This window comes from Barnesiella sp. An55, from assembly GCF_002161555.1.
In the GTDB taxonomy this organism is placed as follows: domain Bacteria; phylum Bacteroidota; class Bacteroidia; order Bacteroidales; family Barnesiellaceae; genus Barnesiella; species Barnesiella merdipullorum.
The window spans coordinates 1-57671 of sequence record NZ_NFHZ01000015.1 but is presented as its reverse complement, the minus strand read 5'-3'; the positions used below and the strand labels follow the sequence as shown (position 1 = coordinate 57671).

General features: G+C 52.3%; 49 protein-coding genes and 7 tRNA genes (1 of these 56 running past the window's edge). 22 read left to right on the top strand and 34 right to left on the bottom strand.

The genetic code is table 11. The features are described from left to right. The 3 genes from B5G10_RS09940 to asnA all read right to left on the bottom strand — a co-directional run. Window positions 1–1861, bottom strand: the 5' end (the start) of a protein-coding gene (locus B5G10_RS09940) for a CusA/CzcA family heavy metal efflux RND transporter (RefSeq protein WP_087424574.1). 2465 nt of this gene lie to the left of the window's left edge; the window shows 1861 of its 4326 coding nt (coding positions 1–1861); it begins with the start codon at window positions 1859–1861; its stop codon lies off the left edge, out of view. A gap of 231 nt (window positions 1862–2092) precedes the next feature. Beyond that, window positions 2093–2166: transfer RNA gene (locus tag B5G10_RS09930), tRNA-Asp, on the bottom strand. Window positions 2167–2316: 150 nt separating this feature from the next. After that, on the bottom strand, window positions 2317–3351 hold the full coding sequence (gene asnA, locus B5G10_RS09925) for an aspartate--ammonia ligase (RefSeq protein WP_087424572.1): 1035 nt from the start codon (window positions 3349–3351) through the stop codon (window positions 2317–2319). Between the two features lie 327 nt (window positions 3352–3678). Between asnA and B5G10_RS09920 the strand changes: the two genes are divergently transcribed. From B5G10_RS09920 to B5G10_RS09905, 4 genes are all read left to right on the top strand, one after another. Further along, window positions 3679–4647, top strand: a complete 969-nt coding sequence (locus B5G10_RS09920; protein WP_087424571.1) for a phosphatidylglycerol lysyltransferase domain-containing protein — start codon at window positions 3679–3681, stop codon at window positions 4645–4647. A 163-nt stretch (window positions 4648–4810) separates the two neighbouring features. Further along, on the top strand, window positions 4811–7351 hold the full coding sequence (locus tag B5G10_RS09915; RefSeq protein WP_087424570.1) for a zinc-dependent metalloprotease: 2541 nt from the start codon (window positions 4811–4813) through the stop codon (window positions 7349–7351). A 54-nt stretch (window positions 7352–7405) separates the two neighbouring features. Then, window positions 7406–8650 carry a GTPase HflX gene (gene hflX / locus B5G10_RS09910; protein ID WP_087424569.1) on the top strand — a complete coding sequence of 415 codons (1245 nt, stop codon included), beginning with the start codon at window positions 7406–7408 and terminating at the stop codon, window positions 8648–8650. Between the two features lie 69 nt (window positions 8651–8719). Continuing rightward, a complete protein-coding gene (locus tag B5G10_RS09905; protein ID WP_087424568.1) occupies window positions 8720–10714 on the top strand; it encodes a DUF4954 family protein in 1995 nt (664 codons plus the stop codon). A 149-nt stretch (window positions 10715–10863) separates the two neighbouring features. Here the strand turns inward: B5G10_RS09905 and B5G10_RS09900 are convergent, their stop codons facing one another. The 3 genes from B5G10_RS09900 to B5G10_RS09885 all read right to left on the bottom strand — a co-directional run bounded on the left by B5G10_RS09900 (window position 10864) and on the right by B5G10_RS09885 (window position 14246). Beyond that, a complete protein-coding gene (locus B5G10_RS09900) occupies window positions 10864–11958 on the bottom strand; it encodes an acyltransferase family protein (RefSeq protein ID WP_143241119.1) in 1095 nt (364 codons plus the stop codon). Window positions 11959–12005: 47 nt separating this feature from the next. Further along, window positions 12006–13211, bottom strand: coding sequence for a carcinine hydrolase/isopenicillin-N N-acyltransferase family protein (locus B5G10_RS09895; RefSeq protein WP_087424566.1), 1206 nt, complete (start codon window positions 13209–13211; stop codon window positions 12006–12008). Window positions 13212–13760: 549 nt separating this feature from the next. Continuing rightward, window positions 13761–14246 carry a CD225/dispanin family protein gene (locus B5G10_RS09885; protein WP_087424564.1) on the bottom strand — a complete coding sequence of 162 codons (486 nt, stop codon included), beginning with the start codon at window positions 14244–14246 and terminating at the stop codon, window positions 13761–13763. 476 nt (window positions 14247–14722) lie between these two features. Between B5G10_RS09885 and B5G10_RS09880 the strand changes: the two genes are divergently transcribed. Beyond that, window positions 14723–15124 (top strand): acyl-CoA thioesterase, encoded by a 402-nt coding sequence (locus B5G10_RS09880; protein WP_087424563.1) that lies wholly within the window; start codon window positions 14723–14725, stop codon window positions 15122–15124. 21 nt (window positions 15125–15145) lie between these two features. Next, entirely contained in the window at window positions 15146–16243 is a 1098-nt protein-coding gene (gene dprA / locus B5G10_RS09875; RefSeq protein WP_087424562.1) for a DNA-processing protein DprA, read from the top strand. Window positions 16244–16343: 100 nt separating this feature from the next. On the opposite strand, the gene B5G10_RS09870 is transcribed toward dprA, so the two are convergent. The 4 genes from B5G10_RS09870 to B5G10_RS09855 form a co-directional block, all read right to left on the bottom strand. After that, a complete protein-coding gene (locus B5G10_RS09870) occupies window positions 16344–17288 on the bottom strand; it encodes a cation diffusion facilitator family transporter (protein ID WP_087424561.1) in 945 nt (314 codons plus the stop codon). A 17-nt stretch (window positions 17289–17305) separates the two neighbouring features. Continuing rightward, window positions 17306–18364: a tryptophan--tRNA ligase gene (trpS, locus tag B5G10_RS09865; RefSeq protein WP_087424560.1), complete on the bottom strand. Its 1059-nt coding sequence runs from the start codon at window positions 18362–18364 to the stop codon at window positions 17306–17308. A 172-nt stretch (window positions 18365–18536) separates the two neighbouring features. Further along, window positions 18537–19337: an inositol monophosphatase family protein gene (locus B5G10_RS09860; protein ID WP_087424559.1), complete on the bottom strand. Its 801-nt coding sequence runs from the start codon at window positions 19335–19337 to the stop codon at window positions 18537–18539. A 99-nt stretch (window positions 19338–19436) separates the two neighbouring features. Further along, window positions 19437–19913 carry an Lrp/AsnC ligand binding domain-containing protein gene (locus tag B5G10_RS09855; RefSeq protein ID WP_087424558.1) on the bottom strand — a complete coding sequence of 159 codons (477 nt, stop codon included), beginning with the start codon at window positions 19911–19913 and terminating at the stop codon, window positions 19437–19439. A 364-nt stretch (window positions 19914–20277) separates the two neighbouring features. On the opposite strand from B5G10_RS09855, the gene B5G10_RS09850 reads away from it, so the two are divergent. From B5G10_RS09850 to B5G10_RS09840, 3 genes are all read left to right on the top strand, one after another. Beyond that, complete coding sequence (locus B5G10_RS09850) at window positions 20278–20811, top strand: GNAT family N-acetyltransferase (protein ID WP_143241118.1); 534 nt, start codon at window positions 20278–20280, stop codon at window positions 20809–20811. Between the two features lie 157 nt (window positions 20812–20968). Next, window positions 20969–21859, top strand: coding sequence for a zinc ABC transporter substrate-binding protein (locus B5G10_RS09845; protein WP_087424556.1), 891 nt, complete (start codon window positions 20969–20971; stop codon window positions 21857–21859). Further along, window positions 21840–22499, top strand: coding sequence for an ABC transporter ATP-binding protein (locus B5G10_RS09840; RefSeq protein ID WP_087424555.1), 660 nt, complete (start codon window positions 21840–21842; stop codon window positions 22497–22499). The genes B5G10_RS09845 and B5G10_RS09840 overlap by 20 nt, the downstream gene beginning before the upstream one ends. Window positions 22500–22720: 221 nt before the next feature. On the opposite strand, the gene rpoC is transcribed toward B5G10_RS09840, so the two are convergent. The 15 genes from rpoC to rpsU form a co-directional block, all read right to left on the bottom strand. After that, on the bottom strand, window positions 22721–26995 hold the full coding sequence (rpoC, locus tag B5G10_RS09835) for a DNA-directed RNA polymerase subunit beta' (RefSeq protein ID WP_087424554.1): 4275 nt from the start codon (window positions 26993–26995) through the stop codon (window positions 22721–22723). Between the two features lie 73 nt (window positions 26996–27068). Next, a complete protein-coding gene (gene rpoB / locus B5G10_RS09830) occupies window positions 27069–30881 on the bottom strand; it encodes a DNA-directed RNA polymerase subunit beta (protein ID WP_087424553.1) in 3813 nt (1270 codons plus the stop codon). A gap of 104 nt (window positions 30882–30985) precedes the next feature. After that, window positions 30986–31360, bottom strand: coding sequence for a 50S ribosomal protein L7/L12 (gene rplL, locus B5G10_RS09825; RefSeq protein WP_025279255.1), 375 nt, complete (start codon window positions 31358–31360; stop codon window positions 30986–30988). 51 nt (window positions 31361–31411) lie between these two features. Further along, window positions 31412–31927: a 50S ribosomal protein L10 gene (gene rplJ / locus B5G10_RS09820; protein ID WP_087424552.1), complete on the bottom strand. Its 516-nt coding sequence runs from the start codon at window positions 31925–31927 to the stop codon at window positions 31412–31414. A gap of 11 nt (window positions 31928–31938) precedes the next feature. Then, window positions 31939–32637, bottom strand: a complete 699-nt coding sequence (gene rplA / locus B5G10_RS09815; protein WP_087424551.1) for a 50S ribosomal protein L1 — start codon at window positions 32635–32637, stop codon at window positions 31939–31941. Window positions 32638–32652: 15 nt separating this feature from the next. Further along, complete coding sequence (gene rplK, locus B5G10_RS09810; RefSeq protein WP_087408318.1) at window positions 32653–33096, bottom strand: 50S ribosomal protein L11; 444 nt, start codon at window positions 33094–33096, stop codon at window positions 32653–32655. A gap of 61 nt (window positions 33097–33157) precedes the next feature. Then, window positions 33158–33703 (bottom strand): transcription termination/antitermination protein NusG, encoded by a 546-nt coding sequence (gene nusG, locus B5G10_RS09805; RefSeq protein WP_087424550.1) that lies wholly within the window; start codon window positions 33701–33703, stop codon window positions 33158–33160. Window positions 33704–33934: 231 nt separating this feature from the next. Beyond that, window positions 33935–34007 (bottom strand) — tRNA-Trp (locus tag B5G10_RS09795). Between the two features lie 62 nt (window positions 34008–34069). Beyond that, window positions 34070–35254 (bottom strand): elongation factor Tu, encoded by a 1185-nt coding sequence (gene tuf, locus B5G10_RS09790; protein WP_025279249.1) that lies wholly within the window; start codon window positions 35252–35254, stop codon window positions 34070–34072. A gap of 42 nt (window positions 35255–35296) precedes the next feature. Next, window positions 35297–35371: transfer RNA gene (locus B5G10_RS09785), tRNA-Thr, on the bottom strand. 15 nt (window positions 35372–35386) lie between these two features. Continuing rightward, window positions 35387–35459: transfer RNA gene (locus B5G10_RS09780), tRNA-Gly, on the bottom strand. Window positions 35460–35469: 10 nt separating this feature from the next. Next, window positions 35470–35552: transfer RNA gene (locus B5G10_RS09775), tRNA-Tyr, on the bottom strand. Between the two features lie 165 nt (window positions 35553–35717). Further along, complete coding sequence (raiA, locus tag B5G10_RS09770) at window positions 35718–36020, bottom strand: ribosome-associated translation inhibitor RaiA (protein WP_087424549.1); 303 nt, start codon at window positions 36018–36020, stop codon at window positions 35718–35720. A gap of 14 nt (window positions 36021–36034) precedes the next feature. Next, on the bottom strand, window positions 36035–36916 hold the full coding sequence (locus tag B5G10_RS09765) for a tyrosine-type recombinase/integrase (protein WP_087424548.1): 882 nt from the start codon (window positions 36914–36916) through the stop codon (window positions 36035–36037). A 77-nt stretch (window positions 36917–36993) separates the two neighbouring features. Beyond that, window positions 36994–37185, bottom strand: coding sequence for a 30S ribosomal protein S21 (gene rpsU / locus B5G10_RS09760; RefSeq protein WP_025279246.1), 192 nt, complete (start codon window positions 37183–37185; stop codon window positions 36994–36996). Between the two features lie 338 nt (window positions 37186–37523). Here rpsU and B5G10_RS09755 point away from each other — a divergent pair, with 338 nt between their 5' ends. The 3 genes from B5G10_RS09755 to B5G10_RS09745 all read left to right on the top strand — a co-directional run bounded on the left by B5G10_RS09755 (window position 37524) and on the right by B5G10_RS09745 (window position 41108). Then, window positions 37524–39302, top strand: coding sequence for an aminopeptidase P family protein (locus B5G10_RS09755; RefSeq protein ID WP_087424547.1), 1779 nt, complete (start codon window positions 37524–37526; stop codon window positions 39300–39302). A gap of 29 nt (window positions 39303–39331) precedes the next feature. Further along, entirely contained in the window at window positions 39332–39850 is a 519-nt protein-coding gene (locus tag B5G10_RS09750; RefSeq protein ID WP_087424546.1) for a gamma carbonic anhydrase family protein, read from the top strand. Window positions 39851–40046: 196 nt separating this feature from the next. Further along, entirely contained in the window at window positions 40047–41108 is a 1062-nt protein-coding gene (locus B5G10_RS09745) for a YeiH family protein (RefSeq protein WP_087424545.1), read from the top strand. A 160-nt stretch (window positions 41109–41268) separates the two neighbouring features. Here the strand turns inward: B5G10_RS09745 and B5G10_RS09740 are convergent, their stop codons facing one another. From B5G10_RS09740 to ribD, 9 genes are all read right to left on the bottom strand, one after another. Continuing rightward, window positions 41269–41802, bottom strand: a complete 534-nt coding sequence (locus B5G10_RS09740) for a S4 domain-containing protein (RefSeq protein ID WP_206396567.1) — start codon at window positions 41800–41802, stop codon at window positions 41269–41271. 21 nt (window positions 41803–41823) lie between these two features. Next, window positions 41824–42672: a glutamate racemase gene (gene murI, locus B5G10_RS09735; protein ID WP_206396566.1), complete on the bottom strand. Its 849-nt coding sequence runs from the start codon at window positions 42670–42672 to the stop codon at window positions 41824–41826. 74 nt (window positions 42673–42746) lie between these two features. Further along, a complete protein-coding gene (locus B5G10_RS09730) occupies window positions 42747–43262 on the bottom strand; it encodes an OmpH family outer membrane protein (RefSeq protein WP_087424544.1) in 516 nt (171 codons plus the stop codon). A 53-nt stretch (window positions 43263–43315) separates the two neighbouring features. Then, on the bottom strand, window positions 43316–43831 hold the full coding sequence (locus tag B5G10_RS09725) for an OmpH family outer membrane protein (protein WP_087424543.1): 516 nt from the start codon (window positions 43829–43831) through the stop codon (window positions 43316–43318). 154 nt (window positions 43832–43985) lie between these two features. After that, a complete protein-coding gene (locus tag B5G10_RS09720) occupies window positions 43986–46622 on the bottom strand; it encodes a POTRA domain-containing protein (RefSeq protein ID WP_087424612.1) in 2637 nt (878 codons plus the stop codon). Window positions 46623–46655: 33 nt separating this feature from the next. Next, window positions 46656–47393 carry an isoprenyl transferase gene (locus B5G10_RS09715; RefSeq protein ID WP_087424542.1) on the bottom strand — a complete coding sequence of 246 codons (738 nt, stop codon included), beginning with the start codon at window positions 47391–47393 and terminating at the stop codon, window positions 46656–46658. Window positions 47394–47398: 5 nt separating this feature from the next. Continuing rightward, window positions 47399–48076, bottom strand: coding sequence for a DUF6089 family protein (locus B5G10_RS09710; protein WP_087424541.1), 678 nt, complete (start codon window positions 48074–48076; stop codon window positions 47399–47401). Window positions 48077–48162: 86 nt separating this feature from the next. Further along, on the bottom strand, window positions 48163–49662 hold the full coding sequence (locus B5G10_RS09705) for a DUF6242 domain-containing protein (RefSeq protein ID WP_087424540.1): 1500 nt from the start codon (window positions 49660–49662) through the stop codon (window positions 48163–48165). Window positions 49663–49956: 294 nt separating this feature from the next. Beyond that, window positions 49957–51015 (bottom strand): bifunctional diaminohydroxyphosphoribosylaminopyrimidine deaminase/5-amino-6-(5-phosphoribosylamino)uracil reductase RibD, encoded by a 1059-nt coding sequence (gene ribD, locus B5G10_RS09700; RefSeq protein WP_087424539.1) that lies wholly within the window; start codon window positions 51013–51015, stop codon window positions 49957–49959. Between the two features lie 117 nt (window positions 51016–51132). On the opposite strand from ribD, the gene prmC reads away from it, so the two are divergent. The 10 genes from prmC (at window position 51133) to B5G10_RS09650 (ending at window position 57491) form a co-directional block, all read left to right on the top strand. Continuing rightward, the gene (prmC, locus tag B5G10_RS09695; RefSeq protein ID WP_087424538.1) at window positions 51133–51993 is read left to right on the top strand and encodes a peptide chain release factor N(5)-glutamine methyltransferase; all 861 of its coding nucleotides are present in this window, start codon (window positions 51133–51135) and stop codon (window positions 51991–51993) included. Further along, window positions 51986–52453 (top strand): regulatory protein RecX, encoded by a 468-nt coding sequence (locus tag B5G10_RS09690; protein WP_087424537.1) that lies wholly within the window; start codon window positions 51986–51988, stop codon window positions 52451–52453. Before prmC ends, B5G10_RS09690 begins: the two co-directional genes overlap by 8 nt. Next, a complete protein-coding gene (locus B5G10_RS09685) occupies window positions 52450–53145 on the top strand; it encodes a ComF family protein (RefSeq protein WP_087424536.1) in 696 nt (231 codons plus the stop codon). The genes B5G10_RS09690 and B5G10_RS09685 overlap by 4 nt, the downstream gene beginning before the upstream one ends. 88 nt (window positions 53146–53233) lie before the next feature. After that, window positions 53234–53887, top strand: coding sequence for an orotate phosphoribosyltransferase (gene pyrE / locus B5G10_RS09680; protein ID WP_087424535.1), 654 nt, complete (start codon window positions 53234–53236; stop codon window positions 53885–53887). Next, a complete protein-coding gene (locus B5G10_RS09675) occupies window positions 53884–54315 on the top strand; it encodes an SRPBCC family protein (RefSeq protein WP_087424534.1) in 432 nt (143 codons plus the stop codon). The genes pyrE and B5G10_RS09675 overlap by 4 nt, the downstream gene beginning before the upstream one ends. A gap of 54 nt (window positions 54316–54369) precedes the next feature. Next, a complete protein-coding gene (gene argH / locus B5G10_RS09670) occupies window positions 54370–55719 on the top strand; it encodes an argininosuccinate lyase (RefSeq protein WP_087424533.1) in 1350 nt (449 codons plus the stop codon). Window positions 55720–55723: 4 nt separating this feature from the next. Beyond that, complete coding sequence (locus tag B5G10_RS09665; RefSeq protein WP_087424532.1) at window positions 55724–56719, top strand: aldo/keto reductase; 996 nt, start codon at window positions 55724–55726, stop codon at window positions 56717–56719. Further along, window positions 56716–57201, top strand: a complete 486-nt coding sequence (locus tag B5G10_RS09660; RefSeq protein WP_087424531.1) for a hypothetical protein — start codon at window positions 56716–56718, stop codon at window positions 57199–57201. Before B5G10_RS09665 ends, B5G10_RS09660 begins: the two co-directional genes overlap by 4 nt. 125 nt (window positions 57202–57326) lie before the next feature. Then, window positions 57327–57402 (top strand) — tRNA-Gly (locus B5G10_RS09655). Window positions 57403–57407: 5 nt separating this feature from the next. Further along, a tRNA-Leu gene (locus B5G10_RS09650) sits at window positions 57408–57491 on the top strand. Window positions 57492–57671: the final 180 nt, after the last annotated feature.

Here is a 57671-nt window from a genome sequence, read left to right as displayed (position 1 = left end):
TGGGGTCGGTGGGCACCTCGGCCGTACCGATTTTGGCCACGACATGTTTTATCTCGGGGAAGCGAGCTTTGAGCCGCTTCTCGGCCTCGAGTGAGAGCTCAATACTCCGGCTCAACGAGCTGCCGGCCGGGAGGGTCATCTGCATGGCAAAGTCGCCCTCGTCGAGGGTAGGAATAAATTCGGCACCCAACTTGGTAAAGAGCAGCAGCGAGAGCAACAGGGCGGCAAAAGCCCCTACAATAGTTCCCCACATATGGGCCAGGCTGAAACGAAGTACTCGTTTATACCCCCGGTTCAACCAGGCAAAGAAGCGATCGGCCAGCGTCGTCTTTACCGTCACGTGGCGATTGAGACAGAGCGAAGCCATCATGGGCACATAGGTAACCGAGAGAATGAGAGCCCCTATGATACAGAACACCAACGTCTTGGCCATCGGGGTGAAGTATTTGCCCTCGATACCCGACAAGGTGAGGATGGGGAAGAATACAATCAAGATAATAAGTACGGCAAACGTAGCGCTTCGTACTACCCGACCGGCCCCCTTCTCGACCTCGACATTCATCTCTTCACGGGTGAGGGTGCGCCCCCGCAACTCCCGCCCGTACAGGTGGGCCAGGATGCCCTCCAGGATAACGATGGATCCGTCCACCACAATACCGAAGTCGATGGCCCCAAGGCTCATCAGGTTGGCCGACACATTGAAAATACGCATCAGAATAAAAGCAAAGAGCATCGCCAGCGGAATGACCGACGCCACAATCAGGCCGGCCCGTACATTACCCAGGAAGAGAATCAGCACCAGGAACACGATGATAGCACCCTCTACCAGGTTGCGTATAACGGTAGAGATATTCCTATTCACCAGTTCCGAACGGTTCAGGTAAGGCTCTACCGATACCCCTTCGGGCAGCATCTGCTGCACCTTGGCCACCCGTTTCTCCAGCTCCTTGGTCACCACGTTGGCATTGGCTCCTTTGAGCATCATGGCAATACCGCCCACACACTCGCCTTCGCCATCCTTGGTCATGGCCCCAAACCGCTTAGGCGCGCCAAACTGCACACGACCTATATCGCCGATGTGCACCGGGATACCACCTCGATTGGCCACCACAATCTGCTCGACATCGTGCAGATCGTTAATCATACCCTCGGAGCGGATATAGTAGGCACGGTTCACCTTCTCGATATAGCTACCCCCCGTATTCTGGTTGTTTCGGCTCAGAGCCTCGAACACCTCGCCAATAGTAATATTCAACGAATAGAGGGCATCGGGGTCAACGGCCACCTCATACTGTTTCAGATATCCGCCAAAGCTGTTAATCTCGACAATGCCGGGGATACCCGAAAGTTGACGTTTCACAATCCAATCTTGAATGGTGCGCAGCTCCATGGCATCGTAGCGGTCCTCGTAACCCGGAGCCACCTTGAGCACATACTGGTAAATCTCGCCCAACCCGGTGGTGATAGGCATCAGCTCGGGAGTACCCAACTCGGGCGGAATCTCACCCGAGACCATCTGAATCTGCTCATTGACCAGTTGCCGGGCATCCAGCGTGGGGACATCCTCCTTGAAAACCACCGTCACGAGCGACAACCCGAAACGCGATACCGAACGAATCTCCTCGACATTCATCACGTTGCTCATGGCTATCTCGATAGGGAAGGTGATGAGCTGTTCCACCTCTTGCGGAGCCAGCGTGGGCGACACAGTGACAATCTGCACCTGGTTGTTGGTGATGTCGGGCACGGCATCGATGGGCAGTGTCAGCATGGAGTATATACCGCCCGCCAGAAGCAACAGGGTGGTGAGCCCTACAAACAGCTTCCTCCGGATTGAAAAGTGTACGATCTTTGCAAACATAAGTGATAGAGACTAAATTTATACTGGTTACAAAGTTAGCTTCTTTATACTTTCCCCTACCCTGTTTGCCGGTGAAACGACCAAAATGGAGGTTGAAACAGACAATCGGCCGTGTGACGTTTTTCTTTCAAAAAGGGAAAAGAATCTGTAACGACAAAAATATGGACGAATTCCACGAAAGAGAGTAAACGCAAAAGCGCCGAGACCTTGATTGATCTCGGCGCTTTTGCGCGGTGCGGACGGGACTCGAACCCGCGACCCCATGCGTGACAGGCATGTATTCTAACCAGCTGAACTACCGCACCAGTTTCGTTTTGCGAGTGCAAAGATAGAACGCTTTTTTCAATTCTGCAACTCTTCGTTTCAAAAAATTCAGAATTATTTTCGGGCCGGTTCGTAGAGTCGCCGCACGATTTGTATAGAAGAATCTCATTATCAATCGAGAACGAATCCTATCATAACAGATGGATGTTGTGGCGGGCACACTCGGCTATCTGCTCCTCGGGCCAAATGCTGGCCTGCACCTCGCCGATGTGGGCTTTCTGCAACAGAAACATCGAGAAGCGCGATTGCCCTATACCACCTCCTATCGAGAGGGGTAACTCGTCGTTGAGCAGGGCTCGGTGGAAATTAAGCTGGGCCCGCTCGGGACAGCCACAGATGTCGAGTTGGCGCAGCAAGGCCTCACGATCGACGCGTATGCCCATCGACGAGAGCTCAAAGGGGATATCCAATACGGTGTTCCACAAAATGATATCGCCATTCAGTCCCAAGTATCCGTCGCTGTTGGGGGTAGTCCAGTCGTCGTAGTCGGGGGCCCGACCATCGTGGCGGGTACCGTCGCTGAGCTGCTGCCCGATGCCGATGAGAAACACGGCGCCATAGCGACGGGCCACAGCAGCCTCACGCTCCTTGGGGGTGAGGTGGGGATACTGCTGCAACAGCTCCTCGGTGTGGATAAAGGTTATCTCGTCGGGGAGCGTGGGGGTAATGTGAGGGAACTTGGCATAGACGAGAGCCTCACACTCCTTGATAACCCGGTAGATGGTGCGCACGGTATCCTTGAGATACTCGACGTTGCGGTCGTCGCGGGTGATGGTCTTCTCCCAGTCCCACTGATCGACATAGAGCGAGTGCAGGTTATCGAGCTCCTCGTGGGTGCGGATGGCGTTCATATCGGTATAGAGGCCAAAGCCGGGTGCTATATCATAGGCTCCCAACTTCACTCGCTTCCACTTGGCGAGCGAGTGCACAACCTCGGCTTTGCGACCACCCATGGCCGCAATAGGGAACGACACGGCCTGCTCGTTGCCGTTGAGATCGTCGTTCAACCCGGTTCCCGAAAGTACAAACAGCGGGGCGGTGACCCGTCGCAGGTTGAGTGCCTTGGCCAGACGCTCCTGGAAAGCATCCTTCAGCATCTTTATGGCCATTTCGGTAGTCTCGGGTAAAAGTTTGAGTTTATATCGCTGGGGAATTATTAGTGACATTTGGTTTTTATTAATTAGTAATTACATTCAATTAGTACAAAATATCCGCAAATATATACCATTTTTCCAATAATAAAAATATTTTTGCATCAAATTGAGATATTGAATAAAAATATCATATCTTTTATAAAAAAGATTGTCTAATATTTTTAAATTTTCGGAACCAAAAGACAAAATAGATTGTTTATAAATATGTACTGATAAAAATTATCTATTTTTGCAGTGCAAAAAAGAGAAAAAACCGGCTGCAACACGACGTTGTAACGCAGGTGTACGACATTCGCCTGCCTGCCTTTTTAACCTGGCCATCCAGCAAAACAAAGATTCATGGAGACAACCCGACTGGGCACCACCCCCGAGCCTACACAATCGGCAGCAAACGACTGCTGCCTGGTATTCAAACCCATCACCCTCGATTCGTTATCTGCGATAACTCCCTACTTGACCCGTCAGAATTACCGCACTTGCGACTTCTCGATTGGCGGCATCTACATGTGGGTCGATTATTTCGGCTACGAGTATGCCATTTGTCGCGACACCCTCTTTATCAAAGGCGGGGAGGAGGACCACCTGCAAAACACGGCCTTTGCCGTACCGGTGGGCAGCCTCGAACTGGCCGAGTCGCTGCCGTTGTTAAAGGAGTATTGCCAACGGCACAAGGTCCCGTTCATCCTCTCGGCTGTGCCCGAGCCGGCTGCACAGGCTATCGCTCAACTCTATGGCTGCCCCATCACCGAACTGCCCGACTGGGGCGACTACCTCTACCGGGCTACCGACCTGGCGACTCTTGTGGGGCACCGCTTCAACAAGAAGCGTAACCGGGTGAACAAGTTCAAGAGCACCTACCCCGACTTCCAGTACGAGGCCATCACCCCGCAGAATCTGCCCGAGCTGATTGCCTTCTTCGATCGCTATCGCCAGGAGTACCGCAAGGAGAGCGAGCTGTTTAACTACGAAGAGGGAAAAGTGGCCCAGGTGTTGCGCGAGTATGACCGCCTGGCTTTCGAAGGCGGACTGCTGCGTGTGGGTGGCGAGATTGTCGCCTTCTCGGTGGGCGAAGTCGTAAACGACACCCTCATCGTGCACATCGAGAAGGCCTGCAAGGAGATTGCAGGCGCCTACGAGGCTATCAACTTCTTCTACTCGGAGCATATGACCGAGACCCATCCCCAACTGCAATACATCAACCGTGAGGATGATGCCGGCGACCCGGGGCTGCGCGAGGCCAAACTCTCGTACAATCCCGAAACCATCTTGAAAAAGTACAACATCCCGCTCGACGCCTATCTGCATTGAGCCCCGATGTCACGCTCAGATTGACAAAAGGGCGTGTAAATTACCATAAAAAAGCGAGGTAAATGAGCCATTTGCCTCGCTTTTTATTCCTTGCCCCTTGTTTCTGCAATCGGTTTGCTCTATTTTTGCACTTTGTAAAAACAAGAAACACAAAAAACGAGATATGAAGAAACTGGTATGGGCGATTCTTGCAACGCTCCTCATTGCCGGAGCATCCCCCGCAAACTGCTACGCCAAAAGAAAGAGTAAAAAAGAGGATAAGAAAGAGCAGGTCAAAGACACCACTGCCAAGGAGTCGAAGTATGAGAAGCTCGTCAAAGGAGCCAAGACTCAAAAAGGCATGTTCACCCTGCACATCACAACCGACAACAAACTGCTGGTCGAGATACCCGACTCGCTGATGAGCCGCATCTTCCTGCTGTCGAGCCGCGTGGCTGCCACCACCAATCCCAAGCTGTTCGTGGCCGGCGAGATGACTACCGACCCCTTTATGATACGATTCAGCAAAAACGGGCAATCGGTCTTCATGCACCTGGTACAGCACAGCAACATCATCGACCAGAACGACCCCATCGCTGCCTCGTTCGACAAGAACTTTGGCGACCCCATCGTCAAGGCTTTCAAAATCGAGGTCCAAAACGGGAACAGTGTGGTGGTGGACATGAGCGACTTCTTCAAGACCAACGAGAAGATCATCAGCCCCATGCCCAGCAACCCATCCTCCAAAATCAAGACCGGCACCTACACGGCAGCCAACTCCTACATTCTGGGAGCCAAGAGTTTCCCCAAAAACTGCGAGATACGCTCGGTACTCAGCTTCACCGGCGACAACAACTGCACCGTGACCATGCACCGCTCGCTGGTACTCCTGCCCGAGCAACCCATGCGGCCTCGCATCTACGACCGTCGGGTGGGTTTCTTCTCGAGTACAAAAAACATCTACACGAGCGACAAAGACCGCATAGACCGCACGCAATACATTCACCGCTGGCGACTCGAGCCGAAGGACGAGGATCGCGAGGCCTACTTCAGGGGCGAACTGGTAGAACCCAAGAAGCCTATCGTATTCTATGTGGACAGCGCCTTCCCCGAGAAGTGGCGCGACATCGTGAAACAGGGTGTGGAAGACTGGAACACTGCCTTTGAGGCTGCCGGTTTCAAAAATGCCGTCATTGCCCGCGACTATCCTCAGAACGACCCCGACTTCGACCCCGACGACATGCGGTACAGCTGTGTAAAATATGCCGTCACCGACATTGCCAACGCCATGGGCCCGAGCTACGTCGATCCCCGCAGCGGCGAAATACTCACGGCCGACGTCATCTGGTACCACAACGTCATCTCGCTGGTACACGACTGGCGGTTTGCCCAGACGGGAGCCGTTGACCCTCGGGTTAGAAAAGAGACCTTCGACAACGACGTCATGCGCGAATCGCTGCGCTACGTTGCCTCGCACGAGATAGGACACACACTGGGACTCATGCACAACATGGGAGCCAGCTACGCCTTCACCATCGACTCGCTGCGCAGCCCGTCGTTCACCCAGAAGTATGGCACCACACCCAGCATCATGGACTACGCCCGCAACAACTTCGTGGCACAACCCGGCGACTATGAGCGCGGCGTGCGGCTCACCCCGCCCATCCTGGGAGTCTATGACATCTATGCCATCAACTGGGGCTACCGCCTCATTGCCGATGCACCCACCCCGCAAGACGAGGTAGCTACGCTCGACCGCTGGATAGCCGAGAAGAAAGCGGACCCCATGTACACCTTCGGTGCCCAACAGTACCCCGATACCTACGACCCCACCGACCAGACCGAGGACCTGAGCAACGACCACTTCAAGGCGGGCGAAATGGCCATATCGAACCTCAAGATTATCGTGAAGAATTTCGAGAAATGGCTCTTCGACGAGGGTAAGGACTACCGCACCATACGCGACGAATACACGGCACTCGTGCAACAATACAACCGTCATCTGCGCCACGTGGTTCCCTACATAGGCGGTGTGCTCTACACCGAGGTGCGCCAGGGCGACGACACACTGCCCTATACCTACCTCGACAAGGCAACCCAACGGAAAGCGTTGAAATGGATACTCAACCAGGCACGCACCTATCGCGACTGGCTCACCCCCGCCGATCTGCTGCAACGCATCGGGGCCAACGTCAACTATGCCAGCTCGATACATCGCACGCTCCCGGCCAGCCTCATCAAACCGGCCACCCTCTTCCGCATCCGTGAAGGCGGAGCCATCGACCCGGTGAAAAACTACACCGTCGATAGCTACCTCAACGACGTGATTGCCGAGGTGTTCAAGGCGACTTACCAGGGACGTAAACTGAACGAGGTGGAACGCGACCTGCAGAGTGAAACCATCAACCTGCTGGCCCGCTATTCCAACCTGGAGAACACTCCGGTCAAGAGTGCTTCGACCTCGCGCCTGACCGACGACGTGGACCTCGAGGGGGCCCCCTTCCCTTGCAGCCACGTGTTGTGCCACCAGGCCTGGGAGCAATCGTTCACCCGCTTCACCATAGGGCCTTCGATGTCGGTAGCCGAAATGGCCCCCTACATGAGCGGCGCCCTCAAGAAGATACTCACGCTCTACAAGCAGAAACGGGCCGCTACGACCGACAGCGCTACCCGCGATTTTTACGATTACCAGATTGTCACGATAGAAAAACTGTTTAACAACTAAACAAAGACCCGATAAAAAGCATTATTTTTGAGGTACGTCTTTGGAGTACGACACATGAAAGAATTTATCTTAACCCAAGAAGAAACCGAACGCACCGTCCTGGTGGGATTGATTACCAATACCCAGAACGAGGCAAAAGCCAATGAATATCTCGACGAACTGGCCTTCCTGGCCGAAACCGCCGGGGCTCAGCCCGTGAAGAAATTTCTGCAACGGCTCGATACCCCCAACTCCCGCACATTCGTCGGTGCGGGCAAACTGACCGAAATAAAAAACTACATCGATGAGAATGAGATAGGTATGGTCATCTTCGACGACGACCTCTCGGCCAAGCAGGTACAGAACATCGAGAAGGAACTGCAAGTGAAGATTCTCGACCGCACCAGCCTCATCCTCGACATCTTTGCCAAACGGGCCCAGACGGCCAACGCCAAACGGCAGGTCGAGCTGGCTCAGTACCAATATCTGCTGCCCCGACTCACCCGCCTGTGGACTCACCTCGAGCGGCAACGAGGCGGTATCGGTATGCGTGGTCCCGGTGAGACTCAGATCGAGACCGACCGCCGTATCATCCTCGACAAGATTTCGAACCTGAAGGAGGAGCTGAAAAGCATCGACCGCCAAAAGAGCATCCAGCGCAAGAACCGGGGTAAACTGGTGCGCGTGGCGCTGGTAGGCTATACCAACGTGGGAAAATCGACCCTCATGAACCTGCTGGCCAAGAGCGAGGTCTTTGCCGAGAACAAACTCTTTGCCACCCTCGATACCACCGTGCGCAAGGTAATCGTCGATAACCTGCCCTTCCTCCTCTCCGATACCGTAGGCTTCATCCGCAAGTTGCCCACCCACTTGGTCGATTCGTTCAAATCGACTCTCGACGAGGTGCGCGAAGCCGACCTGCTGCTCCACGTGGTCGATATCTCTCACCCGGCTTTCGAGGAGCAAATCGAGGTGGTGAACAAGACTCTGCAAGAGGTGTGCGACTCGTCCAACAAGCCCATGATTCTGGTCTTCAACAAAATCGACGCCTTCTCCTATGTCGAGAAAGCGGCCGACGACCTCACCCCGCGCACCCGCGAAAACATCTCGCTCGACGAGCTGAAAGAGACCTGGATGGGAAAAATGCACGACAACTGCATCTTCATCTCGGCCCGCAACAAAACCAACATCGACGAGTTGAAGTCGCTGCTCTACCAGCGCGTGAAGGAGATTCACACCACGCGATTCCCCTACAACGATTTCCTCTTCCAGCACTACGACGAAATCGCTACCGACAACGAAGAAGAAGGCGCCTCCTGACCGGGGCGCCCCCTCTCCACATAAATACTCACTGGGCTACCTCCTCCGGCCTTTTTAATCTCTGCCATTATGACGAATTATCGTAAACTCAATGCTACAGAAATCAGCCGGCTCACCGCCCAGGGATGCGAGGCCGACGACTGGAACCAAATGCAAGTAGCCGAAGGCTTTTCGCCCTCGACCATCACCCACACCCGATTCTCGGGAGAAATCGTGTTGGGAGTATTCGACAAGACCATTACCCTGCCGGGAGGACTCACCCGACGTGCCGGACTGCACAACGTCACGCTGCACAACTGCACGGTGGGCAACAACACCCTCATCGATGGCGTCGCCAACTACATAGCCAACTATCACATAGGCGACGACTGCTACATACAAAACGTGAACCTGTTGCTCACCGAGGGAGAAAGCTCCTTCGGCAACGGTACCGAAGTATCGGTACTCAACGAAACAGGGGGCCGCGAGGTACCCATCTACAACCGGCTGTCGGCACAGCTGGCCTACCTCATCGCCATGTATCGCCACCGTCCCGACCTCACCCGTCGGCTCCGGCAGATGGTAACCGATTATGCCGCTACCGTGACAAGCAACCGTGGAACCATAGGCAACGGTGTCCATATAGTCAACACGGGCACGATACGCAACGTGTGCATCGGCGACGCTTGCTGCATCGACGGCGCCTCACGACTTGAAAACGGGAGTATCAACAGTTGCCGGGAGGCACCCGTATCGATCGGGGCCAACGTCACGGCCGAGGATTTCATCATCAGCTCGGGCGCCTGTGTGAGCGACGGTGCGGTATTGTCGCGCTGCTTTGTGGGACAAGCCTGCCACCTCTTCCACCTATTTTCGGCTCACGACTCGCTCTTCTTCAGCAACTGCCAGGGCGAGAACGGCGAGGCCTGCGCCATCTTTGCCGGCCCCTACACGGTGACCATGCACAAATCGAGCCTGCTCATTGCCGGCATGTTCTCGTTCCTCAACGCCGGCAGCGGATCGAACCAAAGCAACCACATGTACAAACTGGGCCCCATCCATCAGGGAGTCGTCGAGCGCGGGTCGAAGACCACCAGCGATTCCTATATGCTGTGGCCCGCCAAGATAGGCGCCTTCTCGCTCATCATGGGTCGTCACGTCAACCACCCCGACACCTCGGGCATGCCTTTCTCATACCTCATCGAGCACGGCAAGCACTCCTACCTCGTGCCGGGGGCCAACCTCAAGAGTGTAGGTACCATACGCGATGCCCAGAAGTGGCCCAAGCGCGACCGACGCACCGACCCCGACAAGCTCGACTGCATCAACTTCAACCTGCTCAGCCCCTATACCATCCAGAAGATGCTGCAAGGTATCGACACCCTGCAAGGGCTCAAACAGACGTCGGGCGAAACCTCCGAAAGCTACTCGTTCCAAAGCACCACCATCAAGCACAGTTCGCTCGAGAAGGGGATACAACTCTACACGATGGCCATCCACAAGTTCATGGGCAACTCCATCATCAAACGGCTCGAAGGGGCCCCCTTCGCCAATATCGACGACCTGCATCGTCGGCTCCAACCCACCGATAGTTTGGGCCAAGGCGAATGGATAGACCTGGCGGGACTCATCCTGCCCAAACAAGCCGTCGAGGAGGAGATCGACCGCATCACCGGCAACAACGGCTACACCCTTGCGCAGGCCGAAGCCGACTTCCACGCCCTGCACCGCCGCTACTACGACATGGAGTGGACTTGGGTATGCTCGCAAATGAAGCGCTGGTACGGGAAAGAGATAGACAGTCTCACCCCGCAGGATATCATTGCCATCGTGCGACAGTGGAACGAGTCGGTAGTAAAGCTCGACCACCTGCTCTACGACGACGCCCGCAAAGAGTTCTCGACCATTTCGCGCATCGGCTTCGGAGTCGATGGTTCGACCAGCCAGCGCGATGGCGACTTCGAGCAGGTGCGGGGCCAGTTCAAGAGCGATCCCTTCGTCCAGATGGTCTGCCGCCACATCGAAGAGAAAACTGCCTTGGGCAACGAACTCATCGACCGGCTGAATCGGTTGGAAGAAATATAATTTGCAACTCGAACTATTCCAACCGAGCGAAAATACCCGGAAATAACCGCACGGGATTTCTATTGGCCCCCGCATCACCATACGGAGTGACGGTCTGTGTCGTTCTACATTTGAGGGAAAAGGAAAACCATATCACAACCTCTCTCGGCTCATAAACGTCCCCCTGTAATTAATGCCGTCGTGGCAGGTAGATACTTGCGCAATAATGCATATATACAAACCCCTATACCCGCAATGAAAAACGGTATCAGCAAGTAACTCAATAACATCATCGACTCACTAATGGGGTACAACAATTTTACCCAATACTTTACAACAAAAGCCAAAGGTACTCCATGATAAGCATAAACGAAGAAGGAACTTCCGGCCAACAAAGCACTGGTGTGCAAATCTTCTTTCTTTATGCCATATGCAGTCCAGGAAATGACGGCAAACAGTCCCACAACAATGCCCAGCCTGTTTATATAAGGGAAGCCGGTCACACCACGATACCACAACCAGGTATCCAGCGCAACCAAACTCAAATATACAAAAGTTGCCGGCCAACGCATGAATCGGAAACTGACCGTAAAATTCTGCTTGTTAATACTATACCAGGCGCCAAAAGTAAAGAAGAAAAAAGCAGCCAAGCTGAAGCCCGGGGCTTTAGCAGATGTATCAAATGCCAACCATAGCCCTCCAAGTATGAGAAGTGTAACTATTTTCCCATACTTAATGGCATAATAAAGTATCGGAGTAAAGATGATAACAATCATCAAATCTCGTATAAACCATAACTGATAACAGATAGGCATTTCATCCCAATGGCTCCAAAACAGATTCAACCAATCCAACCAAGTGTAATCTGCTATTAACCTGCTCCTGCCCGATGTCATGGAAGAAAGAAATAGTTGGGATAACAGGGTAAACAACAAGACTACTATGTTCCAAAATATATATGGAATCAACAAAGTTCGAACACGTTTCTTCAATTTTTGTCCATATACCCGAAATGAGAAATCGGAGTGATAAAAAAACAAGAACCCCGAGAAAAAGAAAAAGAGAGGTACTGCTGTTCGAGAAAGATCTTCCTTTATGATATAATGCACCAGCCTATATATATGGAATTGGGCCCCATCTTCCAATAACGCGCCATTAATCACCACTCCACTCAAGTTTGTGTGAATAAAAATTACCGCTACAATCAACGGGAACCTCAAAAACGTAATTGTTTTTGAAAGAGTTACATCATCATTTAATACCATCTGTATTCTTAGACCGTTATGAAGGCAATAAGACACCGCCTTCGAAATTATTTTTCATGGGTTTGCTTCAATATTCGAGAGAACGTTTGAGATACCTCTTCTTGAATGTCACTCAACGTCTTCTCTACCCGCCGGTCGTTCCACAAGCCGGAGTGGCGGGCCTCATCGAGCAGCGCTCGGCTTTGAGCATAGACCTTCTTCTCGAGATTGAGCAGCTGTTGGGTAATACCGCTACCGTCGGGACGGAAGAGACGTGCCATGTGCAGATAGTGCGACCCGCTGCCACGCACAACGGGGAAAGCCTCGTGCTTCAACGCATTGGACCACTCGCACAGAGGCGAACGCAACGTGCCATCGCTGGCCTGCAACAGAGCAGGCACCCCGCTGTTGCAACCAAGCCACACCGGCAATACCACCGAACAGGGCGGATAACCCAACACCGTCCACATGGTGGTGAACAGCGGCGACTCCCCGGGCTTTACCCCCTCGACCACCAACGATGCCGAAGTGCTGTATCGAGGAATGAAATCCTGATCGACTACCCAATGGTCGCCCGAGAAGTCCCGGTCCAGGAAATCGTGATAAAACGAACGGGAGCAGACGCCCGTCAGCCACTCGGCCGTAATGGCTTTTTGAGCAGCCACAGGAGCAAAAAGGCGGGCAGCATTGTCGTAACGGATATAACCGAATCCCTCATCGGTGCGGCCCGACATCGAGTAGTTGGTGCGCAACAGATAGCCATCGGGACTATCGGCTACGTCGTAGCGAGTCACCTCATAATTGTTCACCTCGAAATAGGCGGCACCGCCCTCGGCATCGATTACCCCGAAGTTGGCCTCTACCCCGATAGGCCGGGGCCACTCGTCGAGCAGTCGGGCAAAGTCATCGACCGTGCGACAGCAACCCAAAGCCCGCTTCATCACTATCCCCTCGCGGTCGGCCAGCGACGAGGTATCGCTCTTGAGGTTATACGAAGCCGTATTCATCACGGCAAACCCCTCGCTGTTGTAGCCGGTCCACACCTCGCGGGCCAGCGTGTCGGTACCGTTGACCACTCCCACGAAAGAGAATTGCCCCTTGACGGCATCGAAGCGCACGATGCGGTTGTTGAGGTCCGAGGCGTCACGATGCTTCCACAGGAGTGGACGCCCGTCGGGGGTCACCCGACCCGAAACCACGGCCGACGTACAGGCCCAAGCCGATACCCCGGCCACCACACACAAGAGTAAGAGAAGTGACAACCGCTTATACATAACCTTGATTTTTTACAAACTTAGGAAAAATCCATGAAACAACTACCCGACACGCACAAATTAGCGCACCATGCCCCGGCTATCCACATCAAAAAAAATTATACCCGATTTCTAAAACTCGAAAGAGCTTTATCCAGCAGTATCCTCCCAGTAGAAATAGTTTTCAAGTCATTACCCGTTGTGCAACCAAATATTCCGTCCAATCCACCAAGCTACCAGTAGAATCAGATAAATATTAACCATTACGGGATGATAACAGACTCTCTTCAGCCCATCAAACCATCCTTTGTTATTGAACCAGCGGCATAAGATCAGACCTCCCAGATAAGGGAGAGAGATCAGCAAAAAAGGATTATAGGCAAAAGCCTCACGCAAATGACCATGGAGCAACTGGTGCATGGCACGCTGCGTGCCACACGCCGGGCAGTCCAATCCAGTGCACCAATGAAATACACAACGAGGCATAAACGAGACAGACTCGGGATCTATCATAAAGTAAATCCCGAGTCCACACAAAATTACCAGCAAGACAATTGCCTTCTTCATCGGTTATAATGCGCTCAAAAATCCGGCCAGGAATCCTATGATACCACCTATGATACCCAATCCCAAAGAAACAAGGCAATAGATTTTAGCACTTTCGGCCGCTTTTCTGGCTTCTTCATATTTACCCTCGGTCCACAGAGAATCTACTTTACTTGAATAAACAATAGCCACAATACCCAACGGGAGACAACAAAGGACCGTAGTCAAAATAGACCAGACCAACAAATTATCGGGTTTTGAGGGTACTGGCTGCGGTCTTGGAGTCGGAGGTACCGTATCAAAAGCTGGAGGAGGAGGCGGGGGTGTTGCCCCTCTTTGCTGTTGTTCAAACAATGCTACCAATTCAGGAATTTCACTGACCGATTGCCACTGAGACATACCCTGTTTCCACACCTTCGTATTGAGAGTCACACCACGTGAAGCCAGCTGATCGGCCGAAATAGGTCCTTGCTGCTCATTACGATCATTCAAGTAAAAATAGTATTCCATACTTCAATATTAGTTATTGTTTAATATCCCTTTTAATAAGTAAACAAATATCATGACATAGAGAATAGTATAGCATTACACTTCTCTATCCTGCCCCCTATGCATTGATTATTTGCTTCGTCCCCATACTAATTTTTATTCCATCAAACTGATTCCCGAGTCCAAAATGGCACAATTCTCAGTATCAATTCAATTTTATTATTTCAAAAATAATAACTTTTTTTTTATGAACGCACTTTTATAAAAAAAATATCGGGCCCTTTTTTACTCTCGAGAAGAACTGACTCCCGTAAAATTCTAAAATCGCACATATACAGGGGATCGTTTCTACCAAACAGCCTGCAACAGAATCATTATTCCCCTCAAGAAAATATTTATTTCAAGACTCTTCCCCTGCGATAACAAAAGGCACTCTGATTTAGGGAAAATTCTTCGTTTTTTATGTAAGTTTGCAAATGATAAATAACCGAAAGACTATGTCGCAATATATTTTTGAACTGGAGATGCAGGTGCGCGACTACGAGTGCGATATGGAAGGCATCGTCAACAACGCCAACTACCTGCATTATCTCGAACATACCCGCCACGAATTTCTGGCTGCTGCAGGTATCTCGTTTGTCGAGATGCGCGAACGGGGCATCGACCCGGTGGTGAACCGCATGGAAATCAACTACAAGGCGCCGCTACGCAGCCGCGACCGCTTTGTGTGCAAGCTCTATATGCGCCGCGAGGGCATCAAGTTTGTCTTTTATCAGGATATTTACAAGGTATCGGGCGAACTATGTATCAAGGCTGTGGTCGAGACGGTGTGTACCACACAAGGGCGCATCACCCGTGGCGAGGAGTTTGTTCCCTACTTCGAGCAATTCATACAATAAATCCTATCTCCAACCCGTTTCATGGAACCCGAGATTGTATATCGCATTGCGCTCTCCCGCATCAAGGGGATGAACAAGTCGCTGGCCCAGCACATCCACGACACAGTGGGAGAACTCGAGCTTTTCTTCGAGTTGCCCGAATCGCAGTTGCAGGAAATGACGGGTATCACGGGGCGTATTCTCCATGACGAAGCCCGCCGCACGGCATTGCAAGCGGCCCGACAGGAGATGGAGTTTATCCAGAAGGGAAACATCGTACCTCTCTACTTTACCGACCCGACTTATCCTCACCGGCTGACCGAGTGTGTCGATGCACCTGTTCTGCTCTACTACCGGGGCACGGCCAATCTGAATGAGGCCAAGGTGATAAGTGTGGTGGGCACACGCCGGGCTACCGACTACGGCCGCAGTTTCTGTGAAGCGATGATTCGTGACTTGGCCGATTACTTTCCCCAACTTGTTATCGTGAGCGGACTGGCTTACGGCATTGACATCTGTACACACCGTGCAGCCTTGAAACAGGGACTCGACACGGTGGGTGTATTGGCTCACGGGCTCGACCACATTTACCCGTCGAGTCACCGCAACACCGCTATTGAGATGGTGACTCACGGAGGCTTGATTACCGAGTATCCAGGCTATCATGCCATGCATCCGGCCTTTTTCGTAGCCCGTAACCGCATAGTGGCGGGACTGGCCGACGCCGTAGTCATTGTCGAGTCGCGCGAAAAGGGTGGAGCCCTTATCACCGCAGGGATTGCCGAGAGCTATCACCGCGATGTCTTTGCCTTGCCGGGCGACATACAGCGCGAGAGTTCGGCAGGCTGCAACCACCTCATCCGTCGCAACCGGGCAGCCCTCATCACCTCGGCCGACGATCTCGTCGAGGCCATGTGCTGGAACGCGCCCCGGCGCGAGGCGGTGCAACGCTCGCTCTTCCCCGATCTTACCGACGAAGAACAGACCCTGGTGGACTATCTCAAGGCGAAGGGCGAAGGACAGATAAACCGCATGACCGTCGAGTTGGACCGACCCCTGTCGCAACTGCTGTCGGTACTGGTCGAACTGGAATTCAAGGGGGTGGTCAAGGCTCTTCCGGGCGGCATCTACAAACTGTAACTCGGTAGCCTCTCCCAATCTATCCTTCCACAAAAAAACGGGAGAAAAAGAGATGTTCTCTCCGTTTCTCCCGCCAAATATCTTTTCGACTTGCTATCCGTTACAAATAGGGTTGCGTGTCCTCATCGCAATCGGTATGCTCGTCACAACAATCGCAATGACCATCGCAATGCTCCTCCTGAAGCTCGAGTTCGAAGGTAGCGTGATCGATGCCCAACTCGTGCAAAGCCTGTTTCAATCGATGCTTCACCTCATGCATACGCGTGATATCCGATACTACCACATGAGCCGTGAGCGCTGTTTGCGTGGTACTGATAGCCCAAATGTGCAGGTGATGTACGTTGATGACATCGGGGTCGGACTGGAGCACCTGCTCTACCTTAGCCACATCGATACCCTCGGGCACACCGTCGAGCGCCAGGCGCAGACTCTCCTGCAACAGGTGCCAGGTGGAGTAGAGAATCACCAAGCCCACCACGATACCGATAATGGGGTCGATAATATCCCATCCCGTATATTTGATGACAACACCCGAAATCAAAACCCCTACCGACACCAACGTATCGGCCGCCATGTGCAGGTAGGCTCCCTTGACATTCAGGTCTTTCGACTTGTCGGCAAAGAAGAGGTAGGCCGTGAAGGCGTTGACCACAATGCCAATCGCAGCCACCCAGGCAATGGCACTACCGTCGAGCGGTGCAGGGTGACGCAGCTTGTCGATACTCTCATAGAGAATCACCGCTACAGCCAGGAACAGAATGGCCGCATTGAGTAACGACACCAGCACGGTACTCTTTTTGTAGCCATAGGTGTATTGCAACGAAGGTTTCGCCAGCGAAAGGCGCAAGGCAAAGAGGGCCAATACGAGACTCACCACGTCGCTCAGGTTGTGACCGGCGTCGGAAAGCAGAGCCAGCGAATCGTAGTAGAAACCGGCTCCAGCCTCGGCCAGGACGAAGAGCACGTTCAGCACGATGCCGATGATGAACGACCGGTTGAGTTTCTGCAAGTCGGGGGCCGGATGATGGTGGTGATGGTGTTCCATGACCAATGTGTGATTTTTTAGAACGGTTTGAATCCCATGATCTCACGCACATCGCGCAGGGTCTTTGAGGCCGTTGCACGAGCCTTTTCGGCACCCATCTTCACGACGCGGGCCAGATAGGCCTCATCGCTCTGAATCTCGAGAAAACGTTCCCGAATGGGGAGGGTGACTTTGAGAATATCCTCGGCCAATTGCTTTTTCAAATCGCCATAGCGAATCTCGCAGGTATTGTATTTCTCCTCGAAGTAGGCTACCGTGTCGGGCGACGAAACAATCTTGAGCAGCGTAAAGAGGTTTTCTACCGACTCGGCCTTGGGCGAATTGGGCACCTTGGGACCTTCGTCGGTCACGGCACGCATGATTTTCTTGCGCAAGGTCTTCTCGTCGTCAATCAAATAGACGCAGTTACCCTCCGACTTACCCATCTTGCCCGAACCGTCGAGCCCGGGCACCTTGATAGGTTCGCTGCCGAAGTTGAAATTCTGCGGTTCGGCAAAATATTCGACGCCATAGGTCGAGTTGAAGCGGCGAGCAAAACGACGGGTCAGCTCCAGGTGTTGTTCCTGGTCCTTGCCCACCGGCACATAGTTACCGTGCTGGATAAGAATATCGACCGCCATGAGTGTGGGGTATGTGAGCAAACCGGCATTCACCCGCTTGTTGGTGTTGTTGCCTATAATCTCGTGCTCGATATCTTCATCGCTATCGGCCTTGATGCCCAGTTGCTTGCGAGCCTTATCCTTGAACGAGGCGGTACGCATCAACTCACCGATACCCACGTGCATATTCATCAGCAGATACATCTCCGGGATTTCAGGCACATCGCTTTGTACAAAAAGGGTCGATTTCTCGGGGTCGAGTCCGGCAGCCAGATATTCACAAAGGATGTCGCGCACATTCTCGTGCAACATCTTGGGATCGGGGTGAGTCGTAAGGGCATGCCAATCGGCTATAAAGAAATAGCTGTTGTACTTATCCTCCTCCTGCATTTTTACAAAATTACGCAGAGCACCATAATAATTTCCCAAATGTAAATTTCCCGTGGAGCGTATTCCACTAACTACAACTTCTTTCATTATCGTACAAAATTTATACTTAACATTCATTCGCTGTGTGCCTTACCGGCACTTGTTCCAATGCTCTAAGCCCTCGCGGGGGACAAGCCCGGCAACACAATCCCGGCACACGACCGCAAAGGTACAAAAATAGCAATAAGTTGGGTACCTGCCTCACCGAAAAAAACGCCTTTTACACGCACAAATTTCCACGCCAAGGCTTGTCGGATAGGCAAGCCGTAAGCTGGGCAACCATCGACGAATTGCCCGCCACTATCGAGATGTTGCGATCGTCGCGAAACGAACGCACCTCTCCACCGGCCTCGGTCACGATAAGAATACCGGCGCAGACATCCCATTCGTGCAGATTGAGCTCCCAGTAGCCATCGAGAAATCCGGCGGCCACACTACACAAGTCGTAGGCCGCCGACCCCATGCGACGCACCCCACGCACACGAGGCAGTATGCGGGAGAGGTTGTCGAGGTTATTGTCGGGGTTACGATCTTTGTCGATGGGGAAACCGGTAGCCACAACCGATCGGGCCGTTTCGCTTTTGGTCGATACCCGAATAGGATGACCGTTAAGCGAGGCTCCTCGTCCCCGGCAGGCTTCGTACATCTCGTCGAGATAGGGTGCATAGACCACACCCAACAAGGTTTCACCCCGATATTGAAGGGCTATCGAAACCGTGAATACGGGTAAACCCTGGCTGTAATTGGTGGTGCCGTCGAGCGGATCGATCACCCAGCAATAGTCGCTGTGCCCCGCATGCATGCCACTCTCCTCGCCCAAAACGGCATGCTGGGGATAGGACTTGGCAATCGCGTCGATGAGATAACGCTCGCTCTCTTTGTCGGCCACAGTGACCACATCGTGCAAATTAAACTTGGTCTCGACATTCAAATGTGCCCCCCTGAAGTAGGCGAGCTGTATCTTCCCCGCCTCCCGAGCACACTGCCGGGCAAAAGCTAGCAATTGTTCCGTCTGTTCCATATCGGTACTAAAAAAACAGGGCCCGAGCTCTCTCCTCTTCCTGAAGGAATCGAGCCGGGCCAACTGATATCTCTTTAATCATTTGTGCATGGTTGTGATTCAATCCAAGTCTTCCACCTCTTCGATGGGGAGTTGACGTCTGAATATCTCGCGGAATGAAATCAACGTTTCGGTGCGTGATAGCCCGATGGGCTGCAACTTGGTGTGAATAATCTCGAGCAGATGTTGGTTGTTTCGGGCAAAGAGTTTGATAAACATATCGTATTGACCCGTCGTGAAATGACACTCGACCACCTCGGGAATCTTGTGCAACTCTTCAACCACATGCTCAAAGTCTCCCGGATTTTTCAGATAGAAACCCATATAGGCACAGGTCTCAAAACCAATCTTGTTTGAGTCGATGATATATTCCGATCCTTTGAGGATACCCAAATTGGTCAACTTTTGCACTCTCTGATGAATTGCGGCTCCCGAAACATTACACTCACGTGCGACCTCGAGGAAAGGAATACGAGCATTTGCAGCTATGAGTTTCAGAATTTTATAGTCTAATTCGTCTAATTGATGATGTCCCATGTTTCTCTTTTCGATTTTTTACAACTGTTTTATTATTCTGAGGACAAAGATAGTAATAAATTTACAGGATTCAGTTAACGATGATGTTAATTTTGCAGGAAACCGGCCTTAATAAAGATCTTCGCCCAATACTTGTGCATCAAAATAGTTTTAATTTGAAACTATTATGTGCATATACGACACAGCCAACACGCTCAATAAAGGGCTATTAGGTATTAAGAATGGCTCTTGTTTCCGATTCGTTACATCGCGACAACTCCCATTTATACGCCGGTTGACAGGTATAAAGAAAACTTTATGACCATACTTTTTAAAAATTCCTTTAAATCTATTATATTTGTATCAACTTATAACCAACCTCCCTATGATACAAATTTCACAAGTCTGCCCCGATGACGGTGCTGCGCTTAGTTTTATCGAGCGCGTCTATACCGACTCTTTCCCCCAGGACGAGCGAAGAGACTTCGACGAGGTAGTGCGTCTGCTTCGGGAAAACGACGATTTCACCATAGCCCTGCTGTCGAACGGAGAACAACCCGTGGGATTTATCTCGTATTGGCCGTGGAGCGACTTCACCTACATGGAGCATTTTGCCATCGACAACCGGTTCCGGGGAGCCGGATATGGGGCCGAAGCCATGACCGCTTTGCTGAAACTGCTGGACAAACCGGCGGTACTCGAGGTCGAGAAGCCCACCGACGACCTCAGCAAGCGACGCATCGCCTTTTACCAACGGTTGGGCTTTGTACTGAATACCCATCCCTATATTCAGCCCCCCTACTCGCCCGACCGCCAACCGCTCGAACTATACCTCATGTCGTATGGCAACTTTGACCTTGACCGGGTTTTCGACACGGTAGTAACCCGTATTCACAATCGAGTCTATGGGGTGGAATAGATGGGCCGGAACACAGCTCACACCCGAGGTCAATCGCACTGATTGGCAAAATGTTAAAAGCCAGATTTAACATATTAAATAGCCGTCAAGAGAAGGAATATTAATGATATTATACTATTTTTGTACAAAAATATGCCGTGAGGCAAAACGTTTGATTATGAAAAATCATTCTTTTCTGAAATATTGCACATGCATACTGCTCACACTCTTTGCAGTATCGTGCTCGACCGGGAACAAAGAACAAAAGATTGTCACCGTAACCATACAACCGCAAAAGTACTTTGCCGAAAAAATCGCCGGCGACCGTTTTGCCATTAACTGCATTGTACCGCCCGGCAGTAATCCCGAAGCCTATGACCCTTCGCCCTCGCACCTCGTGCACTTGGGCAAGAGTGTAGCCTACTTCAAGATAGGTCACATCGGGTTCGAGTTGGCCTGGATGGACAAACTGGAGCAGAACAACCCGCAAATGAAGATATTCGACAACTCCACAGGTATCAATATTCTCACGGGCACACACGAGCACAACGAGTCGGAGGTCGAGAACGACAATCATCACCACCATTTCGATGCCGATCCCCACACCTGGAGTTCGCCCAAAAACGTGCGCATCATCGCCAAGAACATGTACGATGCCTTTGTGAGTCTCGACCCCGCCGGCGAAAAGATATATCGCAAGAACTACGAGGAGCTGCTGGCCGAAGTGAATCAGGTCGATTCGATCATGACTCGCAAACTGGCACCGGTAAAAGGCACGATGTTTGCCATCTACCACCCGTCGCTCAGCTACCTGGCCAAAGACTATCACCTGCACCAGCTGAGCCTCGAATATAACGGCAAGGAACCCTCGGCCTTCTACTTGAAAAAAGCCATCGACGTAGCTCGGGAGAAGCACGTGAAAGTCATCTTTATCCAACAGGAATTCGATGCCAAACAGGCCGAATCGTTTGCCCAGGAAATCGATGGCAAAGTAGTATCCATCAACCCGCTCAGCTACAACTGGAAAGAAGAACTTTTACGCATTACCGATGCCATCGCTGGAGAATAAAATCATTGCTATCGAAGACTTGTGGCTCTCGTATGCCGACAAGACCGTACTCGAAGACATCAACCTCGACATCTTCGAGGGAGACTTTCTACTGGTATCGGGGCCCAACGGCGGGGGCAAGACCTCGCTGCTGCGCACCATACTGGGATTACAGAAACCGACTCAAGGGGCCGTCTATTTTTATAAGGATAGAGAGGAAGTCCCCTCGCTCGACATCGGGTACCTGCCTCAAAAGAGCAGTATCGACAGCCGGTTTCCCATTACGGTAGAAGATGTAGTAGCCTCGGGGCTCATGGGTAAAAGTGCCAAACAATCCAAAGCGATACAGAAGCAAGAGACCGACCGCATGCTCGACCTCATGGGCATAACGGCACTGCGCGAGAAACCCATCGGGGTACTCTCGGGCGGACAACTGCAACGCGCCCTCTTTGGCCGTGCCCTTATCTCACAACCCGAGATGCTCATTCTCGACGAACCCTCGTCGTATATCGACCGCCCGTTCGAAGGGCGTATGGTTGAAATTCTGCGCGACCTCTCGAGCCGTGGCACCACCATTATGATGGTCTCGCACGAGATAGAGCCCTTTATCACCCTGTCGAACCGCAACCTCTACATCAATCATACCTTGGGCGACCGATAGACCAGTTCCATACCCTCAAGACCTACAAAGGGCATTGATATATTCTCACAAAAGATTATCAATGCCCTTTGCCTTACCTATATTCTACGAACAAGAACCACTCCGTAAGAGGGGCATGAGACTCCCCTCCATCATCCTCCATCTGAGGTATGAATATAAAAAAGAGGAGCGATCCACTGCAGTGGATCGCTCCTCTCGATTATGTAGCATTTAGTTCTCTATCAATTGGAGAAATCGGTTACGTTCTTGCGATTGGCAAACACACGGTCGAACTCTTCTTTGGAGCCCACGATGAGTTTCTCGAACTCGCGTTGACCGGTACCGGCCGGGATGAGGTGACCGCAGATAACGTTCTCCTTCATACCCTCGAGTGTATCGACTTTGCCGTTGATGGCAGCTTCGTTGAGCACCTTGGTCGTCTCCTGGAACGAAGCGGCCGACATGAAGCTCGACGTTTGCAGAGCGGCACGGGTGATACCTTGCAGAATCTGCTCGGAGGTTGCGGGGATTGCGTCGCGCACCTGGATGAGCTTGAGATCTTTGCGTTTCAGAGCCGAGTTCTCGTCGCGCAGTTTGCGAGCCGTAACAATCTGTCCGGCTTTGAGCGTTTGCGAGTCACCCGGATCGGTAACCACTTTCTTGCCCCAGATACGGTCGTTCTCGTCCATAAAGTCGCGTTTATCGACAATCTGCTGTTCGAGGAAGCGGGTATCGCCCGGATCGAGAATCTGTACCTTGCGCATCATCTGACGAACGATTACCTCAAAGTGCTTGTCGTTGATCTTCACACCCTGCATGCGGTACACGTCTTGAACCTCGTTCACAATATACTCCTGTACAGCCGTGGGGCCTTTGATAGCCAGGATATCGGAAGGGGTAACGGCACCGTCGGAGAGCGGCGTACCGGCACGCACATAGTCGTTCTCCTGAACCAGAATCTGTTTCGACAGAGGTACCAGGTATTTCTTGGTCTCGCCGGTCTTCGAAACCACCGAGATTTCACGGTTACCACGTTTCACTTTACCGAAGATTACCTCGCCGTCGATTTCAGAAACAACGGCAGGGTTGGACGGGTTACGAGCCTCGAACAACTCCGTTACACGAGGCAGACCACCCGTGATATCACCGGCTTTACCTACGGCACGCGGTATCTTCACGAATACCTCACCGGTCTTGATCGTATCGCCATCCTCGATCATCAAGTGGGCTCCCACAGGCAGAGCATAAGTCTTGATCACCTGTCCGGCCTCGTCGAGAATCTGAGCCGACGGTACGCGGGTACGGTCTTTCGACTCGATGATAATCTTCTCTTTCAAACCCGACTGTTCGTCCGATTCTACACGATAGGTTACACCCTCTTCGACGGCATCGAATTTGACTTTACCGCCAACCTCCGAAACAATAACGGCATTGAAGGGGTCCCACTCGCAAATCATGTCGCCTTTCTTCACGGTATCGCCGTTGTTGAAATACAACTTCGAACCATAAGGAATATTGGCCGACATCAGCACCATTTTGGTGTGTGCGTCAATGATACGCATCTCGGCCAAACGACCTACGACAATCTGAACTTTAGCACCGCTGTCCGACACGCTGTCCACCGTACGCAGCTCCTCGATTTCGAGAATACCGTCGTAGCGCGAAACGACGCTCGACACGGCAGCGATGTTCGAGGCGATACCACCGACGTGGAACGTACGCAGTGTCAGCTGTGTACCCGGCTCGCCTATCGACTGTGCGGCAATCACACCCACAGCCTCGCCCTTCTGTACCATGCGGTTGTTGGCCAGGTTGCGGCCGTAGCACTTGGCGCAAACGCCTTTCTTCGATTCACAGGTAAGAACCGAACGGATCTCAACCTGCTCGATAGGCGACTCTTCTATCTTCTGAGCAATAGCCTCGGTAATCTCTTCGCCGGCGTGAACCAGAATCTCGTTGGTGAGCGGGTTCACTACATCGTGAACCGACACACGGCCCAAAATTCTCTCGCCCAGCGAGGCTACTACTTCTTCGTTGTTCTTGATTTCGGTGCAAACCAGTCCGCGCAAGGTTCCGCAGTCCTCTTCGTGAATAATCACGTCGTGAGCTACATCGACCAGACGACGGGTCAGATAACCGGCATCGGCTGTTTTCAAGGCGGTATCGGCAAGACCTTTACGGGCACCGTGCGTAGAGATGAAGTACTCCAGCACCGACAAGCCCTCCTTGAAGTTGGCCAAGATAGGGTTCTCAATGATTTGACCACCCTCGGCACCCGATTTCTGCGGCTTGGCCATCAGACCACGCATACCGGAGAGCTGACGAATCTGGTCTTTAGAACCACGGGCTCCCGAGTCGAGCATCATGAATACCGAGTTGAATCCCTGGTTGTCGGCCGAAAGTTGCTTCATCAGGATATCGGACAGACGCGAATTGACGTGTGTCCAAGTATCGATAATCTGGTTGTAACGCTCGTTGTAGGTGATGAAACCCATGTTGTAGTTGTTCATGATTTGCTCCACCTCGGCATTACCTTCGGCAACCAGAGTCTCTTTTTCAGGCGGAACGAGCACGTCGCCCAGGTTGAACGACAGACCGCCCTTGAAGGCCATGTAATAACCCAGGTTCTTGATATCGTCGAGGAACTGGGCCGAACGGGTTACACCGCAAACCTTGATTACCTTACCGATAATATCACGCAACGACTTCTTAGAAAGAATCTCGTTTACGTAGCCAATCTCCTGGGGTACGTACTGGTTCACCAGCACACGGCCTACCGATGTATTCTCGACCATATGCTCGATGATGTTGCCATCTTTATCAATATCTTTTACGACTACCGATACGGGGGCATGCAACGATACCTTGCCTTCGTTGTAGGCAATCTCGGCCTCTTCGGGGCCATAGAACTTGAGGCCCTCGCCCAGCGAACCGGGACGCAGCTTGGTGATGTAGTACAGACCCAGTACCATGTCTTGCGAAGGCACGGTGATAGGTGCGCCGTTGGCCGGGTTCAAGATATTGTGAGCACCCAGCATAAGCAACTGGGCTTCGAGAATAGCCTCGTTACCGAGGGGCAAGTGCACGGCCATCTGGTCACCATCGAAGTCGGCGTTGAATGCCGTACATGCCAGCGGGTGCAACTGAATGGCTTTACCCTCGATCATCTTGGGCTGGAAGGCCTGGATACCCAAACGGTGCAACGTCGGGGCACGGTTCAGCAGCACGGGGTGTCCCTTCATCACGTGTTCGAGGATATCCCATACAACGGGCTCCTTGCGATCCACGATTTTCTTGGCCGACTTCACGGTCTTGACAATACCGCGCTCGATGAGCTTGCGGATGATAAAGGGTTTATAGAGCTCGGCGGCCATGTTCTTGGGCAGACCGCACTCGTGCATCTTCAGTTCGGGACCTACAACGATAACCGACCGGGCCGAATAATCGACACGCTTACCGAGCAGGTTCTGACGGAAACGACCTTGTTTACCTTTCAAGCTGTCGGAGAGTGATTTCAACGGACGGTTGGCCTCGGTCTTCACGGCGCTCGACTTGCGAGAGTTGTCGAGCAGCGAGTCAACAGCCTCCTGCAACATACGTTTTTCGTTGCGCAGAATCACCTCGGGGGCTTTGATTTCCATCAATCGTTTCAAACGGTTGTTGCGGATGATTACCCGGCGATAGAGGTCGTTGAGGTCGCTGGTAGCGAAACGGCCACCATCGAGGGGAACCAACGGACGCAGTTCGGGGGGAATCACGGGAATCACCTTCAAGATCATCCACTCAGGACGGTTGCGGCCTTTCGAGGCACGGAACGACTCAACCACCTGCAGGCGCTTCAAGGCCTCGGTCTTGCGTTGTTGAGAACCGTCGGTGCTGGCCCGGTGACGCAACTCGTAGGAGAGCTCGTCGAGGTCGAGACGGCACAGCAGGTCATAAATGGCCTCGGCACCCATCTTAGCGATGAACTTGTTGGGATCGGTATCTTCGAGCATCTGGTTTTCGCGGGGAAGCGAGTCCATGATGTTGAGATACTCCTCTTCAGAGAGGAGATCGTAGGTAGCCAGGTCGGTTTGAGGACCCGGTTGTATTACGATATAACGCTCGTAGTAAATTACGGCGTCGAGTTTTTTGCTGGGCAATCCCAACAGATACCCTATCTTGTTGGGCAGCGAACGGAAGTACCAGATGTGGGCCACAGGAACCACAAGCTGGATGTGACCCATACGCTCGCGGCGCACCTTTTTCTCGGTCACCTCGACACCGCATCGGTCGCAGACAATACCTTTGTAACGGATACGTTTGTATTTTCCGCAATGACATTCATAGTCCTTTACAGGGCCGAAAATACGTTCGCAGAAAAGGCCGTCCCGCTCGGGTTTGTAGGTACGGTAGTTGATGGTTTCGGGTTTCAGCACCTCGCCGCTCGAGTTCTCCAAAATCTCCTCGGGCGAAGCCAAACCAATCGAAATCTTCGAAAAGTTACTCTTTATTTTGTTATCTTTTCTAAAAGCCATAAATGTTTAATGTATAAAGAGTTATTGGCCCGGCCGCCGCATGGGGCGGCGGCCCGACCGTTTGGATTTTATTTTATTCTAAGTTGACGCTAAGACCGAGGCCTCTCAATTCGTGCAAGAGCACGTTCAAAGACTCGGGAATACCGGGCGTAGGCATGGGCTCGCCTTTGACAATGGCCTCGTAGGCTTTCGAACGTCCTACCACGTCGTCCGACTTGATAGTCAGGATCTCTTGCAGTACGTGAGCAGCACCGAAGGCTTCGAGTGCCCAAACCTCCATCTCTCCGAAACGCTGACCTCCGAACTGGGCTTTACCACCCAACGGCTGTTGCGTAATGAGCGAGTACGGACCAATGGAACGGGCGTGCATCTTGTCTTCGACCATGTGACCCAGTTTAAGCATGTAGATCACACCTACCGTAGCCGGTTGGTCGAAACGCTCGCCGGTACCACCGTCGTAGAGGTAGGTCTTACCGTAGCGCGGCAGACCGGCCTTGTCGGTCCAGGCATTGAGGTCGTCGAGGCTGGCGCCATCGAAGATAGGTGTAGCGAATTTCTCGCCCAGCTCGGCTCCGGCCCAACCCAGAACGGTCTCGAAAATCTGACCCAGGTTCATACGCGAAGGCACACCCAGCGGGTTCAGCACGATATCGACGGGTGTTCCGTCGGCCAGGAACGGCATATCTTCTTGACGAACGATACGCGACACGATACCTTTGTTACCGTGACGACCGGCCATCTTGTCGCCCACGCTTATCTTACGTTTCTTGGCGATATATACCTTGGCCATTTGCACGATACCCGAGGGGAGCTCGTCGCCAATGGAGATATCGAATTTCTTACGACGCAACTCGGCATCATACTCCTTGTATTTCTTCAAGTAGTTGATGATGGTGGCGCGAATCAACTCGTTCTTGGCAGCATCGGTCGTCCATTTGCTCACCTGTACCGAGGTGTAGTCGATCTTGCTGAGGACAGCCTGGGTAAACTTGGTTCCCTTGGGAACGATGTCGGTGCCCATGAAGTCTTTCACCCCTTGCGAAACCTTGCCTTGTGTGAGGACGAGCAGCTTGTCGATGAGGATGGACTTCAAGCCGTTCATCTTCTCTTCATACTCTTCGTCGAGCTTGGGCAGGATGGCTTTATCGCTGAGTTTCGATTTTTTCTTCTTAATGGCACGCGAGAAGAGGTTGGTACCGATAACGACACCTTTCAACGACGGAGTAGCTTTCAACGAAGCATCCTTCACATCGCCGGCCTTGTCGCCAAAGATGGCACGCAACAGTTTCTCTTCGGGCGAAGGATCGGACTCGCCTTTAGGCGTAATCTTACCGATCATGATGTCGCCGGGGTTCACCTGAGCACCTACACGAATGATACCGCGCTCGTCGAGATCCTTGGTGGCATCTTCGCTCACGTTGGGGATATCGGAGGTGAGTTCCTCCATACCGCGCTTGGTCTCGCGTACCTCGAGCGAATATTCATCGACGTGTACCGAGGTGAGGATATCTTCACGAACCATACGCTCGTTGAGCACGATGGCATCCTCATAGTTGTAACCCTTCCAAGGCATGAAGGCCACCTTGAGGTTACGGCCTAAAGCCAACTCTCCATTTTCGGTGGAGTAACCCTCGGTGAGGATATCGCCGGCTTTCACACGGTCGCCTTTGTGGCAGATGGGTCGCAGGTCGATCGTGGTGCTTTGGTTGGTCTTGCGGAATTTGGGGAGCTTATATTCTTTAACGGCATCCTCGAAACTTACGAACTCTTCATCCTCGGTGCGATCGTAACGGATGCGGATGACGGTAGCATCGACAAACTCGACTACGCCTTCGCCTTCGGCCATAATCTGGGTGCGCGAGTCGCGAATCAACTGGCCTTCGATACCGGTTCCTACGATAGGAGCCTCGGGGCGCAGCAGAGGTACGGCCTGGCGCATCATGTTCGATCCCATCAACGCACGGTTGGCATCGTCGTGCTCGAGGAAGGGGATGAGCGATGCGGCAATCGAAGCGATTTGCGTAGGCGACACATCCATCAAGTTCACCTGGTCGGGCGATACGATGGGGAAGTCGGCATCCAAACGGGCCTTTACCTTATTGCGAATGAAGGTACCATCGTCGTTGAGCGGGGCATTACCCTGAGCAATGATCTGGCCCTCTTCTACTTCGGCGGTCAGATAAACCACACCCTCGGGCGACAAATCTACCTTGCCATCTTTCACTTTACGATAGGGAGTCTCGATGAAGCCTAAATCGTTAATCTTGGCATATACGCACAACGACGAGATAAGACCGATGTTAGGACCCTCGGGCGTCTCGATAGGACACAGACGGCCATAGTGGGTATAGTGCACGTCGCGCACCTCGAAGCCGGCACGCTCGCGCGACAGACCACCAGGACCGAGGGCCGACATACGGCGTTTGTGGGTAATCTCGGCCAACGGGTTGGTCTGGTCCATGAACTGCGACAGGGCGTTGGTACCGAAGAAGGTATTGATTACCGACGAAATCGTCTTGGCGTTAATCAGGTCGATAGGGGTAAATACCTCGTTGTCGCGCACATTCATACGCTCGCGAATGGTGCGGGCCATACGGGCCAACCCTACCCCGAACTGATTGTATAGTTGCTCTCCTACGGTGCGCACACGACGGTTGCTCAAGTGGTCGATATCATCGACATCGGTCTTCGAGTTGATGAGCTCGATGAGATATTTGATAATCTCGATGATATCCTCTTTGGTGAGCACCTTCACATCGGGCGAGGTGGAGAGGTTTAATTTCTTGTTTATTCTGTAACGGCCTACTTCGCCCAAGTCGTAACGTTTCTCCGAGAAGAAGAGGTTGGTAATCACCTCACGCGCGCTGGCTTCATCGGCCGGCTCGGCGTTACGCAACTGGCGGTAGATATAGAGCACAGCCTCCTTCTCCGAGTTACTGGAGTCTTTCTGGAGGGTGTTGAAGATAATCGAGTAGTCCGAAGTGTTTCCGCCCTCTTTGTGCAGGAGGATGTTTTGAACCCCCGACTCGAGAATGTCGGCGATGTGCGACTCTTCCAGGACGGTTTCACGGGGAATTACGATCTCGGTACGTTCGATCGAAACGACCTCGCCCGTATCCTCGTCAACAAAGTCTTCTACCCACGACTTCACCACATTACCGGCCAAACGGCGGCCGATGGCTTTCTTCAGGTTTGTCTTGGATACTTTCATGTCTTCTGCCAGGCCGAAGATTTCGAGAATGTCCTTATCGGTCTCGAAGCCGATGGCACGCAACAGCGTGGTCACGGGCAATTTCTTTTTCCGGTCGATATAGGCATACATCACGTTGTTGATGTCGGTGGCAAACTCGATCCACGAACCGCGGAACGGGATGATACGAGCCGAATACAATTTCGTACCGTTGGCGTGTGTGCTTTGGCCGAAGAATACACCGGGCGAACGGTGCAACTGCGACACGACTACCCGCTCGGCACCATTGATGACAAAGGTACCTTTGGCTGTCATGTAAGGGATGGGCCCCAGATAAACGTCTTGAATTACCGTAGCGAAATCCTCGTGATCGGGATCGGTACAGTATAATTTCAATTTGGCCTTTAAGGGTACGCTGTATGTCAACCCTCTCTCGAGACACTCTTCGATGGTATAGCGAGGCGGGTCGATATAATAGTCCAGGAACTCGAGGACAAAGTTGTTGCGCGTATCAGCAATGGGGAAGTTCTCGGCAAATACCTTGAAGAGACCTTCGTTCTTTCTCTTTTCAGGCGGAGTGTCAAGTTGCAAAAAGTCTTGAAACGACTTCAACTGAACTTCAAGGAAATCCGGATAAGGCAGCGGATTTTTAATTGAAGCGAAATTTACGCGTGGTTTACCTATTGTAGAAGACATTTATAAAATGGATTAAGTGAACTTAATTTAAAATATATACACAAAAAGGTTAAGAATCACCGACTAAGATGATTCTTAACCAACCTATCTGATTACCAGATATATTATTTAAGTTCAACTTCTGCTCCAGCGTCTTCGAGTTGTTTTTTCAGAGCTTCAGCATCAGCTTTAGCAAGACCTTCTTTGATGTTGTTAGGAGCACCATCTACGAGGTCTTTAGCCTCTTTCAGGCCAAGGCCGGTGAGTTCTTTCACCAATTTAACGATAGCCAGTTTGTTTGCACCAGCAGCTTTCAGAACAACATCGAACGATGTTTTTTCTTCAGCAGCAGCTCCGCCGGCAGCGGGAGCAGCAGCAACAGCAACAGCTGCAGCAGCAGGTTCAATACCATATTCGTCTTTCAAAATTTGAGCAAGTTCGTTTACTTCCTTTACGGTCAAGTTAACTAATTGTTCTGCAAAAGCTTTCAAATCTGCCATTTTTGTATGAATTAAATGTTATTATTCGTAATAATGTTTGTGTATAAAAAGTTATCTTTCTGATAGAGTCTGCAAAACTCCATGGATAGTCGAACCGCCTGACTGAAGAGCCGATACCACGTTCTTGGCAGGAGACTGCAAGAGGGCGATAACGTCAGCAATAAGTTCGTTTTTGCTCTTGATGGCAACCAGCGTATCCAATTGATCGGCACCGATGTAGAAACCTTCTTCTACATAAGCGGCTTTCAATACGAGGTCTTCAGAGGTTTTTCTGAACTCCTTGATCAATTTGGCCGGAGCATTACCAACATTCGAGAAGAACATCGTTGTAGAACCCTTCAACGAGCCGTACAGAGGCGAGTAGTCGGCTTCGAGACCCTCGAGTGCCTTGTGCAGCAAAGCGTTCTTTACAACCAACATTTTGATACCTTCTTTGAAACATGCGCGACGCAGATTGCTCGTTTTCTCGGCGTTCAACGTAGCGGTTTCGGCAAGGTAGAAGCAGCTGTACTCCTTTACAGTATCTGCTATTTGTGCAATAATAGTGCCTTTATCTTCCTTTCTCATAATTCCTAGTTTTAGTTCTCGTCAACTGATTTGGGATCAATCTTGATACCCGGGCTCATTGTACTCGAAAGATAAATACTCTTGATATAAGCACCCTTGGCAGCAGTCGGTTTCAGTTTGATCAGGGTCGAAACAAATTCTCTTGCGTTGTCGCGAATTTGCTCGGCAGCAAACGAAATCTTACCTATAGAGGCATGTACTATACCATTCTTATCGACTTTGAAGTCGATTTTTCCTTGTTTTACTTCTTTTACAGCTTTAGCCACATCGGTAGTTACCGTACCGCTCTTGGGGTTAGGCATCAAACCACGGGGGCCCAATACACGTCCCAGAGCACCGATTTTACCCATGATAGCAGGCATCGTAATGATTACGTCGATATCGGTCCAACCGCCTTTGATTTTCTCGATATACTCGTCCAATCCTACATAGTCGGCACCGGCTTCTTTGGCAGCAGCCTCGGCATCGGGCGTACAGAGCACCAATACACGCACTTGCTTTCCGGTTCCGTGGGGCAACGATACGACGCCCCGCACCATTTGATTGGCTTTACGAGGGTCAACACCCAAGCGTACATCAATATCAAGCGATGCGTCGAATTTGGTATAGGTGATGTCCTTTACCAATTGAGATGCCTCGCTGAGTGAGTAGGCCTTCCCTGCTTCAATCTTTGCTAAAGCTAACTTTTGATTTTTTGTCAGTTTACCCATTTCAATTGAAGTTTATTAGTTATTTACCGGGAATTCCCCTTTTACGGTGATACCCATACTTCTAGCTGTACCAGCAACCATTCGCATGGCCGATTCTACGGTAAAACAGTTCAAGTCAACCATTTTGTCCTCGGCGATTGCTTTTACCTGATCCCAAGTGATCTCGCCCACTTTCTTACGGTTGGGCTCGGCCGAACCACCTTTTACTTTGGCGGCTTCCAGTACCTGGATGGCAACGGGAGGCGTCTTTACGACAAAGTCGAACGACTTGTCGCTGTAGTAGGTGATGACAACCGGCAGAATTTTACCGGCTTTGTCTTGGGTACGGGCATTGAATTGCTTGCAAAACTCCATGATGTTTATACCCTTGGAACCCAGAGCAGGTCCTACGGGAGGAGAGGGGTTTGCTGCACCACCTTTAATCTGTAATTTGATTTGTCCAGCAATTTCTTTAGCCATTGTTTTTAATTTTGATATTATTAAAATACCGAGGATTCATACAAGCGCGTAACCTCTTGTATTACTCCCGCTCTACTTGCGAATTTTCCAATTCCAACGGGGTCTTGCGACCAAAGATCTTAACCATCACTTTCAGCTTCTTCTTCTCGTTGTTCACCTCTTCGATAATTCCGCTAAAGCCGTTGAAGGGGCCGTAGTTTACTTTTACCGTTTCGCCTACGTGATATACAACAGCGGGCTCGTCGCCTACTTCTTGCAACTCGTCCACAGCCCCCAGCATACGATTAACTTCCGAAGGCCGCAGGGGCTCCGGCTGATTGGATTTTCCACCCAGGAAATCGATGACGTTGGTTGTGTTGCGCAGATGGTGAATAACCTCACCTACTAAGATGGCTTCGACAAAAACATATCCCGAGTAAAGGTTTTTCTCCTTTACTACTTTTTTCCCATTACGTACGGTATAAACTTTTTCGGTAGGTATCAAGACCTGAAATACATAATTGCCAAGATCAGTATTCTTGATTTCGGCATCAAGAACTTCTTTGACCTTGCTCTCTTTTCCGCTTATGGCACGCAGTACGTACCAGCATTTTTTCTCTTCAGACATTGATTTACCTCCCTACTTAAAAACCTCCGTAAATGAGGTGCATGATTTTGTCAATACATTGATCCATTGCAAATATAACTATAGCGATAATAAGGGAAGCGAACATAACCACTACAGCGCTATTTGCCAACTCCGACTTGGTAGGCCAAGATACTTTATGAACCAGTTCATTGTAAGAATCCTGGATATCGGCAAGTATTTTTAATTTCTTCATTGTTCTATTGAGTTTTGCACGGGTCGAGAGACTCGAACTCCCGACACCTGGTTTTGGAGACCAGTGCTCTACCAACTGAGCTAGACCCGTATAAAATCAGCCCTGCATGAGGGCTGATTTTTGTATTTTATCTAAACTATTTCCCTAAGGGATTAGTCCAAGATTTCGGTGATTTGACCCGAACCTACCGTACGGCCACCTTCACGGATTGCGAAACGCAGACCTTTGTCGCAAGCAACCGGAGTGATGAGTTTCACGTTGATAGTTACGTGGTCACCAGGCATTACCATTTCTACACCTTCGGGGAGGGTGATTTCGCCCGTTACGTCAAGCGTACGGATGTAGAATTGAGGACGATAGTGGTTGTGGAACGGAGTGTGACGACCACCTTCTTCTTTCTTCAAGATATAAACTTGAGCTTTGAATTCCGAGTGGGGTTTTACTTGTCCCGGGTGGCAGATTACCATACCACGTTTGATTTCGTTCTTGTCGATACCACGGAGCAACAGACCTACGTTATCACCAGCTTCACCTTCGTCGAGGATCTTACGGAACATCTCAACACCGGTTACAACCGATTTCTTGTCGGCACCCAGACCCAGAATTTGTACCTCGTCGCCTACTTTCACACGACCGGCCTCGATACGACCCGTAGCAACAGTACCACGACCAGTGATCGAGAATACGTCCTCAACAGGCATCAAGAAGGGTTTATCAACATCACGCGGAGGCAGAGGAATCCAAGTATCTACGGCATCCATCAACTCCATGATTTTCTCTTCCCATTTGGGTTCACCGTTCAAGGCACCGAGGGCAGAACCACGGATGATAGGTGTGTTGTCACCATCATATTCATAGGCGTTGAGCAGCTCTCTCATCTCCATTTCAACGAGTTCGAGCATCTCTTCGTCGTCAACCATATCACATTTGTTCAGGAATACAACGATACGGGGAACGTTTACCTGACGAGCCAACAGGATGTGCTCACGAGTTTGAGGCATAGGACCATCAGTTGCTGCAACCACGATAATTGCACCATCCATCTGAGCAGCACCGGTTACCATGTTCTTTACATAGTCGGCGTGTCCCGGGCAGTCAACGTGTGCATAGTGGCGATTTGCAGTTTCATATTCTACGTGCGAAGTATTAATCGTAATACCACGCTCTTTTTCCTCAGGTGCGTTATCGATCGAGTCGAACGAGCGCATTTCAGAAAGACCTTTCTTTGCAAGTACCATCGTAATGGCGGCGGTCAAGGTCGTTTTACCGTGGTCTACGTGACCAATAGTACCAATGTTTACGTGGGGTTTGGTACGTTGAAACTGTTCTTTTGCCATAGTTTTGTATTTTTTATAAAATTGATTAGCGTTCTAAAAACTTGGAGCCGATGACGGGATTTGAACCCGTGACCTCTTCCTTACCAAGGAAGTGCTCTACCCCTGAGCTACATTGGCAATAATTTCTTTTCGAGCGGAAGACGAGGCTCAAACTCGCGACCCTCAGCTTGGAAGGCTGATGCTCTATCAACTGAGCTACTTCCGCGACTCACTCGTGGGCAAAGATGGATTCGAACCACCGAAGGCGTAAGCCAGCAGATTTACAGTCTGCCCCATTTGGCCACTCTGGTATTTGCCCTTGTTTTTTATCTGTCTCTCCTGCCGAGGCCGCCGCCTCTTGCATCTCCTGCCCGCCGATCTTTCCGGGACAATTTTGCACCCGTCCTTCACGCTGCGTGTCGGTGAGAAACGGGTGCAAATTTAGGCATTAATTTTAAACTACAAAAATATCGGCGCTTTTTTTTTATTTTTCTCTCATCTTTTCTTTGGATTTTACCAGCTGCTTGACGAGAGCTTCGACGGCTACATCGACTGCTTCTTCAAAAGAATCAGCGACTTTGCTCGAGAATATGGCTTCATTGCGGGGCACGAGTACTTTTATGCCGGCTTCTTTATTTTGCGAAGTTTCGGGCTTTACCACTTTGAGTGAAACTTCTACGGCAATGATGCCATCGTAATATTGTTCTAGTTTGGAAACTTTTTTCTGAATGAATTTTTCCAACTTCTCTGATGCGTCGAAATGAATAGCTTGAATACGGATTTCCATATTACCTCCTTTTTTTATGGCTCTCTTTTTGGGAAAGCCTGGTTATAACTTTGTTTCAGCTCTTCAAACGTAATATGTGTATATACTTCGGTTGAAGCCAATGAATGATGCCCGAGCAGTTCCTTGACACTGTTGAGCCCGGCTCCGTTGTTGAGCATGACCGAGGCAAAGGTGTGCCGCAACACGTGGGGGCTGCGCTTCTCGAGGGTGCTCACTTGCGAGAGGGCCCGTTTTACAACCCGATAGACCAGCTGCGGATAGAGAGGCTCGCCGTCTTTCTTTATAAAGAAGTATTCCGAATCGGGGTATCCGGCTTCGCTGCGCACCTTCCGATACTCGGCTATCATCCCGGCCAGTTCGGCGCCATAGGGAACCAGGCGCTGCTTGTTGCGTTTGCCGGTTACCTTTATCTCATCGGCCCGCACGTCGTCGTCTTTCAACCCTATCAATTCGGCCCGACGGATACCGGTATTATAGAACATCTCGATTATCAGTTTATCGCGCACACCTTCGAAGTCGTCGCCATACGATACATCGTCGAGAAGCTCGTCCATCGTGTCGCGCCGCAGATAGACCGGCAATTTCTTTCTCACCTTGGGCACGCGTACATCTTTTACCGGGCTACCCGTCACAATCGACTGAGCCATAAGATAGCGATAGAATGCCCGCAACGAGGAGACCTTGCGCGAGATGCTGCGAGCCGACAGCCCGCTCTCGGCCAAAGAGGCTATCCACTCCCTCACTTGCTCGGGGGTAACTTGCTGCAATTCGCACCCGGAAGCGAGGGTTTCAAGGAACGTTTTAAACTGAAACAAATCGTTTTTATATGACAATACGGTATGAGTAGAAAGATTCTTCTCATACCGAATATATCTTAAAAACGATTCGACCAGCATAACTCGTAGCTTTTATCTTACGCTACGAATATAAGGGAAATTATTGAAAAATCCAATACCTGCCGGCAATAAAAAAATTACTCTTCGTTCTGGTGGAGTTTCTGAATATAGATAGCTCGCATCATCTTTTTACGGTTCGTTACCGAGGGTTTTTCAAAAGCCTGACGGTTACGCAATTCTTTTATTACACCTGTTTTTTCAAATTTCCGTTTGAATTTCTTCAAAGCCTTTTCGATGTTTTCGCCTTCTTTTACTGGAACTATAATCATAATTATTTAGAGATTAGTTTATTTATTTCCTTTTTGAACAATTGCGGTGCAAAATTATAGATTGTTTTGTGATTAGCAAAACTTTCGACCGCTAAAATACGCCCCATCGATATTTTTTCTGCAAAACGACCTCTGGGAACCGTTCATCTTCGTTCCGATATTTTCACACCCTTTTATCGTCTTATTTTAACAAATATGACTACCTTTACGGGCAATTGGGATTTTCCCCTTTCGGGCTGTGAACAGGCCGCTTGAGGCTCGATGGCCGTCTTGCTTTTTGAGCCACGTCCATGACTTCGGCCCGACAGATAGGTACACACATCAAAAATATAGATATTATGAGCAAATCGACATTACCCCGACTGAAAGCCCTGCGCGAAGAGATGGGCAAAGCCGGTATTACCGCGTTTATCATACCGGGGACCGATCCGCACCAAAGTGAGTATTATGCCAGTCATTGGGCTTCACGCACTTGGATTTCGGGTTTCAACGGTTCGGCCGGAACCGCTGTCGTAACCACCAACCAGGCCGGTCTGTGGACCGACTCGCGCTACTTTCTGCAAGCGGCACAACAGCTCGAGGGCTCGGGCTTCGAACTCTTCAAAGAAGGTCTGCCCGATACTCCCACCATCGAACAATGGCTTTTGAATACTCTGCCCCAAGGCGCTACCGTCGCCATCGACGGCACCCTCTTCGGAGCCTCCAAGGCAGCCAAGATGAAAGAGGATTTCGAGCGCCACGGACTGCGTTTCGTCTCCGACTTCACCCCCTTCGATACCATTTGGAAGGAACGCCCGTCGATTCCCAAAAACGAGGTATTTATCCATGAAGAGAAATATAGTGGCGAGTCGGTAGCCGACAAGATGACCCGCATCATGGAGCAGGTTCACCAGGCTGGTGCCGAAGCGTTGCTGATGGCTGCCCTCGACGAGATTGCCTGGGCTTTCAACATTCGCGGCAACGATGTGGAATGTAACCCCGTAGTGGTTTGCTATGCCTATATCGACGACGACCGCCGCATCCTTTTCATCGACAAAGACAAGGTGGGCGACACGGTATGCCAGTATCTGAAGAACAATGCCGTCGAAATCATGCCCTACAAAGCCATCTTCGACTTTGTAGCCGCCCTGCCTATCGAGAAAAAGGTATTTATCGACACCGACAAGATCAACTACACCTTATTAAATAAGCTCAATGCCACCTCGGTTTCGGGCAAATCGCCCGTCGCCCTGCTCAAGAGCATCAAAAACGAAACCCAGTTGGCCGGCACCCGCGAGGCCATGATTCGCGACGGTGTGGCTCTGGTGCGCTTCTTCCGCTGGCTCGAACAGAATATCGACAGCGGCAAGGTGACCGAGATTACCGTGGCCGAGAAGTTGCGCGAATTCCGCTCGCAACAAAACCTCTACGTGGGTGAGAGCTTTGCCACCATCGCCGGATTCAACGAGCACGGCGCCATCGTTCACTACTCGGCTACCCCCGAGAGCAACGCCACGTTGTCGCGTCGCGGATTCCTGCTCATCGACTCGGGAGCCCAGTACCTCGACGGCACGACCGATATCACCCGCACCATTTCGCTGGGTAACCTCTCGCCCCGTCAGAAACGCGACTTCACGCTGGTGATGAAAGGACACATTGCCCTGGCTACCTGCCACTTCCCGCAAGGTACACGTGGCTCGCAACTCGATGCCTTGGCCCGTCACTTCCTGTGGGACGACCACCTCAACTACCTGCATGGTACAGGCCATGGCGTGGGCCACTTCCTCAACGTGCACGAAGGGCCGCAGAACATCCGTCTCGAAGAGAACCCCACCCCGCTTATGCCGGGCATGATTACCTCGAACGAACCTGGGCTCTACCGCACGGGCGAGTATGGTATCCGCTGCGAAAACCTCATTCTCACCGTCCCCGACTACCAGAATGAGTTTGGCATGTTCTACCGCTTCGAGACTCTCACCCTCTTTCCCTTCGACACCGAGGCTCTTGACCTCTCGATCATGACCGAGAAAGAGATCGAATGGCTCAACAACTATCACGAGATGGTTTACGACCGGCTCAGCCCCATGCTCAACGAAGAGGAGCAACAATGGCTGCACCGCAAGACAACCTCTATCTAAGTATCAAACAGAAAAAAATTAGATTCGATATGGCACTTATAAAATCTGTGCGGGGCTTCACGCCCCAAGTCGGCAAAAATTGCTTCCTGGCCGATACGGCCGTACTCATCGGCGACACCGTCATCGGCGACGAATGTAGCATCTGGTTCGGAGCCGTGCTGCGTGGCGATGTCAACTCGATACGCATTGGCAACCGGGTGAACATACAAGACGGCTCGGTGCTGCACACCCTCTACGAGAAATCGACCATCGAGATTGGCGACGACGTGTCGATAGGTCACAACGTGACCATACACGGAGCCACCATACACAACGGTGCTCTCGTGGGTATGGGGGCTGTCGTGCTCGACCACGCCGTGGTAGGCGAAGGCGCCATCGTTGCCGCCGGAGCTGTTGTACTGAGCAACACGGTTATCAAGCCTGGCGAACTCTGGGGCGGGACACCGGCCAAATTTATCAAGATGGTCGATCCCGAGCAGTCGAAAGAGATCAACCAGAAGATTGCCAGAAACTACCTCATGTACTCGACCTGGTACGAAGAGGAATAACCCTCCTCGTTCTCCCCTCTCATACAGCCGGGCTACCCTTTAACGGGTAGCCCGGCTTGCGTTTAAACGGCCCCGGGGTCGCAAAGGGTATAACGTGAGGTTATGGCTTATAACGACAAAGAAATCGCTTCTTTCGGAATATTCGCTTACCTTTGCAGCGCGAAACAAAAAAATACACTCTAATTATTCAACAGTCATGATCAACGAAAAACAAGGGAACGTACTCCACGGTATTCTTTTGATTGTACTCTTTTCGTTTTCGGCCTTCTACATTGCCGAAATCCAATTCATAAAAAACCTCTCACTCAGCCCGCTCATCGTGGGTATCATTCTGGGTATGCTCTATGCCAACAGCCTGCGCAACCGACTGCCCGATACGTGGGTGCCGGGTATTAAATTCTGCTCGAAACAGATTTTGCGGGCCGGTATCGTGCTCTACGGTTTCCGGCTGACGCTGACCGAAGTGGCCGCCGTAGGTCTCCCGGCCATCGCGATAGACAGCATCATCGTTTGCGGCACCATCTTCCTGGGCATCTTCCTGGGCAAACTGTTGAAGATAGACAAAGACACCGCCCTGATTACCTCTACCGGCAGTGCCATCTGTGGTGCAGCCGCCGTACTCGGTGCCGAGCCGGTTATCAAGTGCGAAGGCCACAAGACCGCCATCGCCGTATCGACGGTGGTTATCTTCGGGACCATTGCCATGTTCCTCTATCCCATCATGTACCGATCAGGGCTGCTCTCCAGTCTGTCCGATACCCAGGTGGCCATCTACACAGGAAGTACTCTGCACGAAGTGGCCCACGTTGCCGGTGCAGGCAATGCGATGGACCCCACCGATACGCTGGGCATTGCCGGCACAGCCACCATCACTAAGATGATCCGTGTCATGCTCCTGGCCCCCGTATTGGTCATCATGAGCTTCGCCCTTGCCAGACGTAAAAAAGTATCAGCCGACGGCACAGTGGCCAAGAGCAAGATTACCATTCCCTGGTTTGCCTTCGGATTCATCGGCATCATCTGCCTGAATTCCTTGCTCCAGTACCTCTTCGATGCCCCGACCGTGAAAGACATTCCCCTGAACGGAGCCATCGAATACATCGATACCTTTATGCTGACCATGGCCATGACGGCTCTGGGTACAGACACCAGCATTGACAAGTTCAAGCAGGCAGGAGCCAAACCTTTCATTTTGGCCTTCGGACTCTTCATCTGGTTGCTGGGTGGCGGATACCTGCTGGCCAAGTGGCTGGTCTAACCCTCTGATAAAAAACAGGAGATTTCAAAATAGGGTCAAAAAAACAGATCCCCTTACCGGTCCTAAAGGCCTGTAAGGGGATTTTTCGTATCGTATGGTTTTGCCGGGAGGGACAAGCTCTCTTGTGCGATTGTCGCGTTTCCGGATCGTGCGGCAAACATCAACCCCGACGACGTTTCTCGTCGGGACGAGCTTTAGAGGCCGCACCACGACCCCGCGAATGTTCGCTCGAGACACCTCGGTCTGTACCTCTCTTGTCGGGGTAAGCGGCCGTTGGATGCGACTTGCCCGACTGGGTTCCCCGGCGACCACCCTCGTGAGCAGCGGGTGCAGCATGCCGGGTGCGACGTCCGCCCTGGGGCTCCTCGTCACGCCCGGCGGCACGATTGCGCGAAGGTCGGTGAGCCGACTTCTCCTCGGCGGCTTCGGCCCCGAACGAGCTGTTTCGACGAGAAGCGGCGCCATATCGACGCAGCTTGTACTCGCGTTGCTCCATGGGAATGTAGTGCAGAGGCTCACCGTCGATCTTTACTTTGTCGCCCTCTTCTACCCGACTGCCCAACGTAGCCGGTTCGCCGTTGATGGTAACCCGCTCGTCGGTAATGAGCTTATCGGCTTCCCGACGAGAACAGAAGCCCGAGTCGCTAATGTATTTGTTGACCCGGATACCCGGTTGTGATTCTTTCTTTGCCATAGTCGAAAATTGTTTTTATCGTTATCCCAATACAATGTGTTCGGCCTCTACCGGCTCGTTAAGGAAGAGAGTGGCGGCCTCGGAGAATTTGCCGGGAGCCTCGGTGGTCAGATAGCGGCAATGGCCGCCCTTCGAGCAACGGGTCTCTATCTCGGGGTGACGGCGCAGGTAGTCGTCGAGACGGTCGGTAACCAGCGGACCCTGCATCACCACCGATACCGACGGGGGCAGATAGGCTCTGATTTTGTCGAGCAGCAGCGGATAGTGGGTACACCCCAATACCACCGTATCGATATCGGGCGACTGGGCCAGCAGTTCGTCGATATACTTCTTCACGAAATAGTCGGCTCCGGGACCTTGTGCCTCGTTGTTCTCGACCAGCGGCACCCACATGGGGCAGGCCTGTCCATAGACCTTGAAATGGGGATACATCTTTTTAATCTCCATCTCGTAGGAGTGCGACTGGATGGTTCCCGGCGTAGCCAGTACCCCTATGTGACCGGTATGCGACAACTCGGCCAATGCCTCGACCGTGGGGCGTATGACTCCCAACACCCGTCGGTCGGGGGCAATACGGGGCAGATCGTTCTGCTGGATACTGCGCAGAGCCTTGGCCGAAGCCGTGTTGCAGGCCAATATCACCAGCGAGCACCCTTCGTCGAAGAGGTGCAGCACCGCCTGCTTGGTAAACTCATACACTATCTCAAACGAGCGGGTACCATAGGGAGCCCGCGCATTGTCGCCCAGGTAGAGGTAGTCGTACTGCGGCAACCCCTTGCGCACCTGCTCGAGAATGGTGAGACCGCCGTAACCCGAATCGAACACGCCGATGGGGCCCATAGCCATGTGCTCTTTGTTCACGTTTATCATTGTTCGCTTAGATATGGAAAAAGGATGATAAGTTGCGTTATCACCCTTTTATGAAATTCCTCGATGAGGGAGAATTATTTCAATCCCAATTTGGCCTTTACCAACGGAGTCACATCTTCACTGGGAGCTCCCTGATAAATTACAATAGGATAAGCCAGATCGAAGATATAGGTAAACTTACCCTCGGCACCTACCGATTTGATGGCATCCATCAACTTCTGTTGAATGGGAGCGAAGAGAGCCTCTTGTTGTTTTTGAATATCTTGAGTGGCCATTTCGCGGAAGCTCTCGATACGCGATTGCGAGTCTTGAACCTCTTGTGCACGACGGGCACGTATTGTCTCGGGAATGGTATCACCCAAAGCCATGTACTCTTTGTATTTCTTGGTGAACTCTTCCTGAATCTTCATGAACTCATCTTCATATTTCTTATTGATATCTTGAAGAGTTTTCTCGGCAGTTGCTTTCTCGGGCATCAGCATGAAAATCTCCTGAGAATTTACGGTACCGAATTTAAGGGCCTGTTGCGCCTGTGCCATGAAGCTCAGCGAGCAGAAGCACACAGCAGCAAAAAGAAGTTTTTTGATCATACTATAATTTTGTTTTTATTGTTAGTTACGAATAACAGTGCAAAAGTACGCATTTATTTTGAATATCCTAACTTTGAGAGCACTTCATTACTTATATCTATCTTGGGCGAAGCAAAAATGATGTTGGGCGACGAGGCTCGGTCGATGACCATCGAATAGCCTTTCTCCTCCGAAATCTTCTTGACGGCATTGTAGATATCGTCTTGTATAGGCTTCATGAGGCTCTCGCGTTTCTTGAACAACTCGCCTTCGGGGCCGAAGTATTTACGGCGCAACTCCACCACCTCGGTCTCCTTGGCACGAATCTCTTCCTCGCGTTTCACCTTCATATCTTCGGTGAGGAACACCAGGTCCGACTGGTAGTTCTGATACATCGTCTTGGCCTCGGCAGCCTTGTCGTCGCACTCCTTCTGCCAGCGTTGCGACACCTGGTTCAACTGCTCGTTGGCCATCTCGTAGGAGGGTATATTCTTGAGGATATACTCCATATCGATCAAAGCATACTTTTGGGCTACCGACGACGCGGCAAAAGCTACAACCGCTATCGCCAAAAGGACAATTCGTTTCATATTGCTTTACAGGGTTTAGTTATACATTTCTACGTTCTCGGGGAGAGAGCGAACCAATCACCACAGTCTCCAAAAAATAAAGATAGCGCGATTCTATTAAACCGCGCTATCCTTTTAAAGCATTTAACACAAAATGTATCTCTTTTTTCACAAATTAAAATTCCTGACCCAGGATGAAGTGGAAGTGGCCTCCACCGCGTTCGCCCTGTACCTTGTCGAAACCGTAGGCCCAGTCGATACCCATCAGACCAATCATCGGCAGGAAGATGCGCACACCCACACCGGCCGAACGTTTCAGCGAGAAGGGGTTGAAATTCTCGAGCTGGGTCCAGGCATTACCGCCCTCGACAAAGGCCAAACCGTAGATGGTCGATGAGGGTTGCAACAGGAACGGGAAGTGCAACTCCATCGAGAAGCGGGTATAGGCACGACCGTCATAATAAGGCGTGAGCGAGTTGTTGTCATAACCTCTCAAACCGATGGTCTCGGTAGCATAGGTATAGGAACCGGTCATACCGTCACCTCCCACACAGAAGGTCTCGAAGGGGGTCTGTTTGTATTTGTTGTACGAGCCCAGCAAACCGAAGTCGGCACGGCCCATGAGCACCAGCGTATATTTCTCCGAGTTGTTCAGCGGCGTATAGACGCGGCTCTTGAACTTAATCTTGTAATACTCGATCCAGCGGTAGAGTTTCTCGCGGTCGGCTCGCGACGAGCTTTCGTAGAGGCTCTTGTAGTCGGTCTTGGAGAAGAGCGAATAGGGCGGCGTGAACTGGGCCGAGAGGGTGAACTGCGAACCGCGGCGGGTGTAGATGGGGTTGTCGATAGAGCTACGTCCCAAGGTCAGGCCCAGCGTGAAGCTGTGCGAGGTACCGTTCTGCATGTAATAGAGATACTCCCAGTTCTTGAGGATATAGGCCTGATAACCAAGCTCGGCCATGAAGGTGAAGTAGTCGTCGGGCCACTCCAACCGTTTACCGAAACCGAACGACACGCCCACCATCTGCAACGACTTGTTGGGGTCGAGCGCATTCTCGTAGGCATTTTGGTAATAGTCGTTGTAGTAGTTGTTGTAATAGCTGCCATAACCACCATAGTAGCCCCCATACAACGCATTGTTGTAGATGCTGTTGTAGGCATTGCTCAGGAACGAGCTCTCGATACCGGTCTGACGGCTGTAATAGGCCGAGAACTGGAACGAGTTAGGTCGCTTGCCGCCGAACCAGGGATCGTAGAACGAAATGCTGTATTGCTGGTAGTAGCGGGCATTGGTCTGCGCACTGATGGTGAAAGTCTGTCCGTCGCCCTGCGGTATGATACCCTTGAACGATTTGGGATTCAGCAAGTTCTTAATGGAGAAGTTGGTAAATTTAAGACTGAGTTTACCAATCACACCCGTCTGGCCCCAACCGGCCGAGAACTCGATTTGGTCGTTGGCCTTCGACTCGAGGTTGTAAATGAGGTCCACCGTACCGTTCTCTTCGTTGGGCTCGGGCCTGATATCCATCGTCTCGGGGTCGAAGTGGCCGGTCTGCGCAATCTCACGAGCCGAACGCATGAGGTCCGACTTGCTGAAGAGTTCGCCCGGCTTGGTACGCAACTCACGCCGTATTACATGCTCATACAAGCGGTCGTTACCGTTGATAACCACTTTGTTGATACGCGCCTGCGGACCCTCGAAGAGTCTAATCTCCAGATCGATGGAGTCGTTCTGCACATTCCCCTCGATGGGTACCAACTGGAAGAAGAGGTAACCACGGTCCATGTAAAGGTTGGCTACGGCATCTTCGTCTTCCATCGTACGCTTGTTCAGCATCTTCTGGTTATAGACATCGCCCGGCTTCATACCCAGCACGGCCGAGAGGTAGTCCGACGGATAAATCGTGTTGCCCACCCACTCGATGTTGCGAATGTAGTATTTGTCGCCCTCGTCGATGGTGAGATAGACATCGACTGTCTTGTCGTTGAAGCGCACCACGCTGTCGCTCACGATGGCAGCATCGCGGTAGCCCAGCTCGTTGTACTTCTCGATAACGAGGTTCTTATCGTTTTTGTAGTTCTCCTCGACAAATTTCTTGGTGCGGAAGAGGTGGAGCAGGTTGCCCTTCTCGTTGGTCTTCTTCATGGCCCACTTGATCTTGCGATCCGAGAGAACCTTGTTGCCCTCGATGTATATCTTGTGGACTTTGATTTTCTCTTTCTTGTCGATATAGATATCGACGATTACCTCGTTTTCGTGGGTAAGGTCGTCGGTCTGCTTGATATTGACTTCGGCATTTTTGAAGCCCTTCTCCTCGAAGTGCTTCTTGATGATGGTAGTGGCACGGTCCACAATGTTGGGGGTTATCTGGTTACCCTTCACCAGACCCAGTCGCATCTCCAGGTCTTCGCGTTCGCTCTTCTTGAGGCCGTGATAGTTGATTTGCGAAATACGCGGCTGCTGCTTGAGCTGAATCTCAATCCACGCTTTGTCGCCATAGACCTTGGCCAACTTGATAATCACGTCGGAAAAGAGGCCTTGCCGCCAGAATTTTTTGGCCGCGTCGGTAATGGCGTTGCCGGGAATCTCGATTACCTGTCCCACCTCGAGACCCGAGTAGCCAATGAGCACATAGTCCTCGTAGTTGGGCGCCCCGGTCACGGTAATACCGGCAATCTCATACTTTTGCGGGATAGCCGAATACACCACCTTGGGGTTGTATATCGTGTCGAGCTTTTCTTCGTTCTGTGCGGTTGCCGCCAATGAACACAAAGACAATGTCAAAAGGACGGCCAAATACCTGAAAGGCATAGTATGTTGCATTTTCAAATTCAAATTCTTCATTTATAGTTGTTCACTCGTTTTCCCGAACCGGCGCTCTCTCGACTGGTACTCGACAATGGCTTTGTAGAGACTCTCGTCGGTGAAATCGGGCCAATACTCATGGGTAAAATAGAACTCGGCATAGGACAACTGCCACAGCAGGAAGTTGCTGAGACGTATCTCGCCACCTGTTCTGATGAGCAAATCGGGGTTGGGCATATCGGCCGTTGTCATATAGCGGTCGAGGGTCGTCTCGTCAATGTCATCGACCGACAGGCGACCGTCCAGCACTTCCCGGGCAATGCAGCGAGTGGCCCGGGCAATCTCCCAACGCGACGAATAGCTGAGCGCCAGGTTCAGCACGATGCGTTTGCCGCCCGAGGTATCGCTGATACATTTCAGCAAACGGGCTTTCACATCGGCCGGCAGACGGTCTATGTCGCCAATCACCGACAGACGCACCCCCTTCTCGATCATGCCGGGAGTCTCGCGCTCGATTCCAAAAACTACCAATGCCATGAGGGCATCGACCTCGGCTTGCGGGCGATTCCAGTTCTCGGTCGAGAAAGCATATAGCGTAAGGTATTGCACCCCCACTTCGGCGGCGGCATCGGTAATTTCGTGAACCACATCGAGGCCCTTGCGATGGCCCTCCGAACGGTCCAATCCCCGCTCCTTGGCCCAACGGCCGTTACCGTCCATAATGATGGCGATGTGCTTAGGCACACGAGTACGATTTATCTGCTCTGCGTAAGTCATTCTCTTCAACGATTATCGTTGTTGTTACAAATCTCTTTTTTGCGGCCAAATTCATACGTGATCGAAAACAACGTTGTTGAAAACCAATCGGTATTCTTCAGCACGCTACTTTTTATGTTGTAGGGATCGCCCAATGCCTTCCCGTCGAAGCTATCGCCCAACGTCTTGTGCATGGCAAACTCCAAACTTATGTTCCATCGCGGGGCTATCTTGTATTTTACACCAAGGCCCAACGAGCCATCTACACTCACATATCCGCCATCGACCGTTGAGTAGCCTACCCCGGCGCCGGCCAACAGATAGGGCGAGATGCGCTTCGTGTTCAAATAAGAGTACCCCATCCCGTAATTGAAGAAGTTGAACTCTATCTGTCCGCCCAACCGGTATTGCCAACTCTCAAACGAATATGCACCCCCGTTGGGGAACTGGTTGTCGAAGTCGCGCGTATCGCCCGAGAACTGCATGGCCGAGATGTCGGTCTTGACAGCCCACCGGTAATTGAGCAAAAAGCGGAATACCCCGCTTATCGCAGCACCCGGCCGATGCCACGGCGAAACCTGGTTGGCATCGCCCATATAGCAGCTTATACCGCCCGCCAGACCCGCATCGAAACGGTAGTCTTGCGCCGATACGGCTGCCGTGCAACTCATCAATATGACTATAATCGGAATTATCTTTTTCATGTGCGCACCATTTTTACATGCCTACATACATAAAACGAAATATTCCGACGAAAAGTATATCGATTGCCCTTTCCCCCATCGCACAATTACGGTATAGGCGGGTACCTCAGGCGTCCTATCGCGCCTCGCCATATCTGGTTATAGGTTGTACCGGCGTCGCTCTCTCCGCCAAAGATATAGATGTAGGGAATCTTGTAATCGTCGTTGGTAGCCCGCGTAACAGCCATGGCCGGCATCGGGCGCACGGGCATGAACCGCCACAGAGGCGAGGACTTCTGCGAAGCGGCAAAATCGGCCTCGACAACCAGCACCGAGGCAAATGCCCGGGGAGCAATATAAGAGGGCATGGCCAACAAGTCGGGGGCCTTGCTCCAGGTATTGCCGTTGTTGATCGAGACATAAACCGAGTCGGATACGCCTCCTGACTCGCGTCCGCCGATTGCAATCCACGAGGTATATCGGGTTGTTATCCAATATGCGCTGGTCGTGAAAGTGAAATAGGGAAAGAGCAGAGCTCCCTCACAGGGGGTAATGGCTCCTCCCAGCTGCGCCCAGGCTTCACCGTCGTAACCCCAGGTAGCGCCCGTGAGTTTGTTGCTGGCTGTGCGACCACCTATCATAATCGACTGGGGCGAATCCAAATCATACTCCGAGACGAAAGTCACCATTTGACTGCTGCCGGTGATGGGGAAATTGGCCGGTACAGGATAGGGTGTGAACCCTTCGGGCCGCGGATAACAGTCGTGTTTGTAGGTGCCGTTGTCCAGTACAACACCCAGCAGCCGTGACTTCCACGAACCTACGAGCGAATAGAACGACTGGCCTGTCGAGGTCCAGTTCGTCCCGTCTTCCGAGCGATAAAGTTCACCGGTTTGCGAGAGCATGTACAAGGCATCGGTCGTAGCCTGCACCGACTTCACATTGGGCGTAAAGGGCAGGTTCAACTCCTGTGTCGTCCAGTTGTCGGCATAAGGGTTGTCGGTTGTATATACGGTATAAGTCGAGTTAACCTCGATAAACGAATAGACTTTTTCCTTGAAATAGACCGCTTTTTGAGCCGTCACCGTCGTACCTGGGCCACAAGGCAACGTTCTCATTCCAAAGGGGGTGTTCCAATAGAGCGAATCGGGATCGATTTGGTGCACGTTCACCTTCACCGAGTACCACTTTTCGGTCACTCCATTTTGGGCAGTCACCACCAGCGACACTTTGGAAGTAAAGTCGATCGAGTCGGTGGGAGTAGCCAGGTAATCGATAGTATCGTTTTTGGTAGCATCGCCACGGTCCATGATTATTTTGGCCTGGGCCACATTGTCAAACGAGATGTTGGCAATAAGAGCCGACACGTCGGTACCCTTGGGCAGAGAATCGGCATTGTAGATTTGCCCCCCGTTCAAGTCGATGGTAAAGAAGATGGTATCGAGGTGGGCCAACACCGAATCGTTGGCGGCCAAAGAGAAACTGGTAACCCGCACACTCTCCGACAGGGTATAGGTTATCTCCTCCTCGTCGGTCGAATTACACGAAATTCCAGATAAAAACAGAGCTGCGATACACAGGAAAAAATATATTTTTTGCGTCTTCATCAACAGATATGTGTTACAAGTTTGCAGTTACAACCGGCAAATTTAGCAACATTTTTTTCTTTGCACACTACAAACTTCGATAATTATAATTATTTATGGATAAGCTTCTGTTCACGGCTTTTGCATTTGCACAGTCCGAATAGCAGAGGCGCGCACATAGACCAATAAAAACTCCCGGTTTTCAATTTGACCGTGCCGAGCCCTATCCTATTTTCCACAAAAATAGAGAAAATCTCAAAGCTACACGCACAAATTTAGACAAACCGCAAGATTAGCCGGGCAAACGGTGCCTTTTTACCTATTTTCATACCAGTCGATGCGCGAGCGGCCACACCATTCGGTCTGCCGGGGCAACCGGTCTATCGTCGGAGCGGCAACCCCATCGACCAAGGCAAGAGGCCCCGTCTCGACACGCGCCTCATCCCACATGCCCGAATCGATAAACGACCGAAGCAGAGCGGCACCGCCCTCGACCACAAGGTGTTGCAAGCGACGGCGGTAGAGCTCGTCGAGCAAAGCCGGTATCAAGGCCTGTCCAAATGGCAACCGCAGCAACTCGACCGACGGGGGCAACTCCCGGTAGTCGGTCTGCTCGCCGGTCACCAACAGAGTGGGGAGGCCATCGGTAAAGAGACGACGATCGGCCGGCACGCGGGCATGCTCGTCGAGGACAATACGCAGGGGTTGGCGCCCGGGCCACAGCCGGGCCGTCAGCGACGGGTTATCGGCAATGGCCGTTTGCGTGCCTACCAGGATGGCATCGGCTTCGGCCCGCAGACGATGCACCCACACCGACGATACGTCGTCCGAGATGCGGGCTGCCGGTTCGTCCGGTTCGCGTCTGCGATCAATGTAGCCGTCGCGGCTCTGCGCCCACTTGAGCGTCACGAATGGCCGGTGGTGCGTCTGGAAAGTCATAAAGGTGCGATTCAACTCACGGCACTCGTCCTCGAGTACCCCGGTAATGACCTCGACTCCCGCCTCTCGCAGCCGGGCGATGCCCCGTCCCGAGACAGCCGGGAAGGGATCGAGACACCCCACGACCACCCGGGGAATCTGCTTGTTCACAATCAGCTCGGCACAGGGCGGCGTCTTGCCATAGTGCGAGCAGGGCTCGAGCGAGACATAGAGCGTCGATTGGGGCAACAGCGACTCATCGGCAACCGAGGCAATGGCATTCACCTCGGCATGAGGCTTGCCATAACAGCGGTGATACCCCTCGCCAATAATACGACCCTCGTGCACGACCACCGCCCCCACCATGGGATTGGGCGACACATGACCGCAACCCAACGCGGCCAGTTGCAGACAACGACGCATAAATGCGGCATCGACATTTCTATCTCTATCCATATCTTGAACTTTTTTATTTACCTTTGCCACACGCCGAGACCCAAATATCCCGACCCGACAGCTGCGAAGGGGAAACGCGGGACACTTCGTTTCGACACACCAAACACGCTACTGCTCATGCAACAAAGTATCGACCTGCTACGACACAAGCTGGAGGGAGTCTATCCTCCCGGCGAAATCACCGGTTTCATCCGGCTGATTTTCGAAGCGTTGTGCAACTATACCCCTACCGACATACTGCTCCGCAAAGATACGATTTTATCTGAGGATATGCACCGAAAAATCGAGGAGATAGCCGAGCGACTCTCCCGGCAGGAGCCCATCCAGTACATTTTGGGGTATGCCTGGTTTTGTGATTGCCGCTTCGACATTGCTCCCGGCGCACTCATTCCCCGCCCCGAAACCGAGGAGCTGGTACGCCTCATCATCGCCGAGAATCACGACCGCCCGCTGCGCATCGCCGACCTGGGAACAGGAAGCGGCTGCATTGCCGTGACTCTGGCCCGGGAGCTCCCCCGCAGCCGGGTCGAGGCCTGGGACCTCTCGCCGGCAGCTCTCGCCATCGCCCGGCGCAATGCCCTCAAGCAGCAAGTCGCAATCGACTTTCACGAGCGCGACATTCTCCACTACGATCTTTCGCAGATACCGGCCGGCTCTCTCAACCTCATCGTGAGCAACCCTCCCTATGTGTTGCAAAGCGAGAGCAAGGCGATGAGCGGGAATGTGCTCGACTACGAGCCGCACGAAGCCCTCTTCGTCCCCGACGAGACTCCGCTCCTCTTCTACGACAAGATAGCCCGCGACAGCCTCACCCTGCTCTCTCCCGGCGGTCGGCTCTACTTCGAAATCAACGAGACCCAAGGCGAGAACTGCGCCCGCATGCTGCAAGGCTACGGATATGAACAGACGAGAATCGTCAAAGACCTCTACAACAAAGACCGATTTGCATCGGCCGTAAAACCGTTTGCCCATGGCTAAGATTTTGACTCCCCCCGAAGCCCTGCACCGGGCTGCCGCCCTCTGCTCCTCGGCCGAACACTGCCTGGCCGACATTCGCGAGAAACTTGCCCGATGGGGCGTGACCGAGGCCGACAGCCGCACGATAATCGAGCGGCTCGTTCAAGAGCGCTTCATCGACGAGCAACGCTATGCCACGGCGTTTGTCAAAGACAAATTCCGATTCTCGGGCTGGGGGCGCATCAAGATGCGTTACGCCCTCCAACAGAAGCACATCGGCAACGGCGACATCGAAGGGGCACTTGCCACTCTCGACGAGGAACAATATGCCCAACGGCTGCTCGAGTTGATGCAAGCCAAAGCCCGCACCATCGCCGACGACAATCCCGAGACACGACGAGCCAAGCTCTTTCGCTTCGCTACCTCCCGAGGATTTGAAAGCAACCTCATTTTCAACGTCTTGAAACAGATTGAACCATGACCCTATTCAGCCCGCTCGACGAACTGCTCGACCTCTTCTTTCCCCGCCTCTGTCCCGTATGCCACCGGGCGATGAACCGCGACGAACGAGAGATCTGCATCGGCTGTCTGCATCGGTTGCCCCGCACCCACTACCACCTCGACCCGCTCAGCCCCATGGCCCAGCTCTTCCTCGGCAAGACCCCCATCGAGCGATGCGCCGCCTTTTTTCACTACACCACCCCGGGCGATGCCCGAGACCTCATCCACCACATCAAGTACCACGGAGGTAAACGGTGCGGACTCGTACTGGGCGAACTCTTTGCGCGTGAGCTCCTGCCCAGCCGCTTTTTCGACGGAATCGACACACTGGTGCCCGTCCCCTTGCACCCCGCCAAACTGCGGCAGCGGGGCTACAACCAAAGCGAATGGATAGCCCGCGGTGTGGCCCGTGCTACCGGCATAGATCTCTCGCCACACTGGTTGAGCCATACCCGCCACACCCGTTCGCAAACCCGCAAAGGGGTCTATGACCGCTGGCTCGATACCCACTCGGCCTACGACGCCCACTCGGCTCCCGACCTCGCTGGCCGCCACCTCCTGCTTATCGACGACGTAGTGACCACCGGCGCCACCCTGCTGGCCTGCGCCCAAGCCCTCCAGGCACACGGCAACCCCCGCGTCAGCTGCCTCACCCTGGCTGCCACGCAGTAAATATTTTTATATTTTTAGTTCCGCGCGCGATAGTTTATCTGCTATTTTTCTTACCTTTGTCTTTCGATTATCCTAAATATTATTCAGTATGAAAACGGTAGAACGATTACTGGCCGAGAAACTCTTAAAAATCAGAGCCATCAAACTGCAACCCGAGAATCCTTTTGTATGGGCATCGGGCTGGAATTCACCCATATACACCGATAACCGCCGCACCCTTTCCTACCCCGAGGTGAGAAGTTTCATCAAGGTAGAACTTTGCCGGGTCATCATGGAAAACTTCGGCTCGGCCGATGCCATTGCCGGCGTAGCCACCGGAGCCATTGCACAAGGCGCCCTGGTAGCCGACACGCTGGGCCTGCCCTATGTGTATGTGCGTTCGGCACCGAAAGACCACGGTCTCGAAAACCTCATCGAGGGTAACCTGGTTCCCGGGCAAAAGGTAGTCGTTATCGAAGACCTCATCTCTACCGGTGGCAGCAGTCTGAAAGCTGTCGAAGCCATCCGCAACGCCGGTTGCGAAGTCATCGGCATGGTAGCCATCTTCACTTACGGATTCCCCGTAGCCACCCGTAAATTCAAGGCTGCACAAGTCGAACTGATTACGCTGAGCAACTACAACACCATGCTCGAGACCGCTCTCGAGACCAACTATATCAAACCCGAAGACCTCGAGACCCTGCAAGAGTGGCGTAAAGACCCCTCGAGCTGGCAAGGTCCCAACAACACGCCCGCCGTATGACAAGCAGTTTCGAAAGCAAAACGGTGCGGATCGCCCACGCCGTAGAGAAGGTGTATGCCCTGCTCTCCGACCTCTCGAACCTCGACCGATTCCAAAGCGTGTTGAACGCTCCCGAGAACAAGAACAAACTCAAAATCACGGGATACGACAGCGACAGCCTCTCGATCGAGGTGAGCCCCATAGGCTCGGTCACCTTCCGCATCGTGAACCGGGAGCCCAACAAGACCATCAAGTTCGAGGCCGAAAACTCGCCGCTGCCCCTCAACCTGTGGATACAGTTCGTCCCCACCGGCGAAAGCGAGACCGCCTCGCGCGTCTCCGTCAAGGCCGACCTGAACCCCTTCATCAAGCCCATGGTGTCGAAACCTCTGCAAGAGGGCGTCGATAAAATGGCCGACATGCTGGTCGTTCTCCCCTACGAACAATAAGCGGGGTCGAGAACGGACCAGACACTTTTTCATGACATCCAAAATGTAACTCGTATGGCACAGAAACTTTGGGAAAAATCGGTACAAGTTGATCACGATGTAGAACGCTTTACCGTGGGCCGAGACCGGGAGATGGATCTCTACCTGGCCCCCTACGACATTCTGGGTTCGCTGGCTCACATCAACATGCTGCAGTCGATCGGGCTGCTCACTGCCGATGAGCTGGAGACATTGACCACCGAGTTGCGACATATCTACGCCGACACCCAGTCGGGGAAATTTGTCATCGAAGAGGGCGTCGAGGATGTACACTCGCAAGTCGAGCTGCTGCTCACCCGACGCCTGGGCGACATGGGCAAGAAGATACACAGCGGACGCTCGCGCAACGACCAGGTGCTGGTCGATCTCAAACTCTTCACCCGGGCCCGCCTGCGACATACCGTCGAGGGGGTAACCCGCCTGTTCGATACCCTCATCGACCAGAGCGAACGCTACAAACAGGTACTCATGCCGGGATACACCCACCTGCAAGTGGCCATGCCCTCGTCGTTCGGTCTGTGGTTTGCCGCCTATGCCGAGAGTCTGGTCGATGACCTCATGGTCATGCAGGCCGCCTACCGGGTATGCAACCGCAATCCGCTGGGATCGGCAGCCGGATACGGCTCGTCGTTTCCCCTCGACCGCACCCGCACAACCGATCTGCTGGGGTTCGAATCGATGGACTACAACGTGGTATATGCCCAAATGGGGCGCGGCAAGACCGAACGCATCGTCGCCTCGGCCATCGCCTCGATAGCTGCCACGCTGGCCAAGCTGGCCTTCGACGCCTGTCTATACAACTCGCAAAACTTTGCCTTCATCAAGCTGCCCGATGCCTTCACCACAGGCTCGAGCATCATGCCGCACAAGAAGAACCCCGACGTCTTTGAACTCACCCGGGCCAAGTGCAACAAACTGCAGGCGCTGCCCTACCAGATTACACTCATCGCCAACAACCTGCCGTCGGGCTACTTCCGCGACCTGCAAATTATCAAAGAACTCTTCCTGCCCGCTTTCGACGAGTTGGACGACTGCCTGCACATGGTCGAGCTCATGATGGCGCAAATCGAGGTCAATGCCCACATACTCGACGACCCGCGCTACAACTACATGTTCAGCGTCGAGGAGGTGAACCGCCGTGTACAGGCCGGCACCCCCTTCCGCGATGCCTACAAACAGGTGGGCCTCGAAATCGAAGCCGGCCAGTTCACCCCCGACAAGCACATTGCCCACACCCACGAAGGCAGCATAGGCAACTTGTGCAACGACCGCATTACGGCACTCATGCAAAAGACGGTCGCCAGTTTCGATTTCGCCCGCGCCGAAGAGGCCGAAGCCCGGCTCCTCGGTCGCCAAAACGCATAAGACTATGGACAACTACCAACCCAAACAAGACCGCTATACCAACGGGATGTGCTATCGCCGCTGCGGCAACAGCGGCATACAACTACCCGTCATCTCGCTCGGTTTCTGGCACAACTTCGGCCACATAGGCTCCTATGCCAGCCAACTCGAGATGGTCAAGTATGCCTTCGACCACGGCATCTGCCACTTCGACCTGGCCAACAACTACGGCCCGCCCGCCGGTAGCGCCGAAGAAAACTTCGGCCGCATGATGAAACAGAGCTTCGCCGCACACCGCGACGAGATGTTCATCACCTCAAAAGCCGGTCACGAAATGTGGGCCGGCCCCTACGGAGGCAACAGCTCGCGCAAGAACCTCATGGCCAGCTTCGACCAGAGCCTGCGGCGCATGGGTCTCGACTATGTCGATCTCTTTTACAGCCACCGTTACGACGGCGTTACCCCCATCGACGAGACCATGCAGGCCCTTGTCGATATCGTCCATCAGGGCAAAGCACTCTACATAGGTCTGTCTAAATACCCCATCGACAAACTGCTCTATGCCCTCAACTACCTGCACACGGCCGGAGTACCCTGCCTCGCCTACCAAGACCGCTACAACATGTTCGCCCGCCACGTCGAGGAGCACCACCTGCAACTCTGCTCCTCCAAAGGCATAGGTGTGGTAGCCTTCTCGCCCCTGGCACAAGGTATCCTCAGCGACAAATACCTGCACGGAATACCGGCCGACTCGCGTGCCGCCCGTCCCGACGGATATCTGAAAACAACCGATATCACCCCCGAAAAGATAGCCCGGGTAACTCAACTGAAAGCAATCGCCGACCAACGGGGCCAATCGATATCGCAACTGGCACTCGCCTGGGTATTGCGCCAAAGCGAAGTGAGCACCGTAATCGTGGGGGCGCGCACCCTCGACCAGTTGAAAGACAGCCTCCACGCCACCACGGCCCTGGAACTCACCCCGGCCGAAATCGAAAATATAGAAGAGATACTGAAATGAAAAAGCTGCAACAACTCATCCTGCTCCTGCTCATCCTTGCAATCGCCGGGTGCGATGCCGGCGACCGCGACCGCATACCCGCCGCAGCCGTGCGGGTAGAGTTTGCCAGCCAAGCCATGTGGAACCAGTATGGCGTAAGCGGCAGTTTCATACACCGCCGCTTTATCCTCAGCCAGAAACTCCCCGCAGGATTTCCCTACACCCTCTCTTCGGCCACCGGCTACGGAGGCCTCATGCTCGTGACCAACGAACATGCCGTACCCTTTGTCTATGACCTGTGCTGCCCCGTAGAGATCAATGCCAACATCCGCATCGAGTTCGACGAAGACAACTTCTGCCTGCGCTGCCCCAAGTGCGGCTCGACCTACGACATCTCGACAGGAGGCCCCATGAGCGGAGCCGCCAAAGAGGGTCGCTACTTCCTGCAAAGTTACAGCATAGCCCCCTACGGCACGGCCGGCGGACAGCTCATCTATCGTTGACACACTCGCCCCGTAGGCATCAGCCCCTACACCACAGCCCCCGACCAATCGGGCCGGGGGAAAATAGATTTTCGAGTCGTAATTTTGCAGAACCAAAAAAGGATTTTATCTTTGCAATCGCATTTGCGAAAATAGCTCAGTTGGTAGAGCACAACCTTGCCAAGGTTGGGGTCGCGGGTTCGAGTCCCGTTTTTCGCTCCAAGGCTGCCCGAATGGTGGAATGGTAGACACGAAGGACTTAAAATCCTTTGGCCATTGCGGCTGTGGGGGTTCAAGTCCCCCTTCGGGTACAAAAAAACGCTATCCTTCAGTGTTGAAGAATAGCGTTTTTTGTATAGTAGATTTCAATATATTTTGGCCTAGTCGACAAAATTCAGGATTAAACCTCAGTAAAGCATTGATTTTAATATCTTTGTGAAGATTATTATAAATATGGCACAAAAAATGCTTTTTCTGTGGGTCTTCACATG

Coding starts and splice junctions, on each gene's coding strand:
- asnA (WP_087424572.1), bottom strand. CDS start 3,351: ATGTCACTAATAATTCCCCAGCGATATAAACTCAAACTTTTACCCGAG.
- B5G10_RS09920 (WP_087424571.1), top strand. CDS start 3,679: ATGGAGACAACCCGACTGGGCACCACCCCCGAGCCTACACAATCGGCA.
- B5G10_RS09915 (WP_087424570.1), top strand. CDS start 4,811: ATGAAGAAACTGGTATGGGCGATTCTTGCAACGCTCCTCATTGCCGGA.
- hflX (WP_087424569.1), top strand. CDS start 7,406: ATGAAAGAATTTATCTTAACCCAAGAAGAAACCGAACGCACCGTCCTG.
- B5G10_RS09905 (WP_087424568.1), top strand. CDS start 8,720: ATGACGAATTATCGTAAACTCAATGCTACAGAAATCAGCCGGCTCACC.
- B5G10_RS09900 (WP_143241119.1), bottom strand. CDS start 11,958: ATGGTATTAAATGATGATGTAACTCTTTCAAAAACAATTACGTTTTTG.
- B5G10_RS09895 (WP_087424566.1), bottom strand. CDS start 13,211: ATGTATAAGCGGTTGTCACTTCTCTTACTCTTGTGTGTGGTGGCCGGG.
- B5G10_RS09885 (WP_087424564.1), bottom strand. CDS start 14,246: ATGGAATACTATTTTTACTTGAATGATCGTAATGAGCAGCAAGGACCT.
- B5G10_RS09880 (WP_087424563.1), top strand. CDS start 14,723: ATGTCGCAATATATTTTTGAACTGGAGATGCAGGTGCGCGACTACGAG.
- dprA (WP_087424562.1), top strand. CDS start 15,146: ATGGAACCCGAGATTGTATATCGCATTGCGCTCTCCCGCATCAAGGGG.
- B5G10_RS09870 (WP_087424561.1), bottom strand. CDS start 17,288: ATGGAACACCATCACCACCATCATCCGGCCCCCGACTTGCAGAAACTC.
- trpS (WP_087424560.1), bottom strand. CDS start 18,364: ATGAAAGAAGTTGTAGTTAGTGGAATACGCTCCACGGGAAATTTACAT.
- B5G10_RS09860 (WP_087424559.1), bottom strand. CDS start 19,337: ATGGAACAGACGGAACAATTGCTAGCTTTTGCCCGGCAGTGTGCTCGG.
- B5G10_RS09855 (WP_087424558.1), bottom strand. CDS start 19,913: ATGGGACATCATCAATTAGACGAATTAGACTATAAAATTCTGAAACTC.
- B5G10_RS09850 (WP_143241118.1), top strand. CDS start 20,278: ATGATACAAATTTCACAAGTCTGCCCCGATGACGGTGCTGCGCTTAGT.
- B5G10_RS09845 (WP_087424556.1), top strand. CDS start 20,969: ATGAAAAATCATTCTTTTCTGAAATATTGCACATGCATACTGCTCACA.
- B5G10_RS09840 (WP_087424555.1), top strand. CDS start 21,840: ATGCCATCGCTGGAGAATAAAATCATTGCTATCGAAGACTTGTGGCTC.
- rpoC (WP_087424554.1), bottom strand. CDS start 26,995: ATGGCTTTTAGAAAAGATAACAAAATAAAGAGTAACTTTTCGAAGATT.
- rpoB (WP_087424553.1), bottom strand. CDS start 30,881: ATGTCTTCTACAATAGGTAAACCACGCGTAAATTTCGCTTCAATTAAA.
- rplL (WP_025279255.1), bottom strand. CDS start 31,360: ATGGCAGATTTGAAAGCTTTTGCAGAACAATTAGTTAACTTGACCGTA.
- rplJ (WP_087424552.1), bottom strand. CDS start 31,927: ATGAGAAAGGAAGATAAAGGCACTATTATTGCACAAATAGCAGATACT.
- rplA (WP_087424551.1), bottom strand. CDS start 32,637: ATGGGTAAACTGACAAAAAATCAAAAGTTAGCTTTAGCAAAGATTGAA.
- rplK (WP_087408318.1), bottom strand. CDS start 33,096: ATGGCTAAAGAAATTGCTGGACAAATCAAATTACAGATTAAAGGTGGT.
- nusG (WP_087424550.1), bottom strand. CDS start 33,703: ATGTCTGAAGAGAAAAAATGCTGGTACGTACTGCGTGCCATAAGCGGA.
- tuf (WP_025279249.1), bottom strand. CDS start 35,254: ATGGCAAAAGAACAGTTTCAACGTACCAAACCCCACGTAAACATTGGT.
- raiA (WP_087424549.1), bottom strand. CDS start 36,020: ATGGAAATCCGTATTCAAGCTATTCATTTCGACGCATCAGAGAAGTTG.
- B5G10_RS09765 (WP_087424548.1), bottom strand. CDS start 36,916: ATGCTGGTCGAATCGTTTTTAAGATATATTCGGTATGAGAAGAATCTT.
- rpsU (WP_025279246.1), bottom strand. CDS start 37,185: ATGATTATAGTTCCAGTAAAAGAAGGCGAAAACATCGAAAAGGCTTTG.
- B5G10_RS09755 (WP_087424547.1), top strand. CDS start 37,524: ATGAGCAAATCGACATTACCCCGACTGAAAGCCCTGCGCGAAGAGATG.
- B5G10_RS09750 (WP_087424546.1), top strand. CDS start 39,332: ATGGCACTTATAAAATCTGTGCGGGGCTTCACGCCCCAAGTCGGCAAA.
- B5G10_RS09745 (WP_087424545.1), top strand. CDS start 40,047: ATGATCAACGAAAAACAAGGGAACGTACTCCACGGTATTCTTTTGATT.
- B5G10_RS09740 (WP_206396567.1), bottom strand. CDS start 41,802: ATGGCAAAGAAAGAATCACAACCGGGTATCCGGGTCAACAAATACATT.
- murI (WP_206396566.1), bottom strand. CDS start 42,672: ATGATAAACGTGAACAAAGAGCACATGGCTATGGGCCCCATCGGCGTG.
- B5G10_RS09730 (WP_087424544.1), bottom strand. CDS start 43,262: ATGATCAAAAAACTTCTTTTTGCTGCTGTGTGCTTCTGCTCGCTGAGC.
- B5G10_RS09725 (WP_087424543.1), bottom strand. CDS start 43,831: ATGAAACGAATTGTCCTTTTGGCGATAGCGGTTGTAGCTTTTGCCGCG.
- B5G10_RS09720 (WP_087424612.1), bottom strand. CDS start 46,622: ATGCCTTTCAGGTATTTGGCCGTCCTTTTGACATTGTCTTTGTGTTCA.
- B5G10_RS09715 (WP_087424542.1), bottom strand. CDS start 47,393: ATGACTTACGCAGAGCAGATAAATCGTACTCGTGTGCCTAAGCACATC.
- B5G10_RS09710 (WP_087424541.1), bottom strand. CDS start 48,076: ATGAAAAAGATAATTCCGATTATAGTCATATTGATGAGTTGCACGGCA.
- B5G10_RS09705 (WP_087424540.1), bottom strand. CDS start 49,662: ATGAAGACGCAAAAAATATATTTTTTCCTGTGTATCGCAGCTCTGTTT.
- ribD (WP_087424539.1), bottom strand. CDS start 51,015: ATGGATAGAGATAGAAATGTCGATGCCGCATTTATGCGTCGTTGTCTG.
- prmC (WP_087424538.1), top strand. CDS start 51,133: ATGCAACAAAGTATCGACCTGCTACGACACAAGCTGGAGGGAGTCTAT.
- B5G10_RS09690 (WP_087424537.1), top strand. CDS start 51,986: ATGGCTAAGATTTTGACTCCCCCCGAAGCCCTGCACCGGGCTGCCGCC.
- B5G10_RS09685 (WP_087424536.1), top strand. CDS start 52,450: ATGACCCTATTCAGCCCGCTCGACGAACTGCTCGACCTCTTCTTTCCC.
- pyrE (WP_087424535.1), top strand. CDS start 53,234: ATGAAAACGGTAGAACGATTACTGGCCGAGAAACTCTTAAAAATCAGA.
- B5G10_RS09675 (WP_087424534.1), top strand. CDS start 53,884: ATGACAAGCAGTTTCGAAAGCAAAACGGTGCGGATCGCCCACGCCGTA.
- argH (WP_087424533.1), top strand. CDS start 54,370: ATGGCACAGAAACTTTGGGAAAAATCGGTACAAGTTGATCACGATGTA.
- B5G10_RS09665 (WP_087424532.1), top strand. CDS start 55,724: ATGGACAACTACCAACCCAAACAAGACCGCTATACCAACGGGATGTGC.
- B5G10_RS09660 (WP_087424531.1), top strand. CDS start 56,716: ATGAAAAAGCTGCAACAACTCATCCTGCTCCTGCTCATCCTTGCAATC.